Origin of the sequence: Vibrio chagasii, assembly GCA_041879415.1 — a bacterium.
In the GTDB taxonomy this organism is placed as follows: domain Bacteria; phylum Pseudomonadota; class Gammaproteobacteria; order Enterobacterales; family Vibrionaceae; genus Vibrio.
Genome location: CP090851.1, coordinates 2,535,509 through 2,593,179, shown reverse-complemented (window position 1 = coordinate 2,593,179; position 57,671 = coordinate 2,535,509). Strand labels below are relative to the sequence as shown.

Annotated in this window: 51 protein-coding genes and 1 tRNA gene (2 of these 52 running past the window's edge); 27 read left to right on the top strand and 25 right to left on the bottom strand. The window is 44.6% G+C overall.

Annotated features, from left to right (window positions below; genetic code table 11):
• The 3 genes from L0991_11625 to argR form a co-directional block, all read right to left on the bottom strand.
• A protein-coding gene (locus tag L0991_11625) for a TRAP transporter permease (GenBank protein XGB62053.1) crosses the window boundary here: on the bottom strand, window positions 1-1,162 show its start. Its footprint begins 1,418 nt before the window's first position; only the first 1,162 of its 2,580 coding nucleotides appear in the window; its start codon is at window positions 1,160-1,162; its stop codon lies off the left edge, out of view.
• Between the two features lie 254 nt (window positions 1,163-1,416).
• Window positions 1,417-2,385 (bottom strand): TAXI family TRAP transporter solute-binding subunit, encoded by a 969-nt coding sequence (locus L0991_11620; GenBank protein XGB62052.1) that lies wholly within the window; start codon window positions 2,383-2,385, stop codon window positions 1,417-1,419.
• A gap of 343 nt (window positions 2,386-2,728) precedes the next feature.
• Window positions 2,729-3,199: a transcriptional regulator ArgR gene (gene argR, locus L0991_11615; protein XGB62051.1), complete on the bottom strand. Its 471-nt coding sequence runs from the start codon at window positions 3,197-3,199 to the stop codon at window positions 2,729-2,731.
• Between the two features lie 332 nt (window positions 3,200-3,531).
• On the opposite strand from argR, the gene mdh reads away from it, so the two are divergent.
• Together mdh and L0991_11605 are read left to right on the top strand one after the other, a co-directional pair.
• On the top strand, window positions 3,532-4,467 hold the full coding sequence (mdh, locus tag L0991_11610) for a malate dehydrogenase (GenBank protein XGB62050.1): 936 nt from the start codon (window positions 3,532-3,534) through the stop codon (window positions 4,465-4,467).
• 121 nt (window positions 4,468-4,588) lie between these two features.
• On the top strand, window positions 4,589-4,783 hold the full coding sequence (locus L0991_11605) for a hypothetical protein (GenBank protein XGB62049.1): 195 nt from the start codon (window positions 4,589-4,591) through the stop codon (window positions 4,781-4,783).
• Between the two features lie 78 nt (window positions 4,784-4,861).
• Here L0991_11605 and ispB read toward each other — a convergent pair whose 3' ends face one another.
• Entirely contained in the window at window positions 4,862-5,833 is a 972-nt protein-coding gene (gene ispB, locus L0991_11600; GenBank protein XGB62048.1) for an octaprenyl diphosphate synthase, read from the bottom strand.
• Window positions 5,834-6,100: 267 nt separating this feature from the next.
• On the opposite strand from ispB, the gene rplU reads away from it, so the two are divergent.
• The 6 genes from rplU to folA all read left to right on the top strand — a co-directional run bounded on the left by rplU (window position 6,101) and on the right by folA (window position 10,009).
• Window positions 6,101-6,412: a 50S ribosomal protein L21 gene (rplU, locus tag L0991_11595; protein XGB62047.1), complete on the top strand. Its 312-nt coding sequence runs from the start codon at window positions 6,101-6,103 to the stop codon at window positions 6,410-6,412.
• Between the two features lie 19 nt (window positions 6,413-6,431).
• Window positions 6,432-6,689: a 50S ribosomal protein L27 gene (rpmA, locus tag L0991_11590; protein XGB62046.1), complete on the top strand. Its 258-nt coding sequence runs from the start codon at window positions 6,432-6,434 to the stop codon at window positions 6,687-6,689.
• A 266-nt stretch (window positions 6,690-6,955) separates the two neighbouring features.
• A complete protein-coding gene (gene cgtA / locus L0991_11585; protein XGB62045.1) occupies window positions 6,956-8,128 on the top strand; it encodes an Obg family GTPase CgtA in 1,173 nt (390 codons plus the stop codon).
• A 123-nt stretch (window positions 8,129-8,251) separates the two neighbouring features.
• A complete protein-coding gene (locus L0991_11580; protein XGB62044.1) occupies window positions 8,252-9,019 on the top strand; it encodes a threonine/serine exporter ThrE family protein in 768 nt (255 codons plus the stop codon).
• Window positions 9,019-9,492, top strand: a complete 474-nt coding sequence (locus tag L0991_11575; protein ID XGB62043.1) for a threonine/serine exporter family protein — start codon at window positions 9,019-9,021, stop codon at window positions 9,490-9,492. Before L0991_11580 ends, L0991_11575 begins: the two co-directional genes overlap by 1 nt.
• 37 nt (window positions 9,493-9,529) lie before the next feature.
• Window positions 9,530-10,009 carry a type 3 dihydrofolate reductase gene (gene folA / locus L0991_11570; GenBank protein ID XGB62042.1) on the top strand — a complete coding sequence of 160 codons (480 nt, stop codon included), beginning with the start codon at window positions 9,530-9,532 and terminating at the stop codon, window positions 10,007-10,009.
• Between the two features lie 105 nt (window positions 10,010-10,114).
• Here folA and apaH read toward each other — a convergent pair whose 3' ends face one another.
• The 6 genes from apaH to lptD form a co-directional block, all read right to left on the bottom strand.
• Window positions 10,115-10,918 (bottom strand): bis(5'-nucleosyl)-tetraphosphatase (symmetrical) ApaH, encoded by an 804-nt coding sequence (gene apaH, locus L0991_11565; GenBank protein XGB62041.1) that lies wholly within the window; start codon window positions 10,916-10,918, stop codon window positions 10,115-10,117.
• A gap of 27 nt (window positions 10,919-10,945) precedes the next feature.
• The gene (gene apaG / locus L0991_11560) at window positions 10,946-11,326 is read right to left on the bottom strand and encodes a Co2+/Mg2+ efflux protein ApaG (protein XGB62040.1); all 381 of its coding nucleotides are present in this window, start codon (window positions 11,324-11,326) and stop codon (window positions 10,946-10,948) included.
• Window positions 11,327-11,414: 88 nt separating this feature from the next.
• A complete protein-coding gene (gene rsmA / locus L0991_11555; protein ID XGB62039.1) occupies window positions 11,415-12,230 on the bottom strand; it encodes a 16S rRNA (adenine(1518)-N(6)/adenine(1519)-N(6))-dimethyltransferase RsmA in 816 nt (271 codons plus the stop codon).
• Window positions 12,227-13,216 carry a 4-hydroxythreonine-4-phosphate dehydrogenase PdxA gene (pdxA, locus tag L0991_11550; GenBank protein XGB62038.1) on the bottom strand — a complete coding sequence of 330 codons (990 nt, stop codon included), beginning with the start codon at window positions 13,214-13,216 and terminating at the stop codon, window positions 12,227-12,229. Before pdxA ends, rsmA begins: the two co-directional genes overlap by 4 nt.
• Entirely contained in the window at window positions 13,206-14,501 is a 1,296-nt protein-coding gene (gene surA / locus L0991_11545) for a peptidylprolyl isomerase SurA (protein XGB62037.1), read from the bottom strand. Before surA ends, pdxA begins: the two co-directional genes overlap by 11 nt.
• A gap of 43 nt (window positions 14,502-14,544) precedes the next feature.
• Window positions 14,545-16,884: an LPS assembly protein LptD gene (lptD, locus tag L0991_11540; GenBank protein ID XGB62036.1), complete on the bottom strand. Its 2,340-nt coding sequence runs from the start codon at window positions 16,882-16,884 to the stop codon at window positions 14,545-14,547.
• A gap of 149 nt (window positions 16,885-17,033) precedes the next feature.
• On the opposite strand from lptD, the gene djlA reads away from it, so the two are divergent.
• Together djlA and L0991_11530 are read left to right on the top strand one after the other, a co-directional pair.
• Complete coding sequence (djlA, locus tag L0991_11535; GenBank protein XGB62035.1) at window positions 17,034-17,888, top strand: co-chaperone DjlA; 855 nt, start codon at window positions 17,034-17,036, stop codon at window positions 17,886-17,888.
• A gap of 61 nt (window positions 17,889-17,949) precedes the next feature.
• Window positions 17,950-18,495: a DUF924 domain-containing protein gene (locus L0991_11530; protein ID XGB62034.1), complete on the top strand. Its 546-nt coding sequence runs from the start codon at window positions 17,950-17,952 to the stop codon at window positions 18,493-18,495.
• A gap of 92 nt (window positions 18,496-18,587) precedes the next feature.
• Here the strand turns inward: L0991_11530 and L0991_11525 are convergent, their stop codons facing one another.
• The 5 genes from L0991_11525 to leuA form a co-directional block, all read right to left on the bottom strand.
• Window positions 18,588-19,370, bottom strand: a complete 783-nt coding sequence (locus L0991_11525) for a DUF547 domain-containing protein (GenBank protein ID XGB62033.1) — start codon at window positions 19,368-19,370, stop codon at window positions 18,588-18,590.
• Window positions 19,371-19,553: 183 nt separating this feature from the next.
• Window positions 19,554-20,156 (bottom strand): 3-isopropylmalate dehydratase small subunit, encoded by a 603-nt coding sequence (gene leuD / locus L0991_11520; GenBank protein XGB62032.1) that lies wholly within the window; start codon window positions 20,154-20,156, stop codon window positions 19,554-19,556.
• A 14-nt stretch (window positions 20,157-20,170) separates the two neighbouring features.
• Window positions 20,171-21,583, bottom strand: a complete 1,413-nt coding sequence (gene leuC / locus L0991_11515; protein XGB62031.1) for a 3-isopropylmalate dehydratase large subunit — start codon at window positions 21,581-21,583, stop codon at window positions 20,171-20,173.
• 111 nt (window positions 21,584-21,694) lie between these two features.
• Window positions 21,695-22,786: a 3-isopropylmalate dehydrogenase gene (leuB, locus tag L0991_11510; protein XGB62030.1), complete on the bottom strand. Its 1,092-nt coding sequence runs from the start codon at window positions 22,784-22,786 to the stop codon at window positions 21,695-21,697.
• 97 nt (window positions 22,787-22,883) lie between these two features.
• Window positions 22,884-24,431 (bottom strand): 2-isopropylmalate synthase, encoded by a 1,548-nt coding sequence (gene leuA, locus L0991_11505; GenBank protein XGB62029.1) that lies wholly within the window; start codon window positions 24,429-24,431, stop codon window positions 22,884-22,886.
• A 568-nt stretch (window positions 24,432-24,999) separates the two neighbouring features.
• Between leuA and L0991_11500 the strand changes: the two genes are divergently transcribed.
• The 10 genes from L0991_11500 to L0991_11455 all read left to right on the top strand — a co-directional run bounded on the left by L0991_11500 (window position 25,000) and on the right by L0991_11455 (window position 39,955).
• On the top strand, window positions 25,000-25,671 hold the full coding sequence (locus L0991_11500) for a TetR/AcrR family transcriptional regulator (GenBank protein ID XGB62028.1): 672 nt from the start codon (window positions 25,000-25,002) through the stop codon (window positions 25,669-25,671).
• Window positions 25,658-26,995, top strand: a complete 1,338-nt coding sequence (locus tag L0991_11495; GenBank protein XGB62027.1) for an HlyD family secretion protein — start codon at window positions 25,658-25,660, stop codon at window positions 26,993-26,995. Before L0991_11500 ends, L0991_11495 begins: the two co-directional genes overlap by 14 nt.
• Window positions 26,992-30,108 (top strand): efflux RND transporter permease subunit, encoded by a 3,117-nt coding sequence (locus L0991_11490; GenBank protein XGB62026.1) that lies wholly within the window; start codon window positions 26,992-26,994, stop codon window positions 30,106-30,108. The genes L0991_11495 and L0991_11490 overlap by 4 nt, the downstream gene beginning before the upstream one ends.
• 201 nt (window positions 30,109-30,309) lie before the next feature.
• Entirely contained in the window at window positions 30,310-30,834 is a 525-nt protein-coding gene (locus L0991_11485; GenBank protein XGB62025.1) for a phosphatase PAP2 family protein, read from the top strand.
• 55 nt (window positions 30,835-30,889) lie between these two features.
• The gene (locus L0991_11480; protein ID XGB62024.1) at window positions 30,890-31,945 is read left to right on the top strand and encodes a glycosyltransferase; all 1,056 of its coding nucleotides are present in this window, start codon (window positions 30,890-30,892) and stop codon (window positions 31,943-31,945) included.
• A 346-nt stretch (window positions 31,946-32,291) separates the two neighbouring features.
• Window positions 32,292-33,251: a transcriptional regulator LeuO gene (gene leuO, locus L0991_11475; GenBank protein ID XGB62023.1), complete on the top strand. Its 960-nt coding sequence runs from the start codon at window positions 32,292-32,294 to the stop codon at window positions 33,249-33,251.
• 201 nt (window positions 33,252-33,452) lie between these two features.
• Complete coding sequence (locus L0991_11470) at window positions 33,453-35,261, top strand: long-chain fatty acid--CoA ligase (GenBank protein XGB62022.1); 1,809 nt, start codon at window positions 33,453-33,455, stop codon at window positions 35,259-35,261.
• 460 nt (window positions 35,262-35,721) lie between these two features.
• Window positions 35,722-37,461: an acetolactate synthase 3 large subunit gene (locus tag L0991_11465; protein XGB62021.1), complete on the top strand. Its 1,740-nt coding sequence runs from the start codon at window positions 35,722-35,724 to the stop codon at window positions 37,459-37,461.
• Between the two features lies 1 nt (window position 37,462).
• Entirely contained in the window at window positions 37,463-37,957 is a 495-nt protein-coding gene (gene ilvN, locus L0991_11460; GenBank protein ID XGB62020.1) for an acetolactate synthase small subunit, read from the top strand.
• 114 nt (window positions 37,958-38,071) lie between these two features.
• Window positions 38,072-39,955, top strand: coding sequence for a sensor domain-containing diguanylate cyclase (locus tag L0991_11455; GenBank protein ID XGB62019.1), 1,884 nt, complete (start codon window positions 38,072-38,074; stop codon window positions 39,953-39,955).
• Between the two features lie 599 nt (window positions 39,956-40,554).
• Here the strand turns inward: L0991_11455 and L0991_11450 are convergent.
• The gene (locus tag L0991_11450; GenBank protein ID XGB63895.1) at window positions 40,555-41,178 is read right to left on the bottom strand and encodes an FCD domain-containing protein; all 624 of its coding nucleotides are present in this window, start codon (window positions 41,176-41,178) and stop codon (window positions 40,555-40,557) included.
• A gap of 224 nt (window positions 41,179-41,402) precedes the next feature.
• Entirely contained in the window at window positions 41,403-42,815 is a 1,413-nt protein-coding gene (gene pykF, locus L0991_11445) for a pyruvate kinase PykF (GenBank protein XGB62018.1), read from the bottom strand.
• Between the two features lie 429 nt (window positions 42,816-43,244).
• Between pykF and L0991_11440 the strand changes: the two genes are divergently transcribed.
• Together L0991_11440 and glmS are read left to right on the top strand one after the other, a co-directional pair.
• Window positions 43,245-44,015 carry a DeoR family transcriptional regulator gene (locus tag L0991_11440; protein XGB62017.1) on the top strand — a complete coding sequence of 257 codons (771 nt, stop codon included), beginning with the start codon at window positions 43,245-43,247 and terminating at the stop codon, window positions 44,013-44,015.
• A gap of 107 nt (window positions 44,016-44,122) precedes the next feature.
• Window positions 44,123-45,955 carry a glutamine--fructose-6-phosphate transaminase (isomerizing) gene (gene glmS, locus L0991_11435; protein ID XGB62016.1) on the top strand — a complete coding sequence of 611 codons (1,833 nt, stop codon included), beginning with the start codon at window positions 44,123-44,125 and terminating at the stop codon, window positions 45,953-45,955.
• A 107-nt stretch (window positions 45,956-46,062) separates the two neighbouring features.
• On the opposite strand, the gene L0991_11430 is transcribed toward glmS, so the two are convergent.
• The 6 genes from L0991_11430 to rpsU form a co-directional block, all read right to left on the bottom strand.
• Complete coding sequence (locus L0991_11430; protein XGB62015.1) at window positions 46,063-47,331, bottom strand: O-acetylhomoserine aminocarboxypropyltransferase/cysteine synthase; 1,269 nt, start codon at window positions 47,329-47,331, stop codon at window positions 46,063-46,065.
• A 214-nt stretch (window positions 47,332-47,545) separates the two neighbouring features.
• Window positions 47,546-47,621: transfer RNA gene (locus L0991_11425), tRNA-Ile, on the bottom strand.
• A gap of 163 nt (window positions 47,622-47,784) precedes the next feature.
• The gene (rpoD, locus tag L0991_11420) at window positions 47,785-49,629 is read right to left on the bottom strand and encodes an RNA polymerase sigma factor RpoD (GenBank protein ID XGB62014.1); all 1,845 of its coding nucleotides are present in this window, start codon (window positions 49,627-49,629) and stop codon (window positions 47,785-47,787) included.
• 99 nt (window positions 49,630-49,728) lie between these two features.
• Entirely contained in the window at window positions 49,729-51,480 is a 1,752-nt protein-coding gene (dnaG, locus tag L0991_11415; protein ID XGB62013.1) for a DNA primase, read from the bottom strand.
• 119 nt (window positions 51,481-51,599) lie between these two features.
• Window positions 51,600-52,043, bottom strand: a complete 444-nt coding sequence (locus tag L0991_11410; GenBank protein XGB62012.1) for a GatB/YqeY domain-containing protein — start codon at window positions 52,041-52,043, stop codon at window positions 51,600-51,602.
• 25 nt (window positions 52,044-52,068) lie between these two features.
• Window positions 52,069-52,284 carry a 30S ribosomal protein S21 gene (gene rpsU / locus L0991_11405; GenBank protein XGB62011.1) on the bottom strand — a complete coding sequence of 72 codons (216 nt, stop codon included), beginning with the start codon at window positions 52,282-52,284 and terminating at the stop codon, window positions 52,069-52,071.
• A gap of 255 nt (window positions 52,285-52,539) precedes the next feature.
• Here rpsU and tsaD point away from each other — a divergent pair, with 255 nt between their 5' ends.
• Together tsaD and L0991_11395 are read left to right on the top strand one after the other, a co-directional pair.
• Window positions 52,540-53,556, top strand: a complete 1,017-nt coding sequence (tsaD, locus tag L0991_11400; GenBank protein XGB62010.1) for a tRNA (adenosine(37)-N6)-threonylcarbamoyltransferase complex transferase subunit TsaD — start codon at window positions 52,540-52,542, stop codon at window positions 53,554-53,556.
• A gap of 106 nt (window positions 53,557-53,662) precedes the next feature.
• Complete coding sequence (locus tag L0991_11395; GenBank protein ID XGB62009.1) at window positions 53,663-54,478, top strand: alpha/beta hydrolase; 816 nt, start codon at window positions 53,663-53,665, stop codon at window positions 54,476-54,478.
• Between the two features lie 43 nt (window positions 54,479-54,521).
• On the opposite strand, the gene plsY is transcribed toward L0991_11395, so the two are convergent.
• Window positions 54,522-55,118 carry a glycerol-3-phosphate 1-O-acyltransferase PlsY gene (gene plsY, locus L0991_11390; GenBank protein XGB62008.1) on the bottom strand — a complete coding sequence of 199 codons (597 nt, stop codon included), beginning with the start codon at window positions 55,116-55,118 and terminating at the stop codon, window positions 54,522-54,524.
• Between the two features lie 138 nt (window positions 55,119-55,256).
• Here plsY and folB point away from each other — a divergent pair, with 138 nt between their 5' ends.
• From folB to L0991_11375, 3 genes are read left to right on the top strand one after another with little or no spacing between them, the layout of a single operon-like run.
• Complete coding sequence (gene folB, locus L0991_11385) at window positions 55,257-55,616, top strand: dihydroneopterin aldolase (protein ID XGB62007.1); 360 nt, start codon at window positions 55,257-55,259, stop codon at window positions 55,614-55,616.
• Entirely contained in the window at window positions 55,613-56,095 is a 483-nt protein-coding gene (folK, locus tag L0991_11380; protein XGB62006.1) for a 2-amino-4-hydroxy-6-hydroxymethyldihydropteridine diphosphokinase, read from the top strand. The genes folB and folK overlap by 4 nt, the downstream gene beginning before the upstream one ends.
• Window positions 56,096-56,110: 15 nt before the next feature.
• A complete protein-coding gene (locus L0991_11375; GenBank protein ID XGB62005.1) occupies window positions 56,111-56,914 on the top strand; it encodes an undecaprenyl-diphosphate phosphatase in 804 nt (267 codons plus the stop codon).
• Window positions 56,915-57,001: 87 nt separating this feature from the next.
• Here L0991_11375 and L0991_11370 read toward each other — a convergent pair whose 3' ends face one another.
• A protein-coding gene (locus tag L0991_11370; protein ID XGB62004.1) for a multifunctional CCA addition/repair protein crosses the window boundary here: on the bottom strand, window positions 57,002-57,671 show its 3' portion. It continues 647 nt past the right edge of the window; only the last 670 of its 1,317 coding nucleotides appear in the window; the start codon falls outside the window, past its right edge; its stop codon occupies window positions 57,002-57,004.

The following is a 57,671-nucleotide window of genomic DNA, read 5'->3' as shown; positions in this document are numbered from 1 at the left end:
CATCTTTCGTCCAACCCACACCGTAGTAAACCGCGGCACTGATAACACATAGACCCAAAATGGTCCCTGTGAAAGAGAGTAGGCTTTGTACAATAGTTGGCGTGTGACGACGAGGTAGGCCAGTCATGCCTGCTTTACATGCTTCTAGGTGAACAATGTAAATCAGAGCAACGTAAGAGATAAGAGCTGGCAATAGGGCTGCTTTGATTACTTCTACATATGAGATACCTACATATTCCACCATTAGGAATGCCGCAGCACCCATGATAGGCGGTGTAAGCTGACCATTGGTTGAAGCCGCAACCTCTACCGCGCCGGCTTTTGTACCAGGGAAACCAACACGCTTCATTAGCGGAATAGTGAAGGTACCAGTGGTTACCACGTTAGCGATCGAAGAGCCAGAAACAAGGCCAGATAAGCCTGATGCAACAACGGCTGCTTTCGCAGGGCCACCTTTCATGTGGCCAAGCAGTGAGAATGCGACTTTGATGAAGTAAGCGCCTGCACCCGCACGTTCAAGCATTGCACCAAACAGTACAAACAAGAATACGAATGACGTTGAAACACCCAGCGCAACGCCGAATACACCTTCTGTTGTTAACCACAAGTGCGACATTGCCTTGTTCAGGCTCGCACCTTTATGGGCGATAACGTCTGGCATATGTGGGCCACCAAAGGTGTAAAGTAGGAATACTGCTGCCACAACCATAAGAGGTGGACCTAAAGCGCGTCGTGTTGCTTCAAGCAGCAGAACCATACCAAATACAGCGGCAACAATATCGAATGTTGTTGGCGCACCTGAACGGCCAGCAAGCTCTGTATAGAAAATATAGATATAAGAAGCTGAAAAACTACCTGCAAGCGCTAATATCCAGTCGACTGCTGGGATGTAGTCCCGTGGCGAGTTTTTCATTGCCGGATAAGCGGTAAAAGCTAGGAAAATAGCAAAGGTGAGGTGAATTGCTCGAGCTTCGGTGTCGTTTAGAATTCCGAAATTAAAAATGAACGGCAGCGGAGATGCATACCAAAGTTGGAACAGTGACCAACATAGAGGCACAAACCATAAAATACGGCCTTGAATACCGCGAGGGCTACGCGCACCAGTGTCTGATTGTGCCACCATTTCTTGCACATCTGGAGACGGTGATGTTGTCTGCGTCATGTACTTTATCCTTATTATTGATGGTCTGCCTTTCTTACGAACAACGAGACGTTATTTCTTTCCTATCTAGTGTAGTGAATGGATAGGGAAATGCGTTTTTTGTTCGTCTTTGTCTTAGGCTTGATACGAAGGTAAGTTCGCCAAATTGGAGAAACTTAAAGGTTTGCTCTTTTCACTTAAGTTATTTTTATAAAACGTGAAAAGCCAATAAGGAGGACTGGCCTCCTTATTGGTGTAGTAGGCTTAAAGTAGAATTACTTTAGAAGGCCCACTTCTTTGTAGTATTTTTCTGCACCTGGGTGTAGAGGGATAGAGATACCCGCTTTCACCATGTCTTCTTTCTTCAGGTTAGCAAATGCTGGGTGTAGGCGTTTGAAAGTGTCAAAGTTTTCAAATACTGCCTTAGCAACGTTGTATGCTACTTCATCAGAGACGTCAGAAGTTGTTACCATAGTTGCTGCAACACCGAAGCTGTTTACGTCAGCATCTGTACCACGGTACATGCCTGCAGGAACTGTGCTGTATGCGTAGTATGGGTTTTCAGCTACGATTTTGTCGATTTGTGGACCTGTTGCTGAAACCAGTTTTGCATCACAAGATGTTGTTGCTTCTTTGATTGATCCGTTCGGGTGACCAACCATGTAGATGAATGCATCGATCTTGTTATCACAAAGTGCTTGTGAACGCTCAGAACCTTTAAGCTCAGAAGCTAGCTTGAAGCTGTCATTAGTCCAACCCATAGCGTCCATTACAACGCCCATAGTTGCACGGTCACCTGAACCTGGGTTACCAATGTTTACACGCTTACCTGCTAGGTCAGCAACGTTGTTGATGCCAGAATCGGTACGAGCGATGATGTTAAACGGTTCTGTATGTAGAGAGAACATCGCGCGAAGTTTCTTGTATTCGCCCTGATCCTTGAACTTACTTGTACCGTTGTAGCCATGGTATTGCCAGTCAGACTGAACAACACCGAAATCTAGTTCACCAGCACGGATGGTGTTAACGTTGTAGATTGAACCACCAGTAGACTCTACAGAACAACGAATGTTGTGGTCTTTGCGGCCCTTGTTCACTAGTTTACAAATCGCACCACCAGTTGGGTAGTAAACACCCGTTACTGAACCAGTACCAATTGTGATGAACTCTTGAGCGTTAACAGCGCCAGCGCCCATTACAGCAGCTGCAATAGCACCAACTTTGATAAGTTTGGTAAATGCCATGAATTTCCCTTCCTTTATTCATTATTAACCCTGAAACAAGTGTAGTTGTTTCTGGAGTTTCCTATTTGGAAACGGCACCTTTTTCAATCCATGTGATGAAAAAGTGTCTGAATAATATCAAAAATTGGCAGAAAATTACTCGAATGTTAAAAGATATAGCTAAAAAATCTAACAAATGATGCCTAGATCTTGTGTTTAATTCGCTACTGAGTTTTTTAAAATCAATGGTTTAGTGTTGCTGTGTGGGAGTGGGGGGAGATATTCTAGGATGTGATTTGGATCACGAAGCAAATAGATATTCGCGATCCATTTATACGGTTGATGATTATGAAACTATGAGCAATTATCCTGCGTATTCAAACAGCTCACAGACTGAGTCAAACAGCTGCTTTGTCGTAACAGATAACGTAGGAGTAATGAAGATCGTATCATCACCTGCGACTACGCCCAGTATGCCTTCCGACTTACCTAACGAGTCCAGTAAGCGAGCAATCAATTGTGCTGCACCAGGGCCAGTGTGTATCACAACTAACGCATTGTTGTGGTCAATATCTAGGACAAGTTCTCTCAAAGAGCTCGAAACTGTTGGAACGCCCAATTCTGCAGGAAGACAGTAAACCATCTCCATTTTTGCGTTACGAGTTCGAACCGCGCCAAACTTAGTTAACATACGCGAGACTTTAGACTGGTTGATGCTTTCAAAGCCTTCATGCTTTAAGGCATCAACAATTTCGCCTTGTGAACCAAAACGTTCTTCTTTTAGTAGCGCTTTAAAAGCACGAACCAAGTTGTCTTGTTTTTCTGTATTGCGCATATGTCATTCTTATTCATTAACAAAGATGTTTGCATATTCTCGCATACATATTCAATTTTAGCCAAAACAACCCGGTAATTTGTTAGTCATATCACTGTAAATATTTAATAGAATAATGTGTTATTTGCGATGACTTATTTTGTTATTTCAGTCGATTATCGCCATAATGCGAACTTGCTGTGTAGCACGGTTTTACTGACTTGCGCGAAGTCGCAAAGCTGGCGTTAATTGATTGTAATCACTTTGTGATTAATATAGTTTTTTAACTTTAAATTAGCTCAAGAATTACCCTACCAAGAATTTATAAGAGAAAGCTCTCAAGGAGAATAACAATGAAAGTAGCTGTTATTGGTGCCGCTGGTGGCATCGGTCAAGCCCTAGCCCTACTACTTAAGAATCGCCTACCTGCTGGTTCAGATCTTGCACTTTACGATATCGCACCGGTAACTCCAGGTGTTGCTGCCGATCTTAGCCACATCCCAACACCTGTTTCGATCAAAGGTTACGCGGGTGAAGATCCAACACCTGCACTAGAAGGTGCGGATGTTGTACTTATCTCTGCGGGTGTTGCTCGTAAGCCTGGTATGGATCGTGCGGATCTTTTCAATGTGAATGCTGGCATTGTTAAGTCTCTTGCAGAGAAGATTGCCGTTGTATGTCCAAAAGCTTGTGTTGGTATCATTACTAACCCGGTAAACACGACTGTGCCAATCGCTGCTGAAGTTCTTAAGAAAGCGGGCGTATACGACAAGCGTCGTCTATTCGGTGTTACTACTCTGGATGTGATTCGTTCTGAAACTTTTGTTGCTGAGCTAAAAGACAAAGATCCAGGTGACATTCGCGTTCCTGTTATCGGTGGTCACTCTGGTGTGACTATTCTTCCTCTTCTTTCTCAAGTTGAAGGCGTAGAGTTCACTGATGAAGAAATCGCAGCACTAACGACTCGTATCCAAAATGCAGGTACTGAAGTGGTAGAAGCTAAAGCGGGCGGCGGTAGTGCAACACTATCTATGGGCCAAGCAGCTTGTCGTTTCGGCCTTGCTCTAGTGAAAGCACTACAAGGTGAAGAGAACGTAATCGAGTGTGCATACGTTGAAGGTGAAGGCGAGCACGCACCATTCTTCGCTCAACCAGTTAAGCTGGGTAAAGAGGGTGCAGAAGCTATCCTTAGCTACGGTGAACTAAGCGACTTCGAGCGTAATGCTCTAGACAGCATGCTTGAAACGCTAAATGGTGATATCGAGATTGGTGTTGAGTTCGCTAAGTAAGCGAGGCTCTTCTCATTTAGCCAAATAGATGTAATAAAAGCCGACCTTATAGGTCGGCTTTTTGATCCTTAGATTCAGTCTATCCGTAATCTAGATTTTATAAGTGAGTGGAGTGCCGGGTATGAGCCGTATTCAAAAAGGTATGGATGTCCATTTTCATCTAGGTCGCCTAGGAAAGATCTTGGTTATCGATGAGCAAGAGCAGACAGCTCTGGTTGAGTCTTACAACAGCCATGAGCAATATGCAGTGCCGTTGGAAGAGCTAGAAGCGATCGATGCGCAGCTTCCGCTTTCTCTAGAGTCGAGTCGCTATTAAAGCGCTTTGGTATTCAAAGCCGAAAAACAAAAAAGAGCCATTCGGCTCTTTTTTCACAAGTAGGAATTTTTAATGAACTTACTTGCTGCGCTTCACGGCGAGGTGCGCAAGGGTAGTCAGAGCTTGCTTATATTCCGAGTCTGGCAGTACTGAAAGCTCAGCGATAGCTTTGTCAGCTTCTTCGTACGCTTTGTTGGTGGTGTACTCTAACGAGCCTGTCTCTTCCATAGCAGCAAGAATTTCGTTGAGCTTGTCCATACCGTTGGCTTTTTCAATCGCTTCACGAATCATACTTGCTTGCTCAGGAGAACCATTGTGCATTGCGTATAGAAGAGGCAAGGTTGGTTTGCCCTCTGCTAGGTCGTCACCAACGTTCTTACCCATCTCTTTGCCATCTGCTGTGTAATCCATCACATCATCAATTAGCTGGAATGCAGTGCCTAGGTATTTACCATAGTTTTGCATTGCCGTTTCGATCTCTGGTGAGGACTCAGTCAGAATTGCGCCAATTTGAGTTGCGGCTTCAAACAAGCGAGCTGTTTTAGAGTAGATAACCTGCATGTAGCTTTCTTCAGTGGTGTCTGGGTTGTTGCAGTTCATTAATTGTTGAACTTCACCCTCAGCAATCACGTTTACCGCTTCACTCATTAACTCTAGGATCTTTAAAGATCCTAGCGTAGTCATCATTTGGAATGAGCGTGTGTAAATAAAGTCACCAACCAAAACACTTGCAGCATTACCAAAGGCTGCGTTGGCGGTTGCTTTACCACGTCTCATGTCTGATTCGTCGACAACATCGTCATGAAGCAGAGTCGCAGTATGAATAAACTCAATAAAGGCTGCAGAGGTAATATGTGCTTCACCTTGATAACCAAGAGCGCGAGCAGATAAAAGAGCAAGCAAAGGGCGCAGGCGTTTGCCACCACCGCTAACGATATAAAAACCAAGCTGGTTGATTAAACTTACGTCAGAATTAAGTTGGGCTTGAATTGTTTCATTCACTTTTGCCATATCATTGGCAGTAAGCGTTTGGATAGCTTTAAAATCCATTGTTCATCCGGCTGAAGTTAGACCCTGTAAGGTTTATACGTTGTATTAATTGTTGAATAATACACTAAAAAACGTTGATTAATACATCGCTTAAGGGCATGATTGCCGCACTTTTCTTTGGCGAACAGGTTTTCGCCAATTTTTTAAAAATATGGCTTGTCATAGCGCCATGATTCCCGTAGAATCTGCGCCCTATTGATTAGTTTAGCGCACACCCGAGTTGTACAAATAACAACCATAGGCTGTGCGGAAAAAGCGGAGTAAAATATGTACGCTGTTTTCCAATCTGGTGGCAAACAACACCGAGTAAGCGAAGGTCAAACTCTTCGTTTAGAGAAATTAGACGTTGAAACTGGTGCAACTGTAGAATTTGATAAAGTTCTTCTTGTTGCTAACGGCGAAGAAATCGCTGTTGGTGCACCTCTTGTTGAAGGTGGTAAGGTTACTGCGGAAGTAGTACAACACGGTCGTGGCGATAAAGTAAAAATCGTTAAGTTCCGTCGTCGTAAGCACTCTCGTAAGCAAGCTGGTCACCGTCAGTGGTTCACAGAAGTGAAAATCACTGGCATTAACGCTTAAGTATTAGGAGAGTTTAACAATGGCACATAAAAAAGCTGGCGGTTCTACTAATAACGGCCGCGATTCAGAAAGCAAACGTCTTGGTGTTAAGCGTTTCGGTGGCGAATCTGTTCTTGCAGGTAACATCATCGTACGTCAACGTGGTACTAAGTTCCACGCTGGCACAAACGTTGGCATCGGTAAAGACCACACTCTTTTCGCTCTTACTGAAGGTAAAGTGAAATTTGCTGTTAAAGGTCCTAAAAACCGTAAGTTCGTAAGCATCGAAGCTGAGTAATTTAATCTTTAATTAGATTATATTTATAGCTTTAAAGCTGAATTCAAAAGCCCTGCCGATTCGGCAGGGTTTTTTATTTATAACGAGAATAAAAAAGTAGACGCTCTTGTTTAAGCTTTAACAAGTTCCAAGCAAAGAACCTCTCCTTATTTGTTCCTTGGTTGCAGGTCGGCCTAGATCTTAGGTGATCGATCTAAACTCGGATCTGCTAGAATTTATATCACTCCTTGATGAGTGGTAACGCAACGTAAGTGCGGAGTTAAAAAATGAAATTCGTTGATGAAGCGGTAGTAAAAATAGAAGCCGGTGATGGCGGTAATGGTACGGTGAGCTTTTGGCGCGAAAAATTCGTCGCTAAAGGTGGTCCTGATGGCGGTGACGGTGGTGATGGCGGTGATGTTTACATCCAAGCTGATGAAAACTTAAATACACTGATCGATTACCGTTTCCAACGTTTTTACAGCGCAGAGCGTGGTGAAAACGGTCGCGGCGGTAACTGTACGGGTAAACGTGGTAAAGACATCACGTTAAAAGTGCCTGTAGGTACTCGTGCTGTTGATATCCATACTAATGAAATCGTTGCTGAAGTTGCTGAGCACGGCAAGAAGGTAATGGTTGGTAAAGGTGGTTGGCACGGTCTTGGTAACACGCGTTTTAAATCGTCTGTTAACCGCGCTCCTCGTCAAAAGACAATGGGTACTAAAGGTGAAGTTCGTGAACTGCGTTTAGAGCTTCTTCTACTAGCTGACGTTGGTATGCTTGGCTTACCAAATGCAGGTAAATCGACCTTTATCCGCTCTGTTTCTGCAGCGAAACCAAAAGTAGCTGACTACCCGTTTACAACCTTGATCCCAAGCTTGGGTGTGGTGAGCGTGGTTCCTGAGAAGAGCTTTGTTGTTGCCGATATTCCGGGTCTGATCGAAGGCGCTGCTGATGGCGCTGGTCTTGGCATCCGCTTCTTGAAACACCTTGAGCGTTGTCGTGTTCTTCTACACATGATCGATATCATGCCGATTGACGGTTCTGATCCTATTCAGAATGCACTAACGATCATTGATGAGCTTGAGCAGTACAGTGAAAAAGTGGCACAAAAACCTCGTTGGTTAGTGTTCAACAAAGTTGACCTAATGCCAGAAGAAGAAGCAGACGAAAAGATTCAAGAAATCATCGATGCTTTAGGTTGGGAAGACGAGTACTTCAAGATCTCTGCAGTGAATAAGCTAGGCACTAAAGAGCTTTGCTTCAAGCTTGGTGAGTTCATGGAGAACCTACCACGTGAAGTGGAAGAAGTTGCAGAAGAAGAAAAAGTCGACTTTATGTGGGATGACTACCATAAAGATGCGATGAGCGGCAAAAATGTCGTTACTGAAGATGATGACGATTGGGATGATTGGGACGACGAAGAAGATGACGGCCACGTTATCTACGTTCGTGATTAATTGAGCCAATTAGATAAAAACCGCAATTAATATTGCGGTTTTTTTGTATCTAAATCATGAACAGAGTTTTATTGTTAAGGCAAAATTTACCTCTTAAGTATTAACGCCAATGGGAAGGAAATCATGGCATCAAAACAAAGAGCGATCTCAAGGCTCGTTGCTCAGTCAGGACAAATGTTATTAGCGCACGGTGCGGAAAGCACATTAGTTGGTGATATCATGCGCCGTATTGGTATTGCTTGTGGAGTCGACGAGGTCGAAGTTGCGCTGTCTGCTAATGCACTTGTTGTGACGACAGTAATGAATGATCACTGTATTACGACCACTCGAAGCTGCGCAGATCGTGGTATTAACATGCAAGTGATCACCGATATTCAACGCGTGTGTATCATGATGGAGAAAGGGATCCTCGATTATGGACTGGCGTATAAAAAGATCCAAAATATCAGCCCTGAGCGCTATAACCGTTGGTTAGTGGTTGTGATGATTGGCCTATCTTGTGCTTCTTTTAGTCGGCTTGCAGGCGGTGATTGGCAGGTGTTCATGATGACCTTTATTGCTTCTGCCTGTGGCATGATCGTCAGGCAAGAGATTGGTCATCGCCACTTTAACCCACTGCTAAACTTTGCAATCACAGCTTTTGTCACCACGACGATTTCTGCTCAAGCTGTCCTCTACAATATTGGTGGTCAGCCAACCATCGTAATGGCTTCATCGGTATTGATGCTCGTACCTGGCTTCCCACTGATTAATTCTGTTGCAGACATGCTCAAAGGTCACATCAATATGGGTTTGGCGCGCTTTACCATGGCAAGCTTACTTACTTTGGCGACTAGTTTAGGCATTGTTGCTGCGATGAGCCTATCTGGTGTTTGGGGGTGGGCGAGCTAATGGGTATCTTCGAACTGTTTTTAGGCTTACTTAACGATATGTTTTTTGCAGCGATTCCGGCTGTCGGATTCGCATTGGTGTTTAACGTTCCGCAACGCGCTTTAATTTATTGTGCTCTCGGCGGCTCTATCGGTCACGGTAGCCGTTATTTGATGATGCATTTTGGGATTCCAATTGAATGGGCAACCTTCTTCGCCGCAACTGTGGTTGGTCTCATAGGTGTGCATTGGTCGCATAAGTTGTTGGCTCATCCCAAGGTATTTACAGTCGCGGCTCTGATTCCTATGGTGCCGGGTGTATTTGCCTTCAAGGCAATGATTGCCATGGTTGAGATTAATAGGGCAGGATATAGCCCTGAGCTGGTTGCGATGTTGATGGAGAACTTTTTGAAATCGATGTTCATTATCGCAGGGCTAGCGGTTGGCTTAGCTGTGCCTGGGCTGTTATTCTACCGACGCAGACCTATCGTCTAGCATCCATTTTCTCAGTTAAGGACAGGACTTTCGATTTATGATCATCAGTATGATTGCAGCAATGGCCAATAACCGTGTAATAGGTAAAGATAATCAGATGCCTTGGCACTTGCCCGCGGACTTCGCATGGTTCAAACGCTCAACGATGGGGAAGCCTGTAGTCATGGGCCGTAAAACCTATGATTCGATAGGTCGTCCTTTACCTGGCCGATTAAATATTGTGATTAGCCGTGACGAGAACTTGGAAATTGAAGGTGTGACAACGGTTACCTCAATTGAAAAAGCTCTGGAGTTAGTCAGCGATGTTGAAGAGGTGATGATCATCGGTGGTGGTTCAATCTATGAAAGCTGCCTACCTAAAGCTGACAAGCTATACCTGACTTATATCGATTTTGATGTTAATGGTGATACTCAATTCCCAGATTGGGGAGAAGGTTGGAAGCAGAGCTTTAGCGATACGTATCAAGCGGATGAGAAAAACAAACACAATATGGAGTTTGTGATCCTCGAACGTTAAAGTTTATAAACGCTTGCGCTGCTTCACCTGTAGCGCAAGCTTCTCGTATCTCGTATCTCGTATCTCGTATCTCGTATCTCGTATCTCGTATCTCGTATCTCGTGCTTATAGCGCTTTTTGAGTAAAAAACTGTTTGTCTTCCCAACGAAGCGCAGTCAGCTCTCCTCCCCAAACACACCCAGTATCTATCCCTATCACATCTTTACCTTGATAGCCTTCAAGTGCAGCCCAGTGGCCAAAAACAACCGTTTTATTGAGCTTAATACGTTGTGGAAGGTCAAACCATGGCACTAATGGTTCATTAGTAATTTCACTTGGTGGTAGTTTGCATGCCATATCAAGCCGAGCATCGGTAAAGCAGAAACGCATTCTAGTAAGGCTGTTGATCGCATAGCGATATCGTTCAATATCGCGTAAATTTACGTCCCATAGATCAGGTGTATTGCTATACATATTTTCGATGAGCCACTGCCACTTGTCTGATTGTAATAGGGCGACGACTTCTTGGTTCTCTATGCGAGCTCGTTCAAGGTCCCATTGTGGCGAAATACCCGCATGAGACATTATGAACTCAGGATGTTCTTGAATTAACGGCTGCTGCCTTAACCATTCGAGTAGGGACTCACGGTCCTCAGCATCTAGGATAGCTTGCGTCCTATCTTTAGGCTTTGCTGGAAACAATCCTAGAGATACCGCGAGCAGGTGTAGGTCGTGATTGCCCAATACCACCTTTGCCGAGTCACCTAAACTACGAATAAAGCGAAGTGTTTCTAGAGACTTAGGGCCTCGGGCAACTAAGTCACCAGCGACCCACAAGGTATCGTGTTGTTGATTAAAGTTGATGGTTTCGAGCAATAACTGAAGTTCGTCGAAGCATCCTTGGATGTCTCCGACAATATAATTAGACACAGTATTTTCCTATGGCTGCAAAGTTGGTTAGTTAAGGATGTTAGGAATGGCGAGTCTGAATGGGTCGACTTCGGCAATAAAATCTATGCCCTTGTGATCGGTCATAACATAATGACCCTGCATGACGCCTACGGGCGTTTCGATAACGGTACCACTGGTGTAAGTGTATTCGTCGTTGGACTCGATAATTGGTTGCTGACCAACCACACCATCGCCTTCAATGGTCAGTTGCTTACCGTTAGAGTCGGTAATTAACCAGCGACGTGACATGAGTTGAACCGTACTTTTACTTAGGTTTTTGATAGTAATGATGTAGGCGAAGACATAACGATTCTTCGTAGGCTCAGACTGCTCCTCTATGTACTTAGAGTGAACCTGGCATTTGATACAAGGCGTAGATATATCCATATTCGCACCTTTTGTTGTTGATATACTTAATGTAATTAAAGTATTACATAAAAAAGGCTCCTAACCGAAGTGTAGGAGCCTTTTTATTTTATTTGTCAGCGTTGTGGTTGTCGTGCAACCAGTTCGCCATATCGACAAACTGTTCGAGCGTTAGGTTCTCAGGGCGCATACTTGGGTTGATGCCAAGCTCTTCTAGTACGTCCTTATCAATCAGACTCTTGTAGCAGTTACGAACTGTCTTACGACGTTGGTTAAAGCCTTCACGACATACGCGATCTAACCATTTTAGGTCTTTAGCCGGGTAAGGCAGCACTTCGTATGGCTGAAGGCGCACAACTGCAGAATCTACCTTCGGTGGCGGAACGAAAGCCGTTGGTGGCACTTCCAGTACTGGTGTCACTTTACAGTAGTATTGAGCCATTACCGTCAGACGACCGTATGCTTTGCTACCAGGGCCTGCAGCTAGGCGGTTCACCACTTCTTTTTGTAGCATAAAGTGCATGTCTTTGATGTCTTTATGGAATTCAAAAAGGTGGAACATCAGCGGCGTCGAGATGTTGTATGGCAAGTTACCAAAGATACGAAGCTTGTTGTTTGGTTTAACAAGTTGCTCGAAGTCGAACTTCATCGCATCACCTTCGTGGATCGTCAGCTTATCAGCGAGATCTGGGTGGTTACGAAGACGTTCTGCAAGGTCTCTATCCAATTCGATAACAGTAAATTTATCGACAAGCTTACCTACCGGCTCAGTAATAGCGCCAAGGCCTGGGCCGATTTCTACTAGGTTTTGACCTGGTAGTGGGTTTATACTCGATACGATGCCATCAATAATGTATGGATCGTTAAGGAAGTTTTGACCAAAACGTTTACGCGCTTTGTGTCCTAAGTGGACATCATTTCTCATTGCTTTTTCTCTACTAATTCAATGGCGTGCGTGAGCGCTGTTCTAAAGCTCCCTGTATCGGCTTGGCCTTTCCCAGCCAAGTCTAAGGCGGTACCGTGGTCGACTGATGTACGAATAAACGGTAAGCCAAGCGTGATGTTCACTGAGCGACCAAACCCTTTGTATTTCAGTACCGGGAGTACTTGGTCGTGATACATACCTAAAACAGCATCTGCATCTTGCAAATATTTTTCATTAAAGATGGTGTCGGCTGGCAATGGGCCAACCAAATTAATCCCATCTTTTTGACGAATTTTTTCTAGCGTCGGGGTGATGGTTTCGATCTCTTCACGCCCTAAACAACCATCTTCACCGGCATGTGGATTCAAACCGCACACGTAGATAGTTGGTTTCTCAATCGCAAATTTTTCGACCAAATCTTTATTCAGAATCGCAATGATTTGCTCTAATCTGTCTTCAGTCACTGCTTGAGATACATCTGCTAGTGGGATATGTGTTGTCACTAATGCAACACGCAGCCCTTCTGTTGCCAACATCATTACCACAAGTGGTGTGTTGGACTTTTCTGCAAAGAACTCGGTATGGCCGCTAAAAGCAACGCCAGCTCGGTTAATTACACCCTTGTGAACGGGGCCGGTGACAATAGCATCAAATTCATCATTCATACAGCCAATTGCTGCGGTTTCTAAAGTATTTAATACGTAATGACCATTAGCTTCGTTAAGTTGGCCTGCAACAGCGCTTTCAGTAAGTGGAATATGTTTCACAACCAGTGTGCCAGAGCGTTGCGGCTGCTTTGGTGCAGCAGCGTCGTAATCTAATAGCTCTACTTTAATACCCAGCAGTTCGGCACGTTCTGCGAGTAGATTTTTATCTGCACAAACCACAAGTTGGTGAGGCCAGCTCTCTTGAGACAGCGCCAGGGTTAAATCCGGGCCTATTCCTGCTGGTTCACCTGCAGTAATGACAATACGTTTAGTTGTCATCTTGGTCGTCCTCAACCATTTCAACAAAGGCACTAGCTCGTACTTCTTGCAGCCAAGCTCCTGCTTCTTCGTTGAACTTACGGTTAAACAAAATTTGGTAAGCTTTGTTTTTCAACGCTGAATCAGTGCGGTCAACTTCACGACGGTCCAGAACTTCGACAATGTGCCAGCCATGAACGGTTTTAAATGGCGCACTGATTTTGCCTTCTGGCAGTGTTTCTACTTGGTGTTTGAATTCAGGAACGTACAAATCCGGAGTTTGGTAGCCTAGCTCACCGTCCTGAACGGCTGAGCCCGGATCTTGGCTGTATTGCTGAGCCATATCTCCAAAGCTTGCTTCACCTTCATTTACACGACGAGTGATCTCTTCAAGCTGCTCTTTAGCACCGTCATCGCTTAGGATTACGGTTGGTTTAATCAGGATATGACGAGCATTCACTTCAGTAACGGCTACTGTCTCTAAGCCTTTCACATCTTCAATTTTTAGAATGTGGAATCCGACTCCGCTGCGGAAAGGGCCAATGATACTGCCTTTATTTTGCATTTTGATTTGGTCTGCGAAGATAGTTGGCATTTCTTCTTTGCGCATCCAACCCCAATCACCACCTTGTAGGGCTTTAGGGCCTTTAGAGTAAGTATAAGCCATGGTGCTGAAGTCTTTACCAGAGTTAAGCTCTTGTACAAGCTCTTTTGCTTGAGCTTCTAGCTCTTCTTTGGTTTGATCATCGTTGAAACGAAGTTGAATGTGACCGATCTTGTATTGGACTGTTGCATTAGTCTCTTGAGCAAGAATATCCGCTAAATTGTCTACTTCTGCTGGAAGGATGTTGATTCGACGACGAACAAGCGCGTTACGAGCTTCACTTGCCGCGATCTCTTTTCTGACTTGCTCACGGAATGCGTTGTAGCTAAGGCCTTCTTCTGCAACCGATGCGGTTAGCTGTTCTACGGTTTGGTTGTTGTCTTTGGCGATGCCTTCAATCGCTTGATCAAGTCGAGCATCATCAATACGAACGCCGATACGTTCTGCTTCTTGAGTTTGAATAGTATCGATAATCAGCTTTTCAAGTACTTGTTCATCAAGCACGTCTTGAGATGGCAATGTCTGACCGCTTTTCTTCGCGTTTGCTCGTAGAGTTTTCATCGACGTATCAATGTCGCTCTGTAAGATCACGCCCTCGTTTACGATCACTCTTACGCTATCGAGTTCAACAGGCGCAGCAAAGCTTGTTGATACAGTGCAAGCTGCTGCGATAGCGATTAATGTGCGTTTCCACAATGTCATGTGTAATCCCTTAAATTTACTGATGTGTTATCAATAAAGAAAATTAGTTATTTAAGAAGAATGGGCGACCATAGCTCAGAGAGTTATCGGAGCTGCTTTCCCCAACAGCGCCAGAATCAGAGCCGATATTGGTACCGAAACCAATAATACCGAAGTTGACGCTAAAGTTGTTTTCGTATTCAGGAGTAGTATTTGGAACACTAATGTTATTCGTCAAACGGTTACTATAGGTAAATCCGATGTACCAACAATCTGATTTGTAGTTTAAACGTGCTAACCACTCTAGATCTTCTTGTGTAGTTAAGTCATAGAAATATTGAGCGCTGGTGCTCCACTTTGGTGAAATTTGATAGGCACCAAGTAAGCCCGCTTGAGATATACCGTCTCGAGTTATTGAGCCAACATTGATACTTTGGCCAACATTATCCACAATATATTCCTCTGTGACATAGCGGTAGTTGGTTTGTAAATAACCCCCTGCAAAACGGTACTCTAGGGTGCTATTGGCTAGCTGCATTGCTGAAGCATCGATATCGTATTGCACACCACCATGATAGAACAGATAGTCATCGTAGTTAAAGTCAACCTCTACAGCCCATGAAGAGTAGTTAGATTTATCGTTTGGATCTGTTCCTTCAGGTGTACGTTTAGTATCTTTGTCGATATAAAAAATTTGGCCGAAAGAGATATTGAGACGCTCTCGGTATTCATCATCAAAGAAGCGAGAAGAAGCTCCGTAACTAATTTGGTTCGCAGCGGCAATGAAATCAACGCCACTGTATTTACGGCTCCTAAAGAGACCGTAGTAATCGGTCTGTAGCAACGTTGTATCGTATAGAGCTATGTTCGATTGATCTTCTTCCGGTACGTAAAGGTACTGAACTTGAGGCTCGAGTGTTTGGGTGTAGCCACCAACAATCGTTGTATTGCGTTCAAGAACTATACCTGCATGGCTTCGAAACTCAGGAATGATTCTGCTAACTGACTCTTCTAACCCTTCGTATTCAGAACCGTTGCCGGTATCAACACCATCAAGATCCTGTTGGTAGTAAGTACCAAGTAACCTTGCTTCTGTAGTCCAGGTTCCCCAAGTATTACCAACTGGGATCGTAATACCAGGTTCAATGTGAACACGAGTCGCAGATGGTTTGGTTGATGCATCAGTATCAAATACTGAAACATGGCTGATCATGTCAAAGTCTAAGTACTTCATCATTTCAGGAGCATAGTAGTTATACTCTAGCTGAGGCATTAGACGATAAGGTTGGTTGTTTGGAGTTAAAACTTGGAAATCTCGCACAAGCAACGATGCATCCCAGTTGTGAGAACGGTAGGTTGCTTTACCTTCTTGAAGTAATTGACCATCTTCACGGTTACCAATGCTGCTTCCGCTAACGTCTGTGAAGTAATCGATATCACTGACTTTCGAATAGTCAATCTCAAACAACCAAGATTGCTGGAAGATGCCCGAGTGCTCTAACTGTGCTCCCCAACGGTCTCCTTTTTCTGGATGTTTTTTGTCATCCGGAAGGTACTCAGACTTAATACTACCTGAACCAAAATCGCTCAAGTAACGGAATTTACTGTTCAGTTGTGTTCCACGTTCTTGCATGTACTTGAACGTTGTTTCCAAATCGTAGTTTGGTGCCAGGTTCCAATACACTGGGATTTCGGCTTCAAAGCCGTCGCTTGAACCGTATGACACGGTTGGGTAAAGGAAACCTGTCTTACGAGTGTCACCAACTGGTACGGTTAAGTAAGGCAAGTAGAAGACGGGAACACTTTGAATCTCAAAACGTGGATTATAAAAAGTGGCTTGCTCTTCGTCTTGATCGACACTGATGCTCGATGCTCTTAAACGCCAAGCGTTATCACCAATAGGACAAGAGGTGATCGAGCCATCTTCGATCTCATAAACCGCTTTACCCGTTTTTGCGATATAAACAGCATCGCCACGACCTGGTTCACAAAGAAATTCGTAGTCGGTGTTTTCTAGTGTCATTTCATCAGTAGTCAGATTATTAGTTGCTCTGTCTGATATTGATTTAATTTGACCATCACTAAAGTTTACGTTGCCTTCAGCTACAACGATGTTTTCTTGCTGGTGCAGAGTTACGTTATCAGCAAGGATTGTTTTGTTTCCTTGCGTAACTCTTACGTCACCTGAATATATTGCCTTGTCACCATTGATAGCCTCTAAGCGATCGGACTCTACATGAGCGGGTAGTTGAGTCTCGTTTTCTGCAGCGGGTTCGATCAAGCATTGATCTATAGAGGGCATTTCCTGCACACTACTATCGGTTATTGTTTCAGCTTGAGTTGTCGACACGTATAACGCCGTACTTATAGACGCGGCTAACAAGGTGCGGGAAAAAGATTGCATGAAGTTGAACTATCCTGTGTCACTAGATGAAGGGTTGATCTAGTATCAATCCAATAAATAAAGCATTTTCCTTATGATAAAGGAAATATTAGCATTCAGCATCATCAGACAGCATTACTCAGATAAAATTCATAGATAGAGAACACATAATGCAAATATTTGGCAAAATTTTGGGCGCTTTCTTTGGCTTTCTGTTTGGAGGGCCACTTGGTTTGGTTTTTGGCCTATTTTTAGGGCACCAATTCGATAAAGCTCGCCGATTGAACCAATCTGGCTTTAATACCTCTGGTTTTGGGCGTGGGCCAAACCAAGCTGAAAGACAAAATGAGTTTTTCAAATCTGCTTTTGCAGTTATGGGGCATGTTGCTAAAGCGAAAGGTCAAGTGACTCGTGAAGAGATTCAACTTGCTTCTACTATGATGGAGCGTATGAATCTTCATGGCGAGCAACGCAGAGCGGCACAAGATGCATTCCGCGAAGGAAAAGAGAGCGACTTCCCACTCAGTGATGTCCTTGAGCGCGTAAAAATCTCATCGGGTGGACGTTTTGACCTTCTTCAGTTCTTCTTGGAACTACAAGTATCAGCAGCATTCGCTGATGGAAGTCTGCACCCAAGCGAGCGTCAGGTTCTTCATAAGATTGCTCAAGGTCTTGGCTTCTCTGCTGAGCAACTTGAACGCCGTTTGCAGATGCAAGAGGCGGCATTCCGTTTCCAGCAACAGGGTGGAAGCTTCGGTGGTGGTCATCACCAAGGTCAGTCGTCAGGTTGGCAACAAGCATCACAACAGAACCAGTTGGCCGACGCGTTTAAAGTGTTAGGTGTGAGTGAAAAAGCGGAAGGTAAGGAAGTCAAAAAGGCCTACCGTAAGCTGATGAATGAGCACCACCCAGATAAACTGATGGCCAAAGGTCTACCGCCAGAAATGATGAATGTTGCGAAAGAGAAATCACAAGAAATTCAGAATGCTTACGACCTAATTAAGAAGGTCAAAGGGTTTAAGTAATCGAGCACAAAGCCGAGTAATGATAAGAAGTTACTCGGCTTTTTTATTTAAAGGAATAAATATGTCTATCAGTTATCAAGACGTTCTAGACTTTTGGTTTGATGAGCTAACACCAAAGGACTGGTTTACTGGCGACGAACACATTGATGCTTTGATTAAAGAGCGATTCTCAGATTTACATCAAGCCGCGATCCAAGGAGAGCTGTTTGAATGGCGCCAAACTGCACAAGGGTGCTTAGCTGAGATTATTGTACTGGACCAGTTTTCAAGAAACATCGGGAGAAATAGCTCTGCTGCATTTGCAGCTGACCTTATGGCGCTAGTATTGGCTCAGGAAGCGGTAGCTGGTGGTTTTGACCATCAACTTAGTCAGCAACAGAAAAGCTTTCTGTATATGCCTTACATGCACAGCGAGTCATTGTTTATTCATGAGCAGGCGGTTGAGTTGTTTTCTCAAGCTGGCTTAGAGAATAATCTTGATTTTGAGTTTAAGCACAAGGTTATCATTGAGCGTTTTGGTCGCTATCCCCATCGTAATGAAGTATTAGACAGAGTATCAACGCCAGAAGAGATTGAGTTCTTGCAGCAGCCTGGTTCAAGTTTCTAGCTCTAGAACACAGTCAAAAAGATGAAGAGAGGCTAGGGGTTAATAAACCATTAGCCTCTTTTTTGTTTTAGTTGTGAGTAACTGGCAGCAAGCTATTTTGCTTGGTTTAGTGACCAGTCGTACTCATAGCTGATTTTGTTAGCACGCGGTACTGACGTAGTTCGATATTGGTCTAAGTGTTGAATCAGCTGCTGTTGGTTACCAAAATCTACGTCGAACCACTCATAAATCGATGATAGTTGGGTCTTATTACCTTTAATCAGAACACCTTTATCACTATTAATAAACTCAGAGGCCGCTTCTTCCAGTAAAGTTTCGGTGTTGTCTGCAGTAAAAGCTTGAGGTTGAAGGTTTGGACACCCTAAGCTGGCACAGTTTACAGCGTAGTGTGTACGCGGATCTTGCCATATTGGTCTTAAGATGCGGTGCTCAATGTCGTTGAGTGTCAGTGATTTACCATTTACTGATACAACATCATCTCCCCATGGCCCAAAACTGAATAGGCCGCCGAGCTTAGTGATAGATTTAACTGGGTAGGCATCGAGAATCAAATCGACAGTCGCGGCATTATATAAGTTAACCCAATAGGCATACTGTTCTGCTTTTGAATAGTCGAGTGGGTTAACCTGTTCTAACTGCTTGATGTATTGTTTCAGTTTTGACTTGTCAGTCGCGGTCACTGCCTGATAACGAACTAACGTATTTTGCCCCTGTTTAACCAAATAGCTATCGAGGAATTGCTGCCAGCTTTGATGAGAAACCTGTTCTGAGTTGACCTCATTGCTTTGATTCCAGTACGGCCATAGTTCAGATTTCGGTGCCGACCAAGCTAAGGTTGAAAAAAGTAGGCTGATAATAACGAGTAGTTGTTTCATGGCATTCTCCTGATAGCTGACTACTAAGACCTATTGCTTTACGGTTTTCTTTCATAGCTCGTCAGTTAAATAACAGATCAGAGTTTGGTAGACACTTTAAGCTAAGGCTGAACCAAATAAAAAAGGTTGGCGCTAAGCCAACCTTTTCGAACTTTGATACTGCTTTTCTATTGCAAGGCTTCTTTATTTTAGGAAGCTTGGGATCTTCTCTTCATACGCCGAAATCTTATCAGCGTGCTGCAGCGTTAGGCCGATGTTGTCTAAACCGTTCAGTAGGCAATGACGACGGAACTCATCAATTTCAAACGAGTATTCTTTACCATTTGCGCTTACTTTCATTGCTTCTAGATCAACGGTAACTTCTGCGCCTTCGTTCGCTTCTACAAATTGGAAGATCTCATCCACTTCCTGATCTGTTAGGCGAACAGGAACCATTTGGTTGTTGATTGAGTTACCGTAGAAGATGTCTGCAAAGCTTGGCGCAATCATCACTTGGATGCCGTAATCAGCAAGTGCCCAAGGTGCGTGTTCACGAGATGAGCCACAACCAAAGTTTTCACGAGCAAGTAGGATTGAAGCGCCTTGGTAGCGAGGAGCGTTCATCACGAATTCTGGGTTTGGTTGTTCGCCCGCATCGTCTAGAAAGCGCCAGTCATGGAATAAGTGTTTACCAAAACCAATGCGGTTCACTTTCTGTAAGAACTGCTTTGGAATGATCGCATCAGTATCGATGTTGGCCGTGTCTAGAGGAACGACTAATCCGGTGTGTTGTTGAAAACCTGACATGTTAAATCCTCTAATTAAAGTTCACGAATATCGACAAAGTGACCAGCGATCGCTGCGGCTGCAGCCATTGCAGGGCTAACTAGGTGCGTACGACCATCACGGCCCTGGCGACCTTCAAAGTTACGGTTTGATGTAGAAGCACAGCGCTCTTGTGGACCAAGACGGTCGTTGTTCATTGCAAGACACATAGAACAACCTGGTAAACGCCATTCAAAACCGGCTTCTTTGAAGATAACATCTAAGCCTTCAGCTTCAGCTTGCGCTTTTACTTGCTCAGAACCCGGAACGATAAGCGCTTGCACATGTTTTGCTACTTGGCGACCTTTCGCCACTGCAGCAGCTGCACGCATGTCTTCGATACGAGAGTTAGTGCAAGAACCAACAAACACTTTATCTACGTTGTAATCTGATAGAGATTTACCTGCTTCTAAGCCCATGTATGCCAGTGCTTTTTCAGCCGATGCTTTTTCAACAGGGTCTGCGAAGCTCTCTGGTGCTGGGATTGGTGCATCAACAGAAATTACCTGGCCAGGGTTAGTACCCCAAGTCACTTGCGGTTTGATGTCTGCCGCTTCTAGAGTGACTACAGCATCAAATTCAGCGTCAGCATCGGTTTTTAGTGTGTTCCAGTATTCAACGGCTGCGTCAAACTCTTCACCTTCTGGAGAGAATTTACGACCCTTGATGTACTCGTAGGTGGTTTCATCCGGTGCAATTAGGCCTGCTTTAGCGCCCAACTCGATAGCCATGTTACATACCGTCATGCGGCCTTCCATTGTAAGGTCGGTAATCGCCTCACCACAGAATTCAACCACGTAGCCAGTACCGCCAGCCGCTGTTGTTTTACCGATGATCGCTAGCACGATGTCTTTGGCAGTAATGCCCGGAGCAACCTTGCCTTTTACTTCAATCTTCATCGTTTTAGCGCGAGCCTGTTTCAGCGTTTGAGTTGCTAGAACGTGCTCAACTTCTGAAGTACCAATACCGAATGCAAGAGAACCAAATGCACCGTGTGTTGCGGTGTGTGAGTCACCACATACGATGGTCATGCCCGGTAGGGTAATGCCTAGCTCTGGGCCCATTACGTGCACAATACCTTGGTATTTGTGGTTTAGGTCGTAAAGCGTTACACCAAACTCTTCACAGTTTTTTGATAGCGTTTCCATCTGGATACGCGCCATCTCGCCAGAAGCATTAATGTCTTTGGTTTGGGTGGATACGTTGTGATCCATGGTCGCGAAAGTCTTGCCTACTTGGCGAACTTTACGGCCTTTTTCACGTAGGCCATCAAAGGCTTGAGGTGACGTTACTTCGTGAACTAGGTGACGGTCGATATAAAGAATCGGGTTTTCGCCTTCCGCTGCTACTGCAACGTGCGCGTCATAAACTTTTTCGTATAAGGTTTTGGCTTGCTGGTTTGTCGACATAGCTTTTCTTCCTTGGGAGCATCAGTCCCAGTGTTTGTTTCTAGCCAAGTCACGCACTTTGGATGACTTGGCTTGATATTATTCTTATGTACTTGCTTCAGAGCGTAATGATTATGAAGCTAAGATGTACTCTGCAATCTTGTCACCCATCTCAGAGGTGGTTAGTGCTTGTTTATCACCTGCTAGGTCTGCTGTTAGTTCGCCTGCTGAAAGCGCTTTAGATACCGCTGTTTCAATATCTTGCGCTGCTGCTTCTTCGCCTAGGCTGTAACGAAGCATTAGTGCTGCAGAAAGAATCTGTGCAACCGGGTTTGCGATGTTCTTGCCTGCGATGTCTGGTGCACTGCCGCCCGCAGGTTCGTATAGACCGAAGTTGCTTTCGTTCAAGCTTGCAGAAGGAAGCATACCCATAGAACCAGTGATCATTGCGCACTCATCAGAAATGATGTCGCCGAAGATGTTTGAACACAGCATGACGTCAAACTGAGAAGGATCTTTGATTAGCTGCATGGTCGCGTTGTCGATGTACATGTGGTTTAGCGTTACATCTGGGTAATCTTTTGCGATCTCTTCAACTACTTCGCGCCACAAGATAGAGCTCTGTAGAACGTTCGCTTTATCGATTGAGTAGACGTTTTTGTTACGTAGGCGTGCAGATTCAAAAGCAATCTTAGTAATACGTTCGATTTCGTAGCGGTGGTAAACCTCAGTATCAAACGCCTTTTCAGTTGCGCCTTCACCTTCACGACCTTTAGGTTGACCGAAGTAGATACCGCCAGTTAGTTCGCGTACTACCACGATGTCAAAACCGCGCTCAGAGATATCAGCACGAAGTGGAGAGAAAGACTCTAAACCCTTGTGAATTTGCGCAGGGCGTAGGTTACAGAACAGTTGGAAGTGTTTACGTAGTGGTAGTAGGGCACCACGCTCAGGTTGGTCATTTGGTGGAAGGTGTTCCCACTTAGGACCACCAACTGAGCCGAAAAGTACTGCGTCAGACTCTTCACAACCTTTCACTGTGGACTCTGGTAGTGGGCAACCGTGGTTATCAATTGCAATACCACCAACATCATACTCTTCGCGAGAGAAGCTAATAGCATGCTTCTTTTCGATCGCGTCTAGCACCTTATGTGCTTGCTGCATTACTTCTGGGCCAATGCCATCACCAGGTAGTACGGCAATTTTGTATGATTTATCAGTCATGTTAATCCTTTAATTCTTGTTACTGAGCTATTTGGCTCGTTTTAAATTTTGTCCCTAAAGCCAATAACATCGGCTCTAGGGCTCTGTTATTGGGTTCTTAAACTGTCGCGATTTTTTGCTGCTTCATTTCAGCAATGGTGTCTGCACGTTGAATGCTGTTGATAACGTGCAATAGCGCCTGACCAGAAGCTTCAACGATATCCGTTGAAACGCCTGTGCCGTGGTACTTACGACCTTTATAGTTAGCAATGATGTCTGCTTGGCCCAAACCGTCTTCACCTTCGCCTTTCGCGGTTAGGTCGAACTTGTCTAGTACGATTTCGTAGCCAGTTAAGCGGTAGATACATTGGTATAGTGCGTCAACTGGGCCGTTACCTACAGCGGCTTCGCACTTCTCTTCATCACCACATTGCAGCTTGATGCTGGTTGTAGACATTACACTACCAGATTGTACGCTTAGGTAGTTAAGTTTGTAGAAGTCATCTTCGTCACGTAGATTTGCGAAGTGCATTAATGCTTCTAAGTCGTAATCGAAGACTTGGCCTTTACGGTCAGCAAGCTTCAAGAAGTCTTCGTACAATGAATCTAGGCTGTATTCGTTGTCTTTGTAACCCATTGCGTCCATGTGGCTCTTAACAGCAGCACGACCACTACGGCTTGTTAGGTTCAATGCTTTGTTTTTCAAGCCAATAGACTCAGGAGTCATGATCTCGTAAGTGTTTTTGTTCTTTAGCATGCCATCTTGGTGGATACCTGAAGAGTGGCTGAATGCGTTAGCGCCAACGATCGCTTTATTATCTTGGATAGGCATGTGGCAAAGCTGGCTCACCAACTTACTGGTGCGGTGGATCTCTTGGTGATCTAGGCCAGTGTGAACGCCTAACAACTCTTGGCGAGTTTTGATGATCATTGCGATCTCTTCTAAAGAACAGTTACCCGCACGCTCACCAATGCCGTTAATGGTACCTTCAACTTGTCTAGCACCCGCTTGTACCGCTGCGATTGAGTTAGCAACCGACATGCCTAAGTCATCGTGACAGTGAACAGAGATGATTGCTTGGTCGATATTTGGTACGCGGTCAAATAGCGTTTTGATAATACCGCCAAACTCGTTAGGCACTGTGTAGCCCACTGTATCTGGAATGTTGATGGTTTTTGCGCCCGCGTTAATGGCAGCTTCAACCATGCGACATAGATTGTCGATAGGCGTACGACCTGCATCTTCACAAGAAAACTCAACATCATCTGTGTAGTTACGTGCGTGTTTTACGGCTTTGACTGCCATCTCTACCACGTCATCGTAGCTGCGACGAAGCTTGTCTTGTACGTGTACTGTCGAAGTAGAAATAAAGGTATGAATACGGAACTGCTCAGCCACTTTTAACGCTTCAGCTGCTGCATCGATATCTTTCGCTACCGCACGAGAAAGCGCACAGATACGACTATCTTTGATGTTCTTTGCGATAGTTTGTACTGACTCAAAATCACCCGGAGATGATACCGGGAAGCCAGCTTCGATTACGTCCACACCCAGTCTTTCAAGTGCATAAGCAATTTGTAACTTCTCTTTTACTGTCAGGCTTGCAGCTAGAGCCTGCTCGCCGTCACGTAAAGTCGTATCAAAAATTATCACTTGATCGTTCATGGGTGCTTCCTTATATCGATATTGTATCGATTGCTATCCAAATTATTATTGAGAATGATGTTCTTTTAAAAGTGCCAGTTACAAAAAAACCCGCTCAGCGCGGGTTTTAATATTTGTGTAGTTCTTGACCCACAACTTACCCGCGCGATTGGTTCACGATAAGGAGAAGTTTCAGCAGTCGAGAAGAAGAAAAAATCATTACACAAATATCCGTAAATAAACTGTTAACACCATATGTACCGTAATTTATTCTGAGCGTCAAACAAGAAAATCCAATATCAGCATACATTAGCGGCGTTTTGGTTTGGTTTGTGCTAATAAGCTTGTGATTATTGGTTTTATCATCTGCTTGGAGTTTTGAGGTTGGGCGGTTAGTTTATCGTTTTGCTTATGTGCAGGTTAAAACTTTGTAGTAAATCTTTTTAATGGAACGATTCACCAAAAAAATCACAAGCGCGTTTAAATTAATTAATCAATTGATTAAATAGTGAGTAATTAATCTTCTGCCAGCGTGTCGATTTATCCCTATAATTAATCGCGTGATTAATTAGGTTAGTAGGTTTTAGTGATGGCAGGGCGTAAAGCAGGACGACCGCAGCAGTATCTCGATGTCAGGCAGTTGCTGATTGAGCATGCTCGTGATCTGTTCGTCGTTCAACCATATGACAAGGTATCCACTCGTTTAATTGCTGAACGAGCCGGAGTGAATATCGCGATGATTCGTTATTACTTTGGTAATAAAGCAGGGTTGTTTGAAGCAATGCTGCGTGAAACCTTACGACCAATGCAGCTCCAGATGCATAAGCTGGTAGAAGAGAGTAGCCACGAGAACTTTCTCGATTTAATGCGGACTTACTACAAAGAGATGGTCAAGGTTCCTAAGTTTCCTCGCTTAATTGCCCAAGTGATGAATATGCCGCCTTCAGAGGTGCAGAGAGAACTGCTAGAGAAGGTCTTTCTCGATGTCACTAAACCTGCCCAAGATGTCATTTTTGAAAAGCTGATGGCACAAGGCGTTTTGCGGAAGGATATGGATCCTAAGCTCTGCCGCGTGTCGTATATAAGTTTAATGGTATTTCCGTTTATAGCACCACCGCCTTTACTGGCTATTCATGGCATCGAGCTTAATGAAGCTTTTCTGAACCGATTAATCGAACACAACATTCAACTGATGACGGAAGGCTTTATCAATGCACCAAGCCCTTCATCTTTGCAGGAACCCAATAATGAGAATAAATAAAAAGCTCCTTTTCTTCCCAGCCTTAGCCGTTGGTGTGATTGGTCTAGTAGTGGCGATTAACTTAAAACCAGATTTACCAACTAAGCCTGCTGGCGACAGGGCGCGCTTGGTTGAAACTGTCAGTTTAGAGAAGCAGATGATCGCGCCGTTGGCGGTTGGTTTTGGCAAAGTGGTACCTAAGGTTGAATGGAAAGCGATTGCCGAAGTAACAGGACAGATCGTTTATCGACACCCCGATCTTGAGAAAGGGCAAGTGATCCCTGCAGGAACTGAAGTGCTTAAGATCGATCCTTTGGATTACGAGTTGAAATTAGTACAAGCCGAAGCGGATCTTAAATCGAGCCAGACTTCACTAGAGAAACTGAATCAAGAAGAAGAGAACCTGAAACAAACACTGAAGATCGAAAAAAATCGTTTAGTGATCAGTAATAAAGAGCTACAACGAAAGCAAGATCTGCGTAAGAAAGGGCTGACCTCTCAGTCCGATGTCGATCTACAACAACAGAGCGCACTCTCCCAACAGAAATTGGTGTTAGACATACAGAACCAAATCGCTTTGATGCCAGATGAAAAGCGTGTCGCGCAAGCGGTGATTAAGGTGAATGTCTCTAAAGTAAAAGAAGCGCAACGCTCTTTAGATAAAACCACCATCACCTTGCCTAGACCAATGCGAATCGCTCAAGTTGATATTGAACAGAATCAAGTGGTTAATCTACAGCAAGAGATGTTCATTGCTCATGGGATTGACGTTATGGAGGTTGAGGCACAACTTTCTATTCACGATATGCAAACTTTAGCCTCAAGCTTTACTCAGTTTCCTCGCGATGCAGCAGGCATTCCAAAGCCATATCAAACACCAGCTAAGGCAAGCATTCAGTTGAACAGTGGCAGCTTAAATCTCACTTGGCCAGCCAAGGTCGCACGAATCAGTGAGACTGTGGATGAAAACCAAGCGACAGCGGGCATCATCCTTGAAATCAATCAAGACTATTCTGCGCTTCAGCCAAATAGTGCCACGCCTTTAGTGAATGGTATGTTCGTCAAAGCGGAGATTGAAGGCTTAGCCAATCCAAGCTGGGTTGTGCCTGAACGTGCCTTACATGGCGATAAGATTTATTTGATGGATGAGAACCAGCGCCTGAAGGTTGTGAATGTCGAAGTACTTTACCGCCGAGATAACCAAGTGGTGATTCGTGGTGAATTACAGGCGGGAGACAAACTGGTTCTTAACGACGTTCTACCTGCCATTGAAGGCATGCTGCTGAAAGAGTCTGGTTCAAATGATGATGAGCTTTCCGTTAGCAGTGAGGAGATCGCTTCATGATCAAGTTCTTCTCAAGACACCCAACCGCAGCCAACTTGTTGATGCTTGGGTTGTTGATATTGGGTTTGAGTTCGTTATCCACTATCAAACGTGAAACCTTTCCTGCCTACGATCCACCTTACATTATGGCAGCGATTGTTTATCCGGGGGCTTCCCCACAGGAGGTCGAAGAGAGCCTGTGTGTGCGAATGGAAGACGCGGTCGATGGTTTAGCGAACATTGAAGAAACCCAATGTGAGGCGATAGAAGGCAGCGCACGTCTAATTCTCAAGCTCAATGAGAAAGCGGATATCGGACGAATGCTGGTGGATGTGCAAACTCAGATCAACTCGATCAACGACTTTCCTACAGAGATTGAATCACCTGTCGTACAAGAGCTGGATTGGAATGAGCCAGTCGTTGATATCGCGATTACTGCGGACACCTCTTGGCCGGAACTGAAGGCATACGCTGAAGATCTTAAACGCACAATGAAGCTCGATTACGATGTTTCACTGGTTGATGTCAGCGGATTCTCTGATCACCAATATCGCGTTGAGCTAGATACTCAAGCGATTCGCCAACTCGGTTTGAGTGTTGGTGATATTGCTGATCAAATTGGTCGTCAGAATGTGAAACTGCCGAGTGGTAACGTTGAAACGCCAGACAAAAACTTTCTGATTCGCTTCGATGAAAGGCGTATCACGCCCGTGGAACTGGAAAGCATTGTAGTAGGTTCGGCGTCAAATGGCTCTGTGATCCGTTTACGAGATATTGCTAAGATCACCGACCGCTTTGAGCTTGATGAGCAGAAGGTGTTGTTTGATGGTAAACCTTCTGCGCTGCTTAAAATCAGCAAGAACAAAGAAGATGATGCACTCAGAATTAAAGAGCGTGTCACTCAGTTTGTCGAGGACCAGCGTGCAATTGCACCTGATGGCGTGACTCTGCAAATGACCAACGATCTCTCCTCCGTATTGTGGGATCGCCTGACTATGATGGTGCGCAACGGTTGGCAAGGTATCGTGCTAGTATTCGCTACTATGTGGTTGTTCTTCAGCTTACGTTATTCATTTTGGGTTGCAGCAGGCTTGCCGGTAGCGTTTCTTGGCGGATTATTCTTGATGGCCAATTTAGGACTGTCTATCAACATTATGTCATTGGTCGGTTTGTTGATGGCAATCGGTATTATGATGGATGACGCCATTGTGATCGCCGAATCGATAGCTTCCCACCTCGACCGAGGGCAAAACGTCGATGACGCGGTCTACAACGGCGTTAAGAAAGTACTTCCCGGCGTGTTGTCTTCCTTTTTAACGACAGTGTGTATCTTCGGTAGCTTATTATTTCTCGATGGGGAAATGGGCGCGGTACTCAAAGCCGTTCCACAGGTGCTGATCTTGGTGCTGTCGTTGAGCTTGATCGAAGCTTTCTTAATTCTGCCTAATCACCTGTCGCATTCGCTACACAAAGAGAAAAACGATAAGCCAGCGCTGCGCTTCAAAACGGTGTTGCTAGATAAGTTTGAGAATTTCCGCAATACCACCTTGATGAATATGGTCGAGAAAGTGGTGACCTTCCGCTATGCCTTCATGGGTGGAGTGTTGACCTTACTACTTCTGTCTATTGCTTTGATTGCAGGTGGTATTGTCAAATTTCAACCATTCCCAGAGCTTGATGGTGATATTGCTGAGGCGCGTATTATCCTTCCTCCGGGAGCTTCATTGTCTCAAACCGAGAGAGTGGTCGACAAAATTGTGGCGTCTGCCGAGCGTTTGAATGAGCAGTGGAGCGAAGAAGTTGAAGAGGGCAACACGCTCGTCGAACATATCACCAGCCAGTTCAATGCAAATGCCGATGCCAACGAGTCTGGCCCGCACTTGGCTACCGTGCGCCTAGATCTTCGGGGTGCTGAGAGCCGTAATACGGTGATTGATGATTTCATTGATGCATGGCGAGAGGATATCGGTGAACTTGCGGATCCAATCTCACTGGTTTTCAAGCAACCAACCATGGGGCCGGGTGGACGAGCGATAGAAATCCGTGCCAAGCATGATGATCTTAATGCACTGAAAGCCGCCTCTCTGGATATTCAAGCTTACTTGAATGAGTTTGATGGTGTTCATGGTGTGCTTGATGACATGCGTATGGGTAAAGAAGAGATCTTGGTTAAGCTTCGCCCAGGTGCTGAAACCTACAATGTGAACGGGCAGATGATTGCATCTCAACTGCGTGCTGCCTTCTTTGGCCAGACAGCGGATGAGATTCAAATCGGTGTTGAGAATATCTCAATAGAGGTGCGTCTTGATAAAGAGCAAGCGGGCGACATACAGCAGCTGGCTAACTTCCCAATCATTACCGCGGACGGCAGCCAAATTCCGTTAGCTACGCTGGCGACGCTCGATTTCCAGCGTAATTACGTACGTATCCAACGCATTGACGGGCTGAGAACCATTAGTATCTTTGGTGATATTGATAATAAGAAAGCGAGTTCTGCAGCGATCTTGGCTCAGTTCCAAAAAGATGAAGCACCTAAACTTATTCAGAAGTACCCAGGCTTACGTTTTGACTTCGAAGGGGAAGCGAAGGATGCAGCCAAGACGGGTGCATCGATGGGTAAAGGCTTCTTGCTCGGTCTATTTGGTGTGTTTGCGATTCTGAGTTATCAATTCAGAAGTTATTTGGAGCCTGTGGTTGTGATGCTCGCGATTCCATTAGCCTTTATCGGTGTGGTGGTAGGTCACTGGGTGCTTGGCCACTCGTTAAGTATGCCAAGTATGATGGGCTTTGTGTCGCTCGCTGGGATTGTAGTTAACGACTCTATCTTACTCGTTCAATACATTCGTCATCACGTTGATGAAGGAGATAGCGTGCATGACTCGGTAGTGAAAGCGAGTCGCGAGCGTTTCCGTGCCGTGTTCTTGACCTCAATGACGACGGCAGCAGGTTTGTTGCCTCTGCTCACTGAAACCAGCTTGCAAGCTCAGGTTATTCAGCCTTTAGTAATCTCGATCGTATTTGGCATCTTTGCCTCAACCTTGCTAGTGCTGTTTATGATCCCAGCAGCCTACGCGATCTTGGCGGATTTTGGTTTAGTGAAAAAGCACGAGCCACTCTTCGCTGTAGAGTGTTAAGTCAGAAAATAAGCAATGAATAATAAAGCGGCCTTAGGTCGCTTTATTTATATGGGCGTTGAGTAAGCCATATAACACGATTCAATCAGCGGCTGCTCAACCATGGAAAATTTCATTTTAGTTCATTCAAAACGTCACTTAACTGTCATTTGTTAAGCATAACTTGACCCTTAACTGAATAAGGGTTGTTAAGGAGATCGTATGCGTACTATCGAACCTATTGTCCGCTGGGATGTGGCATTTTCTGTTTTCTGTTTGAAGAACCGTTTTAGTGGTCAACACGCTACAGTTAGCAAGGCGATCTCTCATACAGGTGATGGTCACCTCTATATATTGATTGCTTTGATTGCACTGTTAGCCGATAGCAAAACTGGCAGTGATTTTCTGATAGTGGGCTTAACCGCCTTCGCTATTGAATTACCGATTTACTGGTTTGCGAAAAATACCCTCAAACGTCGCAGGCCCGCGGAATTCTCTTCTCTACTTCACTCTCATATTGTCCCATCAGATAAGTACAGCCTGCCATCTGGGCATGCCGCTGCTGCTTTTGTTATGGCGACATTAATCGGGCATTTCTATCCGAGCTTATATCTATTTAGTTTGGCTTGGGCTATCGCGATTGCTAGCTCCCGAATACTGCTCGGTGTGCACTTCTTAACGGATGTACTCATTGGTGCAGCTTTGGGGATGGCGTGTACCAGTCTCGCTATTAGCCTCGTTCTTTAATTATTGTTTAGTCATCACTACTAAGCGTTTAAGTAGCGAATTGAAAGGAAGTCTCATGAAAATACTATACGGCGTACAAGGCACTGGGAATGGTCACATTGCACGCGCAAGGGCAATGGCCGTTGCGTTTCGTCAGCAGAACATTGATGTTGATTTTCTCTTTTCAGGCCGAGAAGCGAGCAAGTACTTCTCGATGGAAGAGTTTGGTAACTACCAAGTTCGTAACGGCTTAACTTTTTATAGTGAGCAGGGGCAGGTTAAGTATGGAAAGACATTCATCAAGAATAATATCTGGCGTTTTCTCAATGAGGTTAAACAGATAGATCTTACACCGTATGACTTGGTGCTCAATGATTTTGAACCTGTAACAGCTTGGGCGGCCAAAAGGCAGGGCGTTCCTTGTATTGGTATCAGCCACCAAAATGCTTTTCGCTATGATGTGCCTAAAGAGGGAGGGAATTGGATTGAGCACTCTGTGATTCAATACTTTGCGCCAACAGAGCACTCTATCGGTTTGCATTGGTATCATTTTGAGCAACCAATCTTGCCGCCTATCGTTCATACCTTAGCTCACAACGAGCAGACTCAAGCGCCACAGGATTTCACATTGGTCTATTTGCCGTTTGAGGATCTTGAAGCGATTTCAGAGCTATTAATGAAGTTTGTTTCGCACAGTTTTGTTTGTTATCACCCAAACGTGATTGAGCCTAGCCAAGTCGAAAACATTACCTTCAAACCACTCAGTCATGCGGGTTTCCAATTCGACCTAAATCAGTGCTCTGGTGTGGTGGCTAATGGTGGATTTGAACTGCCATCTGAAGCGCTGACTCTGGGCAAGAAACTATTGCTTAAACCACTTGATGGACAGTTTGAACAGCAGAGCAATGTGGCCACACTAGAGGCACTTGGATTAGCTCAAACAATGAGCTTTCTTGATCCGGCGATCTTGCGTAGTTGGCTCAACGAAAAACAAGCTGAAGTTGTCTCTTATCCAGATGTCGCTAGTGCGCTTGTTGAGTGGGTTTTAGCCGGGAATTGGGCCAATCAAGATGACCTAAGAAAACAGCTTTGGGAGAAGGTGGACTTTCCGAGCTACGCATCACTCACCTAATCCATAAGTGGTGTTTTTGGATTGAATGGTTAATCAATTCATCACTTCAATAAATTGTAACAAATGTAACCGAACGATAGAACAGCTAAATAAGTCGAAATGAAACTCATAAGTAGCGCATTTTATGTTTTTTTATAACTCTGTAAATTTATGATTTTTAAGTGTTAATTAATCATTAAGGTAAAATAAAATTATTCTTTATCAATCTTGTTGGTAGCTGGCGATGTATTGGTTAATAGTAGTGGTAATCCGAAAAACATCGGTCTGATAAATATAAGAACTAGTGGTTATCTATTCCCATACCATTACAAATTTAACGCTGTCGTACCGACAAGAGGCAACTTGAATGTTAGAGAAAAAAGATGCAATGAGTGCTATTGCTAGCTACAGAATGGAAAGCACACTTCGTGGAGTAGACTTAAACCTTTTGACTGTATTCGACGCAGTAATGCAAGAACAAAACATTACACGTGCAGCTCACAACTTGGGTATGTCTCAGCCGGCTGTTAGTAATGCCGTAGCACGCTTAAAAGTGATGTTTAACGACGAACTATTTATGCGCCAAGGTCGTGGTATTCAACCGACTCAACGTGCACGCCAGTTGTTTGGTCCTATCCGCCAAGCACTACAATTAGTACGTAACGAATTACCAAGCTCTGTGTTCTCTCCAGAGTCGTCTTCTCGCCTGTTCAAGCTTGCGATTTGCAGCCCATGTGACATGCGTTTTGCACCTAAGATTATGTCGACAATTAACGATCAAGCACCGAGTGTAAAACTGCACATGGATGCTGAATTCGATCGTCAACTTTCTGAGCGTATGCGCTACCAAGAAATCGACTTCGTTATTGATTACGCTCGCTTCGATGAGCAAGGTTTCTCTAGTACTGAGATCTTCCAAGACGAATTGGTTGTGGTTGCTTCTTCTTCTCACCCACGCATTAACGGCGAAGTGACAGCTGAAGAGCTATTGAACGAGAAGCACGCGAAACTGTCTCGCATTCACGGTCAACGCAGCTTCTCTGAGCAAGCTTACCGTGACCTAGACTGCATGCCTTTCTACGAAGGTACGAGCCTAAGCAACGTACTTTACGTTGTTGGTCAATCTGAGCTAGTAACGATTGCGCCTCGCTGGATGGTAGAGCACGCAGCAAACAAAGAGAATCTACAAATCCTAGATTTCCCATTCGATAATGCGGCAATCTCTGGCTACCTAAGCTGGCATGAATCAAGTGAAAAGGACAAGGGACACATTTGGTTACGAGATCAACTAATGATGATCTGTGGCGAAGTAGTGGCGCTTAACTAAGCACTAAACTCTATGATTTATAAGCCCTAAGCTGGGATTCTAGCTTAGGGCTTTTTTGTGCTTGCTATCTTTGCTGATAGAAAACTTAGCGAGAGACGTACTATTACTGATAACTTTGAGCTCCATCAGTTGCCTTTTCCATTATCAGAGGTACACTTGTGCGCTCAAAAAAGCTTACAGGTGTAAGCCAAAGGTAAAGAGATGGCCAATTTAGATTTTCATATCGTAAAAAGACTTCGTGACCAAATTGCCCAAGGCGGCAACCGTACAGCTTTGAAACACAAAGTAGGTAATGTATGGCAAGGCATTAGCTGGCAGCAGTTTGGAGAACAAATCGATACGCTTTCATTAGCGCTATTGGCTCAAGGATTGAGAGTTCAAGATAAGATCGGTATCTATTCAAACAATATGCCTCAGTGGACTGTGGCAGATTTTGCTGCTCTGCAAGCTCGTCTTGTTACTGTGCCGATTTACCCAACCAATACAGCTGCGCAGTCTTCTTACATCATCCAAAATGCGGATGTGAAGATCCTATTCGTCGGTGAGCAAGCTCAATTCGATGCTGCGGTTAGCCTATTTGAAGAGTGCGAACAGCTAGAAGTGGTTGTGGCGATGTCTGATGATATCGATCTTCAGGGCCACAGCTTTGCGGTATCTTGGAATGATTTCATGGCTCGTGGCGTCCAGTCACAACAGGCTGAGTTCGATGCTCGTCTTGCTGATGCAAACATGGATGACTTACTGACCCTTATCTATACCTCTGGTACAACAGGTCAGCCTAAGGGTGTCATGCTTGATTACACCAATGTTGGCTACCAGCTAGAAGGACACGATGAGCGCTTGAGCCTAACGAAAGACGATGTCTCGTTGTGTTTCCTACCTTTATCACATGTATTTGAGCGTGCTTGGACTTTTTACGTGCTCTACAAAGGCGCAACTAACTGCTATCTGCAAGACACAATGCAGGTACGTGATGCACTGAGCGACGTGAAACCTACCGTAATGTGTGCGGTTCCACGCTTTTACGAAAAGATCTTTTCTGCGATTCACGAGAAAGTATCGAAAGCACCATTTATCCGTAAAGTACTATTTACTTGGGCGGTAAACATGGGCGCTAAGCTCTCGGTTTGTCACCAAGAAGGTCGTACACCATCACTGATGCTGAAGAAGAGCCATGCGCTAGCCGATAAGCTTGTGTTATCCAAGCTGCGAGCGCTGCTTGGCGGTAACATCAATTTCATGCCATGTGGTGGCGCGAAGCTTGATGAAACCATTGGTCGTTTCTTCCATGCTATCGGCATTAACGTAAAACTTGGCTACGGTATGACAGAAACTACAGCAACAGTTTCGTGCTGGGATGACCGCTGCTTTAACCCTGACTCGATTGGTATGGCTATGCCGGGCGCTGAAGTGAAAATTGGTGCTCAGAATGAGATTCTTGTTCGTGGCCCAATGGTGATGCGTGGCTACTACAAAATGCCAGAAGAGACAGCCAAAACATTCGATGAGCACGGCTTCTTGAAGACCGGTGATGCGGGTCATTTTGATGAAAATGGTAACCTGTTTATTACCGACCGTATTAAAGAGCTGATGAAAACTTCAGGCGGCAAGTACATTGCACCGCAAGTAGTAGAAGGCGCGATCGGTAAAGACCACTTCATCGAGCAAATTGCTGTTATTGCTGATACACGTAAATTCGTTTCTGCACTGATTGTTCCGTGTTACGACTCGTTAGAAGAGTACGCTAAAGAGTTGAATATCAAGTACCACGATCGAGTAGAACTGATTAAGCACCACCAAATCGTTGAGATGCTTGAGAAGCGTGTGAATGACTTGCAGCAAGAGCTTGCTAAATTTGAGCAAGTGAAGAAATTCAAGTTGTTACCAAAAGCGTTTTCAATGGATGATGGCGAATTAACGCCAACTCAGAAACTGCGTCGTAAAGTTATTAACGACAAGTATCAAGACGAAATCGAAGAAATGTACACTGAAAAGCCTAAAGATAAGTAGTTTTTAGGATAGATAAATTTTCAGTTGTTTAAAAATCCCCCTACGAATGTGATTGCATTTTTAGGGGGATTTTTTATGGCTCAAGACTTGGAAGAATGTGCGAATGCGCACACAGAAAAGCGCTTCATTTATCGATAATTAGTCATTTATATAAATATTAAGTGCTTTTTTTGAGTGTAAATGTGGTTTTTATGACTGGCTGCTTGGCTTGGGGTAGTGTTTGTTTGATGTTTTAAGCTGATGGTTGGTTTTTTAACATGATCGCCGGATAACGGGTGTTAGACCAGATGATAATAAAGCGTTAAAGTTGTTTCGTATTACTGTTTGTTGTTATCACGACAGACAGCCATAGCCGAAAAAGTGGAAGTATTTCGAATTAGGCTACGAATAAGCCCTAGACTATGAAAAACTAGCCCAACACGTTCACCAAATGTGATTGGAAACTGGTGAGGAGAGCAATATGACAACAAAACCTGAAACAGCAATGTTATCCGGCGCTGAGATGGTGGTGCAGTCTCTTATTGAAGAGGGTGTAGAACAAATCTTTGGTTACCCAGGTGGTTCTGTACTTGATATCTATGATGCGCTGCATGCGAAAACTGATGAAATCAAACACGTATTAGTACGACACGAACAAGCCGCTACCCATATGGCAGATGGCTATACTCGTTCTACCGGCAAGCCTGGTGTAGTACTGGTATGTTCTGGTCCTGGCGCAACCAATACCGTAACAGGTATTGCAACGGCGTACATGGACTCGATTCCAATGATCGTTATCTCAGGTAACGTACCAAACAATCTCATTGGTAATGATGCCTTCCAAGAGTGTGACATCGTGGGTGTATCTCGCCCGATAGTTAAACACAGCTTCCTAGTTAAGAAAGCGGAAGATATCCCTGAAGTTCTAAAAAAAGCATTCTATATTTCAACGACAGGACGTCCTGGTCCTGTGGTTATCGATCTGCCAAAAGATGTATTAAACCCGCAAATCAAGCTTCCTTATGAATACCCAGAAACGATCAAAATGCGTTCGTACAACCCAACGGTTACGGGTCATAAAGGTCAGATCAAGAAGGCACTAAAGGCACTCCTTGAAGCGAAGAAGCCAGTACTTTATGTCGGTGGCGGCGCGGTTATCTCTGAGGCCGATCAACAGCTGATCAAATTGGCTGAAGCACTGAATCTACCCGTAGTAAGCACACTAATGGGCTTAGGTGCTTTCCCTGGTACTCACAAGAATTCTCTAGGCATGTTAGGCATGCACGGTTTGTACGAAGCCAATATGGCGATGCATAATGCCGATCTTATTTTTGGTGTCGGTGTACGTTTTGATGATCGCACAACCAACAATCTAGATAAGTACTGCCCGAACGCGAAGATCATGCACATTGATATCGACCCATCGTCGATCTCTAAAAACGTGAAAGTGGATCTGCCTATCGTAGGTTCTGCGGAAAAAGTACTTGAGAGCATGGTTAACCTGCTGATTGAGCAGGGCGGCACTAACGATGCTGAAGCTCTTGAGAGCTGGTGGAGTGAAATCAAGCAGTGGCAAGATCGTAACTGCTTAGCATATGAAAAATCTTCTGAGTGCATTAAGCCGCAGCAAGTTATTGAAGCTCTGCACAAAGTAACCAATGGTGATGCTTACGTTGCTTCTGATGTTGGCCAACACCAAATGTTCGCAGCGTTATATTACCCATTTAACAAACCACGCCGTTGGATTAACTCTGGTGGCCTAGGCACCATGGGCTTTGGTCTACCTGCAGGCATGGGTGTTAAGTTCGCTAAACCAGATGAAGAAGTTGTGGTAGTAACCGGTGACGGGAGTATTCAGATGAATATCCAAGAGCTGTCGACGGCACTGCAGTACAACATCCCTGTTAAGATTATTAACCTAAACAACCGTTTCTTAGGAATGGTTAAACAGTGGCAAGACATTGTTTATCAAGGTCGTCACTCAAACTCATATATGGACTCTGTTCCTGATTTTGCGGCTATTGCGGAGGCTTATGGTCACGTAGGTATGCGCATTTCATCTCCGGATGAACTGGAATCAGGTTTGGAAAAAGCACTAGCGATGAAAGACCGTTTGGTATTTGTCGATATCAGTGTGGATGACACCGAGCACGTATACCCAATGCAGATTAAAGGCGAGGGTATGGATAACATGTGGCTAAGCAAAACGGAGAGAACATAATATGAGACACATTATTTCACTACTAATGGAAAACCAACCGGGTGCGCTTTCTCGTGTGGTTGGCTTGTTTTCTCAACGTGGCTACAACATCGAGTCGTTGAACGTATCTCCAACAGATGATCCAACGCTTTCTCGTTTGAACGTGACAACTAACTCGAGCGAAATGCAGCTTGAACAGATCCAGAAGCAACTGCATAAGCTGATTGATGTTCTTAAAGTTCAGGAAGTCTCTGAGCTTGAGCACATCGAGCGTGAACTCTTGATGGTAAAAGTTCGTGCGAGTGGCTTTGCTCGTGCAGAAGTGAAGCGCACGGCGGATATCTTCCGTGGTCAAATTGTTGATGTGACCGCTTCTCAATACACGGTGCAAATGGCGGGCACGAGCGAGAAACTGGATGCTTTCATTCAAGCTCTGTCTGAAGTGACGGAAGTACTTGAAGTGGCACGCAGTGGCGTAGTCGGTATTGCTCGCGGCGAGCGCGCGCTGAAAGCTTAAACGTTAAGTATTTAAAAAATAGCTATAAAGCCGCTTTTTTAAGCGGCTTTTATTTTGTTAATTTTATAGAGTGCTATAATCCTGCGCTTCCTTCTACTTTCATTTGAGTTAGCAATGAGAAATAGTAAATCGATAATTACATTGCTGATTATTTCGATAGCACTGTCTTCGGCAGTGGGACTTTACTATTTACAGCGCTACAAAGAAGTCAAACAACAAAGCTTTGATGATACAGCGAAACAAGCCCTTCATCAGTTGGTTTACGCTGAGAGGGACTACAACCTCTTAAAAGCTCAATTGGTTTCGGTTATGAGGCTACTGAGTCATAGCCAAAGCTTAGTTAATTTCGCATCTTCTCCGTCTGAACAGACGAAAAGCCTCCTAGAAGAAGTGTGGCAGTCTGTATTAGTGAACCAAAAATGGTACACACAAATTCACTTAATCGACGTTGCAGGTAAAGAGCTGGTTCGTGTGAACTATTCGTCTTTAACTGGAGCCGTGACGCTGCCTCAGCAATTACAAGATAAGTCTGAATCTAACTATTATCAGTTTGCACAGAGCCTAGAACACGAAGATATCGGTGGTTGGGGGATAGAGCTTGAAACTGAGCATGGTGAGTTAGCATACCCTTATAAGCCTGTCTTTCGAGTGTTCACTCCTGTCGAAACACCTGAAAAGCGTGTCGGTTATTTAGTGATTAACCTCGATGTATGGGGGCTCTCTTCGCGCCTTAACTTCTCTCCGGATTATGATTTTAGATCGGAAGTCGTTAATGGTGAGGGCTATTACATCGCTAGCCCAAACAACAGCAAACTGTTTGGCGACTCTGTTCCTGAAAGAAAAGGTTTCAACCTCAAAAACATAGCTCCTCAAACATGGAAAGCGCTCTCTCAGCAACAAAAGGGGACGGTATTTGAAGATGGTAATTTGTTTGCGTTTAACACCGTTCTGCTAGCCAATAATCAAAAAATGTACTTTGTGATTCAGCTTAATGAGACGCAACTTCTTGCTCGAGCAGAACGAGATCTCAATGATCTTGCCCACGAAGAGATCATCGTACTTTTCACTGTGTTGATGTTTGCGTTCCCATTTGCTTATCTGGTGACGCATTACCGACGTCGCAGCTTAGAAAGTAAATTAGCTCGTGCTGCGTTGAATGGTATGTCTGCTGTGATGATCACGGACAAACAGCATCGTACTATGATGATCAACAACGAGTTTGAAAATATGACCGGTTACAGCGAAGCACAAGTTATCGGTCATAATGCACTGCAGCTTCTGTTGGAAAATACAGATCAGCAGCTCACCAGCGAATCTATCTGGCGACACTTAGATAATGAAGAAGTGTGGGAAGGCGAGGTATTGTGTAAGAACAAGCTGCGTATTCCTTTTACTGCAATCATGCGTGTCCATGTGGTTAAGAGTAACTCTGGTAAAGTTAGCTACTACATTACCTCGCTGGTGGATATATCAGTAAGGAAAGAGCTCGAAGTGCGTCTGCGTTTTTTGAGTGAGCGAGATGCTTTGAGCAATCTCTGGAATCGTCGAAAGTTTGAAGAGCAGTTGGCTTACTATTCTCGCTTGGTTGAGCGTTACCCAAATGAAGCGACTACTTGTTTAGCTTTAGTCGATATCGATAACTTTAAACGAATCAATGATGAGCTTGGTCATGATGAGGGTGATCGTGTGATTGCCAGAGTGGCTAAGCTTCTACAAGACAGCCTCCGCAGTACCGATTTTGTGGCGCGTGTTGGTGGTGAAGAGTTCGCACTGTTAATGCCACACACCTCTTTGCCAGAAGCGAAGCGTGTATTGGACCGACTACGCATTGAGATTGAACTGTCTGCAGGCACCAAGGTAACTGTCAGTGTCGGTTTCACAGACTTGACGAGCAACAGCACCCGTTCATACAAATGTGCAGATGTCGGGCTTTATGAGTCGAAATCATCTGGGCGTAATACCGTTTCTATCTGTCCTAGCTATGCGGATGTCGCGTAGCTTTATACCTTTCTTTATTCCTAGTCCTTTTTGTTTACCGCAACTGTATTTCTTTAGGTGCCTTTCACTTGAGAGAGTGGTTAAGTATTTTCAATGTAGATTTTAGGAATCTCACTTTTGAGCGAGCTATGTCACAATTTTTGTACAGTTAGACTAAAGTCTAATGATGGTGAAAATTTGAGCTAGAATGAACAATAAGTAAACTACGTTGCTTCAGATTACATCATGTTAAGCGGTGTAATAAATAGAGTGTTTACCAGATAGTAAAGGGATGACACCGTTAACTTAATTCAGCTGGTTAGCTAGCCTTTTCAATGAGTTGAAAGGCAGCAGTAGAATTAGGTTAGCAGGAGCAAGAGTTTGGGGATCATACAGTCTGGTTAAAAGAGGCGTGGTATGTTTGTCGATTTTTTAGTGAGATTAACTATAGGTACATTGGTCATTCTTGGTTTTAAACTGAGTGCTTTGTACTTCTTACCTATGGTTTTGCTACTCAATACTCATCACAAAGAGTTTTTTGGGTGGTAGCCCAGTTTTGGTGCTGAAAAAAAACGGAGCCATAGCTCCGTTTTTTTATTGCTTTGAAACCTATCGCTGCCTTATGCCGCTTCGATAACTTCTTCAATTCGTTTCATTGAACCTAGCAGATGTTGATCAAGCAGTTCTGTTGCTTGCTCTACATTTTTCGATAGTACTAGCTTCATGATCATTTCGTGCTCATCAATGTTGAACAGCTCTTCTGATGCACTCTGTGCTGACATTGCTAAGAAGCGGTAACGCTTTACTTGGTTGATCAAATCTTCAAAGAAGCTAAACATGTTCTCTGAGTCAGCACCTTCAAGTAGCGCAACGTGGAACTGTTGGTGACGCTCTTCCCATTCCACACAGTCAAACTCTTCAGACACATGCTGTACTCGAGACAGCTTGTGATAAGAGGTCAGTACATCCAGCTCCCAGGTTTCATCGCCCGCAGAAATCGCTTTTTTCAGTAGTACTGATGAAACGACACGTAAGCTCTCATAAAGATCATTCAGTTCTTTCTTTGATACTGGTGCTACCCAACAGCCTTTTTGTGGCTCGAGCTTTACGTATTTGCTCCAAGATAACTGCACTAGAGCTTCGCGAATTGGAGATGCGCCAACGTTGTATCTGTTCTTTAGATCAGCAACAACGAGCTTTTGGCCTGGGGCTAACTCACCATTAAGAATATCCTGGCGAATCATCTTTGATACTTTGTCAGTGAGAGTAGGACTAGACATTACAAACCTCATGTATATTTGATTTCTAGTCTGCTAATCCGTCTCTTAGAAAGAGTCCATTGGAAGTTAACAGTACGTAGTTCTATTGCGTTTGATAATACAGCGTACTGAAAAGTTAGGCAAGATTTTGTTTCATAAAAAAAGAGGGCCGAAGCCCTCTTTTATATTTTATGCGAATCGGTTCATTCTTATAGAACGTGAACTGATGCCGTGTTTGTTGTACCAGAAGCTACTAGAGCACCTGAAACCATAACAACGATGTCGCCTTTGCTACCGAATTCAGCGTTAAGAGCGTACTCTTTACCCATTTTGTAGAATGCGTCAGTGCTGTCGATAGAATCAACAAGAACTGGACGAACACCTTTAGTAAGAACAAGCTGAGCTGCTGTCTTTTGGTTCGTTGTTAGTGCAATGATGTTTGCAGTTGGGAAGTACTTACGTACTGAACGTGCAGACTTACCGCCTTCAGTAGCAACGATGATTAGAGGAGCAGCAAGCTTCTCAGCTGTGTCTACTGCGCCTTTACATACTGCTTCAGTGATGCGTAGACGTGGGCTGTCTAGACGAGAACCTAGTTCAGCTTTAAGAGCTGAATCTGTACGGTTCGCGATTTGAGCCATGATAGTAACAGCTTCAACTGGGTACTTACCTTTAGCAGTTTCGCCAGAAAGCATTACTGCGTCAGTACCATCCATGATTGCGTTCGCAACGTCACCCGCTTCTGCACGAGTTGGACGTGGGTTGTTGATCATAGAATCAAGCATTTGAGTTGCAGTGATAACCATCTTACGTGCACGGTTACACTTCTCGATCATCATCTTCTGAGCGAAGATTACTTCTTCAGCTGGGATTTCAACACCTAGGTCACCACGAGCAACCATGATACCGTCAGAAAGCTCTAGGATTTCGTCGAAGTTATCAACACCTTCTTGGTTCTCAATTTTAGAGATGATGTGGATGTCGCTGCCGCCGTTCGCGTCTAGGATCTCACGGATCTCTTTAACGTCAGATGCTTTACGGATGAAAGAAGCTGCTACGAAGTCAACGCCTTGCTCACAACCAAATTTAAGGTCGTTCTTATCTTTTTCAGATAGAGCTGGAAGTTGAACAGAAACGCCAGGAAGGTTAACACCTTTGTTTTCGCCTAGTGCACCGTTGTTAAGAACTTTACACTTCACTTCAGTTTCAGTAGTAGAGATAACTTCCATTTCGATTAGGCCGTCATCTACTAGGATAGTGTTACCAGCGTTTAGGTCAGCTGCGAAACCAGCGTAAGTTACCGCTACAGTCTCTTTGTTACCTACAACTGAAGTGTCAGTTGTGAAAGTGAATTCTTGACCAGCTACTAGATCTACGTCGTTGCCGCCTTCTAGCTTGATAGTACGGATCTCTGGACCTTTAGTATCAAGAAGGATAGCCAGTTGCTTACCTACTTTGTCCATTACTTCGCGGAAGTTCGCAATACGAGTGCCGTGCTCTTGGTAGTCACCGTGAGAGAAGTTAAGACGCATAACGTTCATGCCTGCGTTAACTAGTTCAGTTAGCTTCTCTACAGATTCAGTTTTAGGGCCAATCGTACATACGATTTTGGTCTTTTTCATGGAAGGTACTCTCCGGTAAGTATTGTTACAATTTGAAATTTATTTAAGTTCTGAAGATTGGTCCGCTACATCAGCATTTTGTGCCTGCTGAGTAAAATCGCGGGACTTCCAATATGCCCTTCAGAGTTGTAAGTCTTTCATCAATTTTAGTCATTTTATGACCAAAAGATTTTGATTCAACATCGGGTTTCTGTGACTTACACCAATATATCAGGTGAAAGTTGCAAAAAAATAACGGTCAGTTTTGTAATTTTTTTTCTTTTCGGGTGCGGATTCTACCACCTAATCAATTCAATATCACTGCTTAACAATTGTCTTAGGACAAGGTTTTATCGCTATTTATTAATTTTTTGGATCAAAATAAATGGACTAAATAGTTTCGTTGTAACTATAATATGTTTCATATCGAAACTTACTGGTCTTTTTTAAATGTCGAAACGAAACACTCAGCTCAGAAGACATGCAATTTCTAACCTAGTGAACGAAAAAGGGGAGGTTAGTGTTGATGAATTGTCCGCTAAGTTCGAAACCTCAGAGGTCACTATTAGAAAGGACTTAGCGTCTTTAGAGAAAAACGGTCAGCTTTTACGCCGTTATGGTGGTGCGATTTCGCTACCGAAAGAGGTTGTAAACGAAGAATTGGGTCAAAAAGTTTCGACTCGAAAGGTTTCTCTAGCCAAAGCTGCTGCAGATTTAATTCGCGACCATAACCGCATCGTGATTGATAGTGGCAGTACAACGGGTGCCCTAATTCAGCAGCTCAATACTAAGCGTGGTTTGGTTGTTATGACCAACTCATTGCACGTGGCGAATGCGCTAAATGAACTAGAGAGTGAGCCGACGTTACTAATGACCGGCGGCACTTGGGATACCCACTCGGATTCTTTCCAAGGCAAAGTCGCAGAATCAGTACTTCGCGCATACGATTTTGATCAACTGTTTATTGGGGCTGATGGTATCGACCTCGACAGAGGCACAACCACGTTCAATGAATTGGTTGGTCTAAGTAAAGTGATGGCTGAAGTATCACGAGAAGTGATCGTGATGGTTGAGTCTGAAAAAGTGGGACGAAAGATCCCTAATCTAGAGCTGGCATGGGATCACGTCGACATCCTCATTACAGATACAGACTTGAGCAAAGAATCTCAGGCAAGTATCGAGTCGCACGATGTTCGAGTGATCTTAACGGATCCAGCGTAAAACTAATTTTTAACTATTATGCATTTAACTTCCTATAATTAATCTTATTAAAGATATGGCCTTTGCTTGCTGCCAATAGGAATAAACGAAATTGATGGAGTCAAACTATGTGTGGAATTGTTGGTGCAGTAGCACAGCGTGATGTAGCAGAGATTTTAGTAGAAGGCCTTCGCCGCCTAGAATACCGTGGCTACGACTCAGCGGGTGTCGCTGTGGTTGATACCGAATCAAATCTGACTCGTGTACGTCGCTTAGGCAAAGTACAAGAGCTAGCTGACGCGGTAGAAGAGCAACAAGTTGTTGGTGGTACTGGTATTGCGCATACTCGTTGGGCAACACACGGGGAGCCATCTGAAGCTAATGCACACCCACACATGTCTGGTGATATCGCGGTAGTACACAATGGTATTATCGAAAACCACGAAGCACTGCGTACTATGCTAAAAGAGCGCGGCTACGAGTTTACTTCACAAACAGATACTGAAGTTATCGCACACTTGGTTGAGTGGGAGCTTCGTACTTCAGACTCTCTAGTTGAAGCACTGCAGAAAACAGCAAAACAGCTGGATGGCGCATACGGTACAGTAGCGGTTGATCGTAAAGATCCTTCACGTATTGTTGTTGCTCGTTCTGGTAGCCCAATCGTAATCGGCTTTGGTGTTGGTGAAAACTTCCTAGCATCTGACCAACTAGCGCTACTTAGTGTGACACGTCGCTTTATGTACCTAGAAGAGGGCGATGTTGCAGAAGTGACTCGTCGTGAAGTTAACGTATTCGATGCAAACGGTGAGCGTATTGAACGTGAAATCGTTGAATCTAACGCAGAGCACGATGCGGGTGACAAAGGTAAATACCGTCACTTCATGCAAAAAGAGATCTTTGAACAACCAACTGCACTGCTCAATACAATGGAAGGTCGTATCTCAGATACGTCTGTGATCACCAATGCTATCGGCGTTAAAGCGGAAGAGATCCTTAGCAAAGTTGAACACGTTCAGATCATCGCATGTGGTACTTCATACAACTCAGGTATGGCGGCACGCTACTGGTTTGAATCGCTAGCTGGCGTAAGCTGTGACGTGGAGATCGCTTCTGAGTTCCGTTACCGTGACTTTGTGGTTCGTCCAAACAGCCTGCTTGTTACGTTATCTCAATCTGGTGAGACGGCAGATACGCTAGCAGCCCTTCGCCTTGCTAAAGAGAAAGGTTACATGTCAGCGATGACAATCTGTAACGTAGCGGGCTCTTCATTGGTTCGTGAATCTGATTTTGCTTTCATGACTCGCGCGGGGACAGAGATCGGTGTTGCTTCAACAAAAGCGTTTACTACGCAGCTTGCAGCAATGCTGATGATGGTAACGTCTATTGGTCGCCTACAAGGTCGTATCGATGAAGCGAAAGAGACGGAAATCGTTCAAGCACTTCACCAACTGCCAACAGACATCGAGAAAGCACTGGCATTTGATAAAGAGATCGAAGCACTAGCGACTGACTTTGCTGATAAGCACCACACACTATTCCTAGGCCGTGGCGAGTACTACCCAATCGCAATGGAAGCATCTCTAAAACTGAAAGAGATCTCTTACATCCACGCTGAAGCATACGCTGCAGGTGAGCTTAAGCACGGTCCTCTAGCTCTGATTGATGCAGATATGCCAGTAGTGGTTATTGCACCAAGTAACGACCTGTTAGAGAAGCTGAAATCGAACGTAGAAGAAGTACGTGCGCGCGGTGGTCTACTGTACGTATTCGCAGACGAAGACGCAGGTTTTGAGGGCGATGAGAACATGAAGATCATCAAGATGCCTCACGTGAGTGAAGTAACGGCACCTATTTACTACACGGTTCCAATGCAGTTGCTTTCTTACCATGTCGCGCTAATCAAAGGTACCGACGTTGACCAACCTCGTAACCTAGCGAAAGCGGTAACGGTTGAGTAACTCTCTGGCAGTCTACAAAAGTTAGATAAGAATAAAGCCCATCTTATGTGATGGGCTTTTTTGTAGCTGTTACCTTGCACACTTGTCTTCTGGTGTCGCTATAAGTCTCAAGCGTTAAGAGCTTGCTCTAGGTCTGCAAGGATATCTTCGATGTGTTCAATCCCTACTGATAGGCGAATCATCTCTGGTGATACTCCAGCTTGTTTCTGTTCAGCTTCGCTTAGCTGACGGTGCGTTGTCGAAGCTGGGTGACAAGCCAGAGATTTTGCATCGCCAATGTTTACCAAGCGCTTGAAGATTTGTAGTGCGTCATAGAAGCGAACACCTGCTTCATAACCATCTTTTAGGCCAAAAGATAAAATCGCCGATGGCTTACCCTGCATGTATTTTTCAGCCAGCGGGTAAAATTCTGAACTTGGTAGACCTGCGTAGCTTACCCAGCTGACTTTCTCATGTTGGCTTAAGTATTCAGCTACTTTCAATGCGTTCTCTGTGTGGCGTTCCATACGTAACGACAGCGTCTCCAAGCCTTGCATCAACATAAAGGCATTCATTGGCGACAAGGCTGCGCCAGTATTCCGCAATGGTACTGTTCGAGCACGTCCAATAAATGCTGCCTCTCCAAAGGCTTCGGTATACACCACTCCATGATAAGAGGGCTCAGGCTGATTAAACACCGGGAAGCGATCTTTGTGCTCTGCCCATGGGAATTTACCTGAATCGACAATCACACCACCCAAGGTTGTGCCGTGACCACCCACGTACTTGGTTAGTGAGTGAACTACAATGTCAGCACCAAACTCAATAGGTTTACACAGCACTGGAGTTGCGACTGTGTTATCGACAATCACAGGGACACCTTGTGCGTGAGCAAGTTCAGCGACACGTTCTAGGTCGATGATATTACCCGCAGGGTTACCGATACTCTCACAGTAAACCGCTTTGGTTTTTTCATCGATTAACTCGGCTAAGCTTTCTGGTTTGTCGTCTTTAGCAAAACGAACTTCAATCCCTTGGTTTGGCAGCATGTGGGCAAACAAGGTGTACGTACCACCGTAAAGCTGAGGTGTTGAGACGATATTGTCACCGATTTGTGCCAATGTCTGAATCGCGTAGTTGATTGCCGCGCTGCCCGCACTGACAACTAAGCCTGCGATACCGTCTTCTAGCGCAGCCATACGTTTTTCCAACACATCGTTGGTTGGGTTCATAATACGGGTGTAGATATTGCCTGGTACTTCTAGGTTGAACAGATCAGCACCATGCTGAGCATCGTCAAATTCATAGGCGACAGTTTGGTAGATAGGGGTAGCAACGGATTTCGTGGTTGGATCGGTTTCGTAGCCGAAGTGAATCGAGAGTGTTTCGTCTTTCATGTTTCTTCCCTGAATGATTGAGCGATTTATATACAACCATATTGCCGATTTTTTTATAAAAGAAAAGTAAGCTTAGTCACAGAGAGGCAATTGGCATTGTGTACTGTGGAGTTCACTCATTCAGGGATGTATTGAAATGAGTAGGGTATAAAGAGTAGCGAGCTTAGAAAAGCAAAAAGCCAGAGCAGCGTGAACTGTTCTGGCTTTTCTAATTTGGTGGCCCCTCCCAGATTTGAACTGGGGACCGAACGATTATGAGTCGTGCGCTCTAACCACTGAGCTAAGGGGCCGTAGGGCATAGATTATAGGGGAAGCATTCATTGGTGTCTAGACACTATAAGGGGCAATTCCGCTTACATCTTAGCCACTTAAATCACACAGGTACAAAAAAGGTGAGCTATAGCTCACCTTTTCTTAATTATGCTTAAAAGCTAATCACATCAATGTGTGTGATTACTCGTCTAGGAAGCTGCGCAGAGTTTCTGAACGGCTTGGGTGACGAAGTTTACGTAGTGCTTTTGCTTCGATCTGACGGATACGTTCACGAGTTACGTCGAACTGCTTACCAACTTCTTCAAGAGTGTGGTCAGTGTTCATGTCGATACCGAAACGCATACGCAGTACTTTAGCTTCACGAGGTGTTAGGCCAGCAAGAACGTCTTTAGTTGCACCGCGTAGGCTGGTTGCCGTTGCTGAGTCTAGAGGTAGTTCTAGTGTTGTATCCTCGATGAAATCACCTAGATGCGAATCTTCGTCGTCACCGATTGGTGTCTCCATCGAGATTGGCTCTTTAGCAATTTTCAGTACTTTACGGATCTTGTCTTCAGGCATTTGCATGCGCTCAGCTAGCTCTTCCGGAAGTGGTTCACGACCCATCTCTTGTAGCATTTGACGAGAGATACGGTTTAGTTTGTTGATCGTTTCGATCATGTGAACCGGAATACGGATAGTACGCGCTTGGTCGGCAATCGAACGAGTGATTGCTTGACGGATCCACCATGTTGCGTAAGTCGAGAACTTGTAACCACGACGGTATTCAAACTTATCAACCGCTTTCATCAGGCCGATGTTACCTTCTTGGATTAGATCCAGGAATTGTAGACCACGGTTTGTGTACTTCTTAGCAATCGAGATTACTAGACGTAAGTTCGCTTCAACCATCTCTTTCTTCGCACGACGAGCTTTCGCTTCACCGATAGACATACGACGGCTGATATCTTTGATGCTTTGAACTGTCAGAGAGGTCTCTTTCTCGATCATGTCCAGTTTCTGGATTGAACGACGAATATCACCTTCGTGACGTTTGATCTTTTCTGCGTATGGCTTGTCAGAAGCAAGAACTTCATCTAACCATGCTTCGCTTGATTCGTTGCCAGTAAATAGAGCAATGAAAGATTTCTTCGGCATTTTGCCGTACTCAACCGTTTGACGCATGATTAGGCGTTCTTGAGTACGTACACGATCCATAGAGTTACGCAGTTCGTTTACTAGGTAATCAAACTGTTTTGGTGTTAGGCGGAACTCTTTGAATACGTCTTGCATCATTGTTGTTGCAAGCATTGCTTTCGGGCTTTCATGACCGTATTCGTTGATCGCTAGCTGACGGTTTTGGTAGCTAGTACGAAGCGCTGTGAACTTCTCAAGAGCAAGCTCAGGGTCGATACCTGTATCTTCTTCTTCCTCTTCAGCTTCATCATCAACGTCTTCTGCGTCTTCGTCATCCAGATCAGTTTCAGCAAGTTCTGAACCGATGTGAGTTGCTGTTGGTGCAGCGGTGCCATCGTCATCTGGGTCAACGAAGCCGTTGATTAGGTCTGTTAAGCGAATCTCTTCTGCTTGTACACGGTCAAACTGTTCCAAGATGTATGGAATAGTACCTGGGTACTCAGCAACAGATAGTTGAACGGTGTTGATACCATCTTCAATGCGTTTCGCAATGTCGATTTCGCCTTCACGAGTCAGTAGTTCAACTGTACCCATTTCACGCATGTACATGCGAACTGGGTCAGTAGTACGGCCAATCTCGCTTTCTACGCTTGAAAGCGCAGCAGCTGCAGCTTCGGCTGCGTCTTCATCTATATTGGCATCGTCATCATTAAGCGCTAGATCATCAGCATCAGGTGCAGTTTCAACTACTTTGATGCCCATGTCGTTAATCATTTGAATGATGTCTTCTACCTGTTCAGAATCCACGATTTCTGCAGGTAGGTGGTCGTTTACTTCGGCGTAGGTCAGATAGCCTTGTTCCTTGCCTTTAATAACAAGTAATTTAAGCTGTGACTGCGGATTTTGATCCATAGATGATATCCAACTTCAGGTCTGGTGAAGGACGTTGCATTCTCAAATGCAAACCAATTATGTTAACAAATTTATTAAATGCTGACTAATCAAACAGGGTTACGCTTTTAGATCTAGCATTAAAGCTAGTAGCTCCCTTTTTTCTTCGGCTGATAAACCGACACTTCTTGCTTTGGCCTGCAGGTTTTCAATTTGTTTTTCAACGCACTGGGCAAGTATTTTGTCCAATGAGTCTAAAAATATGTCTTCTTGATTGTCTTCGTCGAGGGGGATTTCCCAGCTCGCGAGACGAGACAGAAGAGCCTCATGTTTATTATCTCGCCAGTGCTCTAATAACTGGCCGGTGTTGATATGGGGATGCGCGTGGCATTTATCAAGTACTTCGACGAATAAACTTAGTCCAGGCAATGGTAAGCCTTTGACACTTGATAAATCCGGTACCATATCAGCATAGCTCGGATTTTGGATAAGCAAAGCGATAACTTCACGCATTGGAGTTCGCTTGAGCTCTTTATGCGGTTGAGGTGTCGGGTTCTGTGTATGAACACGAGCACGTCTCAGTTGGTTATCAAATCCAGTTCGTTCATCCAATAATTTTTCGAGCAACTCTTGGAAATAACTGTCAGGAATTTTATTAATTAAGGCGCTTGCGTGCGCACGCAGTGCCGATTTTCCTTCGGTTGTGCCCAAGTTAAGTTTGTGTATTTCTATCAGGTTGTCGAACAAATAGGTCGATAGTGGCGTTGCATTTTGGACGAGCTGCTCAAAAGCGGCCTTACCATGTTCTCTAATATAGCTATCTGGGTCTTCACCATCGGGCAAGAACAGAAACTTGAGTGTGTTACCTGTTTTCAGGTACTCAAGTGCATTTTCTAGAGCGCGCCATGCAGCCTCTTTACCAGCTCGGTCACCATCGTAACAACAAACCACAGTGCTGGTTTGTCTAAACAGCATCTGGATATGGTCACCGGTTGTTGAGGTGCCTAGTGAAGCCACCGAGTAATCTACACCATATTGCGCAAGCGCCACGACATCCATGTAACCTTCAACCACAAGGACTTGAGGTGGTTCACGGTATGCCTGCAATACTTCATAAAGGCCATAGAGCTCTTTACCTTTATGGAAGATAGGCGTCTCTGGTGAGTTTAGGTATTTTGGTGTGCCGTCTTCTAAGACACGACCACCAAAACCAATTACACGACCACGACGATCACGAATCGGGAACATGACACGGCCACGGAATCGGTCATATCGGTTGCCTTTATCATTCTCGATCAACATGCCGCCGGTCACGAGCATGTCTTGGGCTTCTTTTTGTTGGCCAAAGTTCTTACGAACTAAGTCCCACTCATCGGCCACGTAACCAATGCCAAATTTCTGGACGATTTCGCCCGACAGACCACGATTTTTGAGGTACTCAATCGCAGGTTTATTGGCTGCTATTTTTAGCTGAGAACGATAGAACTGGCTAATGCCGCCCATTAAATCATAGAGGTTACGTTTTTGTTCTGTGTTGGCTCTTGGTGCGGTAGAAATCTCACCGCTACGTTGTTCTCTTGGAACATCGAGCCCTAAGAAAGAGGCCAGCTCTTCAATAGCTTCAACAAATTCAAGGCGTTCGAACTCCATAATGAAGTCGATGGCATTGCCGTGTACGCCACAACCAAAACAGTGATAAAACTGTTTCTCTTGGCTTACGCTAAAAGAGGGGGTCTTTTCGTTATGAAACGGACAACAAGCGCCGTAGTTTTTGCCTTTTTTCTTAAGTTTCACGCGTGCGTCTATGATGTCGACAATGTCGAGACGCGCTAGGAGATCATCGATGAAACTACGCGGGATGTGTCCTGCCATAAAACCTTAGAAAAATGCACTAACTGAGAGTGTGGATAATAATAGTTTGAATGGGTTACAGATACAAACAAGCCGTGCGTTCCGAAGGATTGCACGGCTTGTTGCAATTTGATTTGGGATTAAGCGAGTTTAGAACGAACTAAACCACTAACTTTACCCATATCTGCACGCCCTTGAATTTGTGGTTTCAAGATAGCCATTACTTTACCCATGTCTTGCATGCCCGCAGGTTGAGCTTCTGCAATTGCGCTATCAAGTAGTGCGATTACTTCTTCTTCAGTAAGCGGTTGAGGCATAAAGCCTTCAAGTACAGCAATTTCTGCTTGTTCCACGTCAGCAAGATCTTGACGACCAGCTGATTCATATTGAGCAACAGAATCGCGACGTTGTTTAACCATTTTTACTAGTACAGCAAGAATGTCGTCATCGCTCAGAGTAATCTGTTCGTCGACTTCACGTTGCTTTACAGCAGCAAGAGCTAAACGGATAGTGCCAAGGCGCGGTTTGTCCTTGGCTTTCATCGCTAATTTTTGCTCTTCTTTGAGTTGTTCAATAAGAGCCATAACTCAGTCCTTATGGATTAAGTTATTAGTACAGGCGAACGCGACGTGCGTTTTCGCGAGCTAGCTTCTTAGCGTGACGCTTTTGAGCTGCTGCTTTAGCGCGTTTGCGAACTGTAGTTGGCTTTTCGTAGTGCTCGCGACGGCGAACTTCAGAAAGGATACCTGCTTTTTCACAAGAGCGCTTGAAACGACGTAGTGCAACGTCGAACGGTTCGTTTTCACGTACTTTAACTATTGGCATATGCCTTTCACCTCAGGGGTTATTCATTATCGCTGGCTACTGATGACCAAATCAGAAAAATTATCCGTAGACAACTTTCGATTAAGTGTGGTCTCTAACCAGCTTGATCAAAAATGGTGCGGAATTTTAATCCGATCAGAGTGGCTTTGTAAAGCACTTTGTCGATTATAGTCTGTACAATATTTGTTTGAAGAGCTTAGGCAGGGTAATATTGCGCTAATTTCCCATTTTAGACGAAAGCGTGCCGAGAAAATTATGCGCATTATTGGTATTGAAACCTCTTGTGATGAAACAGGAATCGCAATTTATGATGATGAGCAGGGTCTGCTTTCTCATCAATTATACAGCCAAGTAAAGCTGCACGCCGATTACGGTGGTGTAGTCCCTGAGCTGGCATCACGTGATCACGTGAAGAAAACAATTCCGCTAATCAAAGCGGCTCTTAAAGAGGCAAACCTAACCTCTAAAGACATCGATGGTGTGGCTTACACGGCTGGCCCTGGCCTTGTTGGTGCGCTGCTTGTTGGTGCAACGATTGGTCGCAGCATTGCTTACGCTTGGGGTGTGCCAGCTGTACCTGTTCACCATATGGAAGGTCACCTCCTTGCTCCTATGCTAGAAGATAACCCACCACCGTTCCCATTTGTCGCTCTGCTTGTTTCTGGTGGTCACACAATGATGGTCGAAGTGAAAGGCATCGGTGAATACAAGATCCTTGGTGAATCGATTGATGATGCAGCAGGTGAAGCGTTTGATAAAACGGCGAAGCTGATGGGCTTAGATTACCCTGGTGGTCCGTTGCTATCTCGACTGGCGGAAAAAGGCACGCCGGGCCGCTTTAAGTTCCCACGTCCAATGACGGATCGTCCGGGCCTGGATATGAGCTTTTCTGGTCTAAAAACCTTTGCTGCGAACACGATTCGTGACAATGACGATAGCGAACAAACTCGTGCCGACATCGCGTATGCGTTCCAAGAGGCCGTTTGTGGCACCTTGGTAATCAAGTGTAAGCGTGCCTTGGAACAGACGGGCATGAAACGTATAGTAATTGCTGGTGGCGTAAGTGCAAACAAACAACTGCGTGTTGAACTTGAAGCACTTGCTAAGAAAATTGGTGGCGAGGTTTACTACCCGCGCACTGAGTTCTGTACTGATAACGGTGCGATGATCGCTTATGCCGGTATGCAGCGCCTGAAAAATGGTGAGACTGCTGATCTTTCAGTTCAAGCCACACCGCGTTGGCCGATTGACCAATTAGAGCCAATTGCGTAAGACATCAAAATGTTTCGATAAACGGTCGCCTTGTGCGGCCGTTTTTATATCTTAGCTTACCGACTATATGTCGATAAATAATTGCTGATAGAGATTAGGGAAGAAGATGAACAAGTTCACTGTAGATAATCAATCGATGGCGTACCTAGATGAAGGCCAAGGCCCAGTTGTTGTTCTAGGGCATAGCTACCTTTGGGATAGTACGATGTGGAAGCCACAGGTTGAAGCATTAAAATCTCAGTACCGTTGTATTGTGCCTGAACTTTGGTCTCATGGTGAGTCTCAAGCGGCACCGAGTGCAATGGGCAATCTAAAAGGCTACGCTCAACATGTTCTGGTACTGCTTGACCATTTAAACATCGAAGAGTTTTCTGTGGTGGGTTTATCGGTTGGTGGTATGTGGGGCACTGAGCTTGCGGAGCTAGCACCGTCACGTATCAAATCTTTGGTACTGATGGACACTTTCGTTGGCTTAGAGCCAGAAGTCGCACACGCGAAGTACTTCAGCATGCTCGATACGATTTCTCAAACTAAGATGGTTCCTCAACCGATTATTGAAGCGGTTGTGCCACTGTTCTTTGCTAATGATGCACAAACTAACACGCCAGCTTTGGTTGAAGGCTTTACTCAACAGCTATCGGCATTACAGGGGGAGCAAGCAGAACAAGTCGCTCGAATTGGTCGTATGGTGTTTGGACGTCGTGACATGATTGAAACGATTGAGAAGTTTGCGCTACCTGTATTGGTTGCTGTCGGCCAAGAAGACAAACCACGCCCAGTACTTGAATCTTACCTGATGCATGATTGTATTTCAGGTAGTGAATTGGTGGTGATCCCTGGCGCGGGACATATTAGCTCGCTAGAACAGCCAGAGTTCGTAAACACTATGCTGAAAGAGTTTTTAGGTAAGCACCTGCTGTAGTTTATCTATCGCTCAAAATGGTCGGCTTAACTTTAAATTAAGGTTAAGCCGATTTTTTTTGTCCGAGTTTTGGTTCACTGCCATCCAGTAGGCGGCGGATGTTCTGGTGATGACGCAGCACGATCAAGCAACACAGCATAGCTACAGGCAGGGTATATTGCGGTTTGACTAACCAAGCGTAGAAAGGGGCAAGTAGTACGGTCACCAATGCTGCCAGAGACGAGTATCGAAACAAAAGCGCAACTACTAGCCAAGTTGCCATGATCATTCCGGTTAGGTCGAATCCAATTGGAGCGATCGCACCCAGCGCCGTTGCTACACCTTTACCACCTTTAAAGTGGAAGAAGATCGGGTACATATGACCAAGACAAGCTGCAATCGCAACAATACCTAAGATGATTGAGTCGATACCGAGAAAGTAACCAAGCCAGACTGGAATGGTACCTTTTAACATGTCACAGAGTAATACTGCTGCTGCGGCGCCTTTGCCACCGACACGTAACACATTGGTCGCACCTGGGTTGTTTGAGCCCACCGTTCTAGGATCTGGAAGCCTTAAGACTCGGCATATCAAGACCGCACTAGAGATTGAACCTAGCAAATAGGCAGCAATGATCATGATAAGTGCCAATGGGGTCATGTCTGTCCTTTAACGGTTATGCGCCTAACGATGGGAAAATAATGCTCAATCCAAGAGTAATTGATATCATATCTCGAATTACGCAAATAATACGTTTTTTTCCCAAATTTGGGTATCCGACCTCTAAAAGGACAAGTCATGGCACTGGATAAAGTTTTCATTGAGCAGCTAGAAGTAATTACAACGATCGGTGTTTACGATTGGGAGCAAGAGATCAAACAAAAACTGGTGCTTGATATTGAAATGGCTCATGACAACCGCCTAGCAGGCAAGAGTGATGATGTGGTTGATGCTTTGGATTATTCGAAAGTGAGCACTGCAGTACTTGATCACATTGCGAATGGCCGTTTTCTACTAGTAGAGCGTGTTGCTGAAGAAGTCGCAGAGCTTATTATGACTCAGTTCTCTGTTCCTTGGGTTAAAATCCACTTAGCGAAGCCTGGTGCGGTTCCTCAAGCAAAAGCGGTGGGTGTGATCATCGAACGAGGTCAAGCATGACCATCGCCTATGTTGGTGTTGGCACGAACATAGACCGCGACAAGCATGCAAGGGTGGCATGGATAGAGCTTCAATCGTTAGGGACTAACCTTAAATGCTCTAAAATCTATCACTGTGAGCCTGTCGGTTTTAATAGCCATCCATTTTATAACTTTGTGATAGAGCTCGACACGTCACTTTCATTGACTGAATTTTCACAAGAACTTCGTAAAATTGAGTACAAATGGGGGCGCGCGCAAGATGCACACAAACTTCAGGACCGAAATTTGGATCTTGATATTGTGCTGTTTGGCAATGAGGTATCTGAGTCTGCTCCAGAGTTACCGCGCAGTGATATCTATAAATATCCTTTTGTAACACAACCACTTTATGATCTTTGTCCTGCGAGAGTTATCCCGCAAGACGGGAGAACCGTCAGTGAAATATGGCAGAAGATGCAGCAACTAGACTCGCTCTCTGTCGTAGATATAAAACTATAATTTAAAAGGTAAGTAATGAGTTATTTTGAAGCGTTTATATTGGCGTTGGTGCAAGGCTTTACTGAGTTTTTACCTATTTCCAGTTCGGCACACTTGATCCTTCCATCAGCGGTTTTAGGTTGGGAAGATCAGGGCTTGGCTTTTGATGTCGCGGTCCATGTCGGTACTCTAGCCGCGGTCGTGATCTATTTCCGTAAAGAAGTGATTTCGTTGCTGGGCGCATTCTTCGGCTCAGTGTTTAAGGGCGATCGCAGCAAAGAAGCGAAATTGGCATGGATGATCATCCTTGCGACGATTCCTGCATGTATATTTGGCCTGCTGATGAAGGACATTGTTGAGCTTTACCTGCGCAGTGCATGGGTGATTGCGACAACGACCATCGTCTTTGGTCTGTTGTTGTGGTGGGTAGATAAGAACTCAAGCCTACGTGATGATGAGTACCAGGCAGGTTGGAAAAAAGCGTTGTTTATTGGTCTTGCTCAAGCCATGGCAATCATTCCTGGTACCTCTCGCTCAGGCGCTACGATTACAGCAGCACTTTACCTTGGCTTTACTCGTGAAGCAGCAGCTCGATTCTCTTTCCTAATGTCTATCCCAATCATCACTTTAGCTGGTGGTTACTTAGGTCTTAAGTTGGTGACCAGTGGCGACCCAATCCATGTGGGTACACTGCTAACCGGTATTGCAGTCTCTTTCATCAGTGCTTACATCTGTATTCACTTCTTCTTGAAGCTTATTTCACGCATGGGCATGACGCCGTTTGTTATTTACCGCCTAATCTTAGGTTGTGGTCTGTTTGCTTTCTTAATAATGCAGTAACAGGCGCTGATAACAGTCTCGCTGTAAAATTTAAAAAGTCCGCTTTACTGCGGGCTTTTTAATATGTGCTTACTGGTGAACTGTAGGCTAGTGAGTCTCGAGTTCTGATAGCGCGCCTTCAATGGCTACTGCTCTGCGCTTCTCTTGTTCTTCTCGAATATCTTTACCTTTAAAGCCATCGGCAATGATTGCTTTTACTTCCACTTGAAGTGCTGCCTGATAGGCCGCTTCAAAACGAGCCTTTTGAGGGTAAGGCTGATCTTCTAACCCTTTGCGACCAGTGTGGTCAGCTTGGCAGCATAGCAAGATGTCGTTAAGGCGATCTGGTTTGCGCCAAACATCGAACTTGTTGAGAACTTTAAGGAAAGTTGTCGGCTTGAGCTCACCCGCGCGATGAATGTTTGAGTGCTGCTCACACACTAATAGTGCGAGGTCTCTGAATTCATTAGGCACTCTCACTCGCTCACACAGTTTCTTAATGATCTTAACACCTGTGTGGCAGTGCATCTTATGGCTTGGCCATTCAGCTTGTGGTGTCACGCCTTTACCTAAGTCATGCACTTGAGCGGCAAACCGTACCGGCAGTGATGGGCTTAATAGCGCTGCTTGCTGAGCCACCATCAGAGTATGGATACCCGTGTCGATTTCAGGGTGCCACTTTTCCGGTTGAGGAACACCAAACAGAGCGTCAATCTCTGGTAAAACAACCGCTAATGCACCGCACTCTTTCAACACCGAAAGGAACACTTCCGGATGT

Bases quoted from the DNA above. Each gene is read 5' to 3' on its own strand.
- ispB (XGB62048.1), bottom strand. From the start codon at position 5,833: ATGGATTTTAAAGCTATCCAAACGCTTACTGCCAATGATATGGCAAAA.
- pdxA (XGB62038.1), bottom strand. From the start codon at position 13,216: ATGACAACTAAACGTATTGTCATTACTGCAGGTGAACCAGCAGGAATA.
- apaG (XGB62040.1), bottom strand. From the start codon at position 11,326: ATGGATATATCTACGCCTTGTATCAAATGCCAGGTTCACTCTAAGTAC.
- folA (XGB62042.1), top strand. From the start codon at position 9,530: ATGATCATCAGTATGATTGCAGCAATGGCCAATAACCGTGTAATAGGT.
- folB (XGB62007.1), top strand. From the start codon at position 55,257: ATGGCACTGGATAAAGTTTTCATTGAGCAGCTAGAAGTAATTACAACG.
- L0991_11410 (XGB62012.1), bottom strand. From the start codon at position 52,043: ATGGCTCTTATTGAACAACTCAAAGAAGAGCAAAAATTAGCGATGAAA.
- rplU (XGB62047.1), top strand. From the start codon at position 6,101: ATGTACGCTGTTTTCCAATCTGGTGGCAAACAACACCGAGTAAGCGAA.
- L0991_11525 (XGB62033.1), bottom strand. From the start codon at position 19,370: ATGAAACAACTACTCGTTATTATCAGCCTACTTTTTTCAACCTTAGCT.
- surA (XGB62037.1), bottom strand. From the start codon at position 14,501: ATGACATTGTGGAAACGCACATTAATCGCTATCGCAGCAGCTTGCACT.
- L0991_11430 (XGB62015.1), bottom strand. From the start codon at position 47,331: ATGAAAGACGAAACACTCTCGATTCACTTCGGCTACGAAACCGATCCA.
- L0991_11485 (XGB62025.1), top strand. From the start codon at position 30,310: ATGCGTACTATCGAACCTATTGTCCGCTGGGATGTGGCATTTTCTGTT.
- folK (XGB62006.1), top strand. From the start codon at position 55,613: ATGACCATCGCCTATGTTGGTGTTGGCACGAACATAGACCGCGACAAG.
- plsY (XGB62008.1), bottom strand. From the start codon at position 55,118: ATGACCCCATTGGCACTTATCATGATCATTGCTGCCTATTTGCTAGGT.
- leuD (XGB62032.1), bottom strand. From the start codon at position 20,156: ATGTCAGGTTTTCAACAACACACCGGATTAGTCGTTCCTCTAGACACG.
- L0991_11440 (XGB62017.1), top strand. From the start codon at position 43,245: ATGTCGAAACGAAACACTCAGCTCAGAAGACATGCAATTTCTAACCTA.
- rsmA (XGB62039.1), bottom strand. From the start codon at position 12,230: ATGAGAAATGATGTCCACTTAGGACACAAAGCGCGTAAACGTTTTGGT.
- leuC (XGB62031.1), bottom strand. From the start codon at position 21,583: ATGTCGACAAACCAGCAAGCCAAAACCTTATACGAAAAAGTTTATGAC.
- djlA (XGB62035.1), top strand. From the start codon at position 17,034: ATGCAAATATTTGGCAAAATTTTGGGCGCTTTCTTTGGCTTTCTGTTT.
- L0991_11500 (XGB62028.1), top strand. From the start codon at position 25,000: ATGGCAGGGCGTAAAGCAGGACGACCGCAGCAGTATCTCGATGTCAGG.
- mdh (XGB62050.1), top strand. From the start codon at position 3,532: ATGAAAGTAGCTGTTATTGGTGCCGCTGGTGGCATCGGTCAAGCCCTA.
- rpoD (XGB62014.1), bottom strand. From the start codon at position 49,629: ATGGATCAAAATCCGCAGTCACAGCTTAAATTACTTGTTATTAAAGGC.
- cgtA (XGB62045.1), top strand. From the start codon at position 6,956: ATGAAATTCGTTGATGAAGCGGTAGTAAAAATAGAAGCCGGTGATGGC.
- ilvN (XGB62020.1), top strand. From the start codon at position 37,463: ATGAGACACATTATTTCACTACTAATGGAAAACCAACCGGGTGCGCTT.
- L0991_11490 (XGB62026.1), top strand. From the start codon at position 26,992: ATGATCAAGTTCTTCTCAAGACACCCAACCGCAGCCAACTTGTTGATG.
- glmS (XGB62016.1), top strand. From the start codon at position 44,123: ATGTGTGGAATTGTTGGTGCAGTAGCACAGCGTGATGTAGCAGAGATT.
- rpmA (XGB62046.1), top strand. From the start codon at position 6,432: ATGGCACATAAAAAAGCTGGCGGTTCTACTAATAACGGCCGCGATTCA.
- leuO (XGB62023.1), top strand. From the start codon at position 32,292: ATGTTAGAGAAAAAAGATGCAATGAGTGCTATTGCTAGCTACAGAATG.
- L0991_11470 (XGB62022.1), top strand. From the start codon at position 33,453: ATGGCCAATTTAGATTTTCATATCGTAAAAAGACTTCGTGACCAAATT.
- L0991_11450 (XGB63895.1), bottom strand. From the start codon at position 41,178: ATGATTCGCCAGGATATTCTTAATGGTGAGTTAGCCCCAGGCCAAAAG.
- L0991_11580 (XGB62044.1), top strand. From the start codon at position 8,252: ATGGCATCAAAACAAAGAGCGATCTCAAGGCTCGTTGCTCAGTCAGGA.
- tsaD (XGB62010.1), top strand. From the start codon at position 52,540: ATGCGCATTATTGGTATTGAAACCTCTTGTGATGAAACAGGAATCGCA.
- L0991_11495 (XGB62027.1), top strand. From the start codon at position 25,658: ATGAGAATAAATAAAAAGCTCCTTTTCTTCCCAGCCTTAGCCGTTGGT.
- L0991_11455 (XGB62019.1), top strand. From the start codon at position 38,072: ATGAGAAATAGTAAATCGATAATTACATTGCTGATTATTTCGATAGCA.
- argR (XGB62051.1), bottom strand. From the start codon at position 3,199: ATGCGCAATACAGAAAAACAAGACAACTTGGTTCGTGCTTTTAAAGCG.
- leuB (XGB62030.1), bottom strand. From the start codon at position 22,786: ATGACTGATAAATCATACAAAATTGCCGTACTACCTGGTGATGGCATT.
- L0991_11480 (XGB62024.1), top strand. From the start codon at position 30,890: ATGAAAATACTATACGGCGTACAAGGCACTGGGAATGGTCACATTGCA.
- L0991_11530 (XGB62034.1), top strand. From the start codon at position 17,950: ATGTCTATCAGTTATCAAGACGTTCTAGACTTTTGGTTTGATGAGCTA.
- L0991_11620 (XGB62052.1), bottom strand. From the start codon at position 2,385: ATGGCATTTACCAAACTTATCAAAGTTGGTGCTATTGCAGCTGCTGTA.
- leuA (XGB62029.1), bottom strand. From the start codon at position 24,431: ATGAACGATCAAGTGATAATTTTTGATACGACTTTACGTGACGGCGAG.
- pykF (XGB62018.1), bottom strand. From the start codon at position 42,815: ATGAAAAAGACCAAAATCGTATGTACGATTGGCCCTAAAACTGAATCT.
- L0991_11465 (XGB62021.1), top strand. From the start codon at position 35,722: ATGACAACAAAACCTGAAACAGCAATGTTATCCGGCGCTGAGATGGTG.
- rpsU (XGB62011.1), bottom strand. From the start codon at position 52,284: ATGCCAATAGTTAAAGTACGTGAAAACGAACCGTTCGACGTTGCACTA.
- L0991_11575 (XGB62043.1), top strand. From the start codon at position 9,019: ATGGGTATCTTCGAACTGTTTTTAGGCTTACTTAACGATATGTTTTTT.
- L0991_11375 (XGB62005.1), top strand. From the start codon at position 56,111: ATGAGTTATTTTGAAGCGTTTATATTGGCGTTGGTGCAAGGCTTTACT.
- L0991_11605 (XGB62049.1), top strand. From the start codon at position 4,589: ATGAGCCGTATTCAAAAAGGTATGGATGTCCATTTTCATCTAGGTCGC.
- L0991_11395 (XGB62009.1), top strand. From the start codon at position 53,663: ATGAACAAGTTCACTGTAGATAATCAATCGATGGCGTACCTAGATGAA.
- dnaG (XGB62013.1), bottom strand. From the start codon at position 51,480: ATGGCAGGACACATCCCGCGTAGTTTCATCGATGATCTCCTAGCGCGT.
- lptD (XGB62036.1), bottom strand. From the start codon at position 16,884: ATGCAATCTTTTTCCCGCACCTTGTTAGCCGCGTCTATAAGTACGGCG.